Origin of the sequence: Aeromonas sp. DNRA1, assembly GCF_963888745.1 — a bacterium.
Taxonomy (GTDB): Bacteria; Pseudomonadota; Gammaproteobacteria; order Enterobacterales; family Aeromonadaceae; genus Aeromonas; species Aeromonas hydrophila.
This window is the reverse complement of record NZ_CAWPKQ010000007.1, coordinates 1-55,772: the sequence shown is the minus strand read 5'-3', so window position 1 is coordinate 55,772 and position 55,772 is coordinate 1. Positions and strand designations below refer to the sequence as shown.

Genomic DNA, 55,772 nt, shown 5'->3' with positions numbered 1-55,772 from the left:
GGTCGCCAGCGCCAGCACGATGCCGGAGTAACCAAACTCGCCCGCGCTCAACCCCAGACCGGCAAAAAGAAACGGCGCCAGGCTGTAGTAGCCAAACAACATGGTGTTGAACAGCGCTACCAGGGCGGCGCGGCGCCACAAGGCTGCATCACGCACCATCCGTTGTGCCAGCGGCCAGAGTGCCACCCGCATGGTGATGGCCGGCCTGGTTTCCGGCAGTTGCCAGCAAGTGACCAGCAACAATCCGGCAGCCAACACCAGCAGGGCGCTGAATACCCCAAGATAGCCGAACCCGCTCGCCAGCTGGCCGCCGCTCACCAGCCCCAGCACCGGACTGAGTGAGAGCGCGATACCCATCACTGAAAAGACCCGCGCCAGATCGCTGCCCTGATAGCTGTCGCGCAGCATGGTCTGGGTCACCACGGAGCCCACGGCGGCGCCGAAGGCCGCGATGACCCGGGCCAGCAACAGGGTTTCAAACTCAGTGGCCAGCAAAGCCAGCAGAGTGCCAGCGCCATAGGTCATCAGCCCCGCCAGCATCGCGGGACGCCGCCCGACCAGATCGCACAGTCGGCCCCAGCAGACCACGCCCGCAGCAAACGCCAGAAAATAGACCGACAGCGTCTGCGATGCCTGCCCTTCGCTCACCCGAAACTGACTGGCGATATGGGTCAGCACCGGGCTGTAGATGGTCTCCACTATCTGCGGAAACATCATCAATCCAACCACCAGCCAGAGCGGTGGCACCTTGTTGTTCATGACAAACCTCCTTCACAAGAGGCCGTCATTCTAGAGTGATGCCGATTGTCCGATTACAATAATCAGGACTATAAACATCAATAATCGGACACATGGCCTTTATTCTTCCCGATCACCCTTTTGACCCGGATCAGCACGACGGCAGCGCCATCGGGATCGCCTCCGCCCTCGGCTGGCACGACTCCGGCCGTCATCAGCACAGGCGCCATCAGCTGCTGTTCGCCCAGGCCGGCTGCATGACCATAGAGCTGGACGATCAGGTCTGCCTGCTGCCGCCGACGCGAGCGGCCTGGTTGCCAGCAGGCCTGCCCCATCGGGTGCTGATGCGCGGGGTGGTGGCGTATCGCTCCCTCTACTTCCAGCCGGAGCCCGGCTTGCCGACCGAAATGGCGGTGCTGGCGGTCAACCCGCTGCTGCGGGAGATCATCGAGCGGATGGCGATCTGGCCGTGGGACAAGCCGGCAGCGGAGCAGCATTGCACGCTGGCGCTGTTGCAGGAGGAGCTGACGCAAGCGCCGCGGGAATCCTGGCAGTTGCCGCTGCCGTCAGACTCGCGTCTGGCCGGCTGGCTGCAGGAAGTGAAGCGGGGCGACACCCTGCCCGATCGGCTCAACCGGCTGGCCGAACGGGTGGGTGCCAGTGACAAGACCATAGGTCGCATCTTCATGCGAGAGACCGGCATGAGCTACCAGGCCTGGCGCCAGCAGTGGCGACTGTTGCGGGCGCTGGAACTGCTGGCCGAGGCCGAACCCATCAGCCGGGTAGCGGCAACGCTGGAGTTCGCCAGCGACAGCGCCTTCATCAGCTTCTTCAGACAACACACGGGGCAGACCCCGCTGCGCTATCTCAACTCTCGGGGTGAGTCGCATCGGCCGAGCTCGCCTCCACCACCAGGGTCTCCAGCGCCAGCGGCTTGAGGTTGTGGATAGCCTCCTCCACCACCGCATGGGAGGCCTGCTGCTGCTGGGCCGCTATCTCCTGCGCCAGCTTGGCGCTGTCCAGTTCGGGTCTGGGGTACTCGTCGGCCATGACGTTCAGGCTCAGGCTGCTGGCAATCAAGGTTGCGATCAGGATTTTCATCTGGTGTGCTCCGGTGTGGTTGAGATGACCAGATAGCTATTCCAATTGTTGTGCCACATCTATAACGACATGATTTTATTTAAATTAATTGTTTTTAGATGATAAGTGGCGCCAGTTGGAAAGCATCCTGTAGTCAGGATTAAACCAACAAGTGGTCATTTTCACCACGCTTAATTTTTGTCTGCTGTTCCACGTGGAACGTCCCATTTTTTTGATCGACACCCGCTTTTAAACTGAGCTATGGTGCTAGCTCCCCCGTAACTGACTCTGGATCTGTCACCGAATGGAATTTTCCTTGTTCGGCGAGAAGTTCACTCGCCATGCCGGTATTACCCAACTCATGGATGACCTTAATCAGGGGCTGACCAATCCGGACGCCATCATGCTGGGTGGCGGCAACCCGGCCCCCATCCCCGCCATGCTGGAACGCTTCCAGGCCGAGGCCAAGAGCCTGCTCGACAACGGTGAGCTGGTGAAGGCGATGGCCAACTACGATGGCCCCCAGGGCAAGGACAGGTTCACCAAGGCGCTGGCCGCACTGCTCAGCAAGGAGCTGGGGTGGGATATTTCGGCCCGCAATATCGCCCTGACCAACGGTAGCCAGAATGCCTTCTTCTATCTGTTCAACCTGCTGGCGGGCGAATTTGCCGATGGCCGCAAGAAGAAGGTGCTGTTCCCACTCGCCCCCGAGTACATCGGCTATGCCGACTCTGCGCTGGCGGACGACTATTTCGTGGCCTACAAGCCCACCATAGAGAAGCTGGCCGACGGCCAGTTCAAGTACCACGTGGACTTCGAGAGCCTGCAGGTGGGTGACGACATCGGGGTGATCTGCGTCTCCCGTCCCACCAACCCCACCGGCAACGTGCTGACCGACGAAGAGATCGAACACCTCGATCAGATTGCCCGCGACAAGGGCATTCCGCTGCTGATCGACAACGCCTACGGCGTCCCCTTCCCGGGCATCATCTTCAGCGAAGCCAAGCCGTTCTGGAATGCCAATACCATCCTCTGCATGAGCCTCTCCAAGCTCGGCCTGCCGGGTACTCGCTGCGGCATCGTCATCGCCGACGAGAAGATCATTCAGGCCATCACCAACCTGAGCGGCATCATCAATCTGGCGCCGGGCAGTCTGGGTCCCGCCATCACCATCCCGATGATCGAGAGCGGCGAGATCATCGCCCTCAGCGAACAAGTGGTGAAACCCTTCTATCGGCAGAAGGCGGAGCTGGCGGTGCAACTGCTGCGCGAAGCGATCCCCGATCCGCGCTTCCACATCCACAAGCCGGAAGGCGCCCTCTTCCTCTGGCTCTGGTTCGAAGGCCTGCCGATCCACTGTCAGGAGCTGTACGAGCGATTGAAGGCGAAGAACCTGCTGATCGTGCCGGGGCACTATTTCTTCCCCGGCATCGACGATCCAAAGTGGCGTCACAGTCAGGAGTGCATCCGCCTCAACTACTCCCAGAGCGAGGAGCTGGTACGGCGCGGCATCGCCATCCTGGCCGACGAGATCAACGCCCTCTACGCCGACGCCGGCTAAGCCCAGTTCGGCGATCCAAAAACAGAGAGGCCTGCAAATGCAGGCCTCTCTTGTTATCGCGCTCCGGTTGGCTTAACCGGGCAGTGCCAGCTGCTCGGGCTTGCCGATCGGAATGGCACGGGGCTTGAGCGCCTCAGGCAGCTCGCGTGCCAGATCGATGGTCAGCAGCCCATGTTCCAGCTTGGCGCCCTGCACTTCCACATGCTGGCTCAGCTTGAAGGCGAGCTCGAAGTCGCGCTCGGCGATCCCCTGATGGAGGAACTGGCGCTCATCGGCGGCGGCCTTTCGCCCCTTCACCTTGAGGGTGCCGTTTTCGGTTTCCAGCTCCAACTCTTCGCGCTCGAAGCCGGCCACGGCGACCGTGATGCGATAGCCGTCCTGATCGCGCTTTTCGATGTTGTACGGGGGGTAAGCGGCGGTCTTCTGCTCGAACAGACCTTCCAGCTCACGGGCCATCCGCTCGAAGCCAACGGCATTGGAATAGAGATGAGAAAAATCGAGGTTACGCATAATCCTATCCTTCTATAAGCAACAGGTTTTACTTCTCCACAGGCCCGTCATCGGCACCCGGGAAACGTCAACAATTCAATGAGGTCAGGCTATCAGCCGTTGATCTCGATCTTGCGGGGCTTCATCGCCTCGGGCACTTCGCGCACTAGGTCAATGTGCAGCAGACCGTTTTTCAGATCGGCGCCTTTCACCCGCACATAGTCGGCCAGCTGGAAGCGACGCTCGAAACCGCGTTCGGCTATGCCTTGGTAGAGGTAGTTGCGCTCGGTATCGGACTGCTTGTTGCCCTTCACTGTCAGCAGATTTTCCTGGAAGCTCAGCTCCAGCTCTTCCTGGGTAAAGCCCGCTACCGCCATGCTGATACGGTAGTCGCTATCACCCAGCTGCTCGATGTTGTAGGGGGGATAACCGGCATTGCCATTGCTGGCCGCAGATTCGATGAGATTGGCCAGACGATCGAAACCGATGGCAGAACGATAGAGCGGAGAAAAGTCGATAGAACGCATAGTATTACCCTCTTGTGAGCGATAACGGATTGTTTGCCCTCCTTATGGACGGGCACCTGGTCGAAACCTCTGTCGAGCGTTCCGGCCTTGTTACCTATATAGGGGCTCACTTTTTCCTTTCAAGGGGATTTTTTCAAATTTTTTAAATGGCCGCGCAGACCTGTAGAACATCAACCTGTTGGCCCGATAGTGATGATAATCGACCCGTGGGCCACTGATGGCAACTCACTCCGTCTCCCATAATTGGTTGCATATCCACCAGCCAACATGGAGCCATCCCATGAAGATTACCCAGGTTCGCAACGCCACCTTGCTGCTCAACTATGCCGGTACCCGCTTTCTGATCGACCCCATGCTCTCGGCCAAGGGGGCCTTCCCCGGCTTTGAGGGCACAGCCAACAGCCATCTGCGCAATCCGCTGGTCGAGCTGCCGCTACCGATCGATGAGCTGGTCGATGTTGACGCCGTGATCGTCACCCACGACCATCCCGACCACTGGGATGATGCGGCCATAGCCCGAATCCCCAAGCATCTGCCGCTCTTGGTGCAACATCAGAAAGATGCCGATGCCATTCGTGCCAGTGGCTTTGAGGATGTGCGCCTGCTGAGCGACCAGCCCGAGTTTGCCGGTATTCGCCTGCAGCGGACCGGCGGCCAGCACGGCAGCGACCAGTTGATGGCGGTACTGGGCGAGCGCATGGGAGAGGTGTGCGGCGTGGTCTTCTCCCACCCCGATGAACAGTGCCTCTATCTGGCCGGTGATACCATCTGGCATCCCTGGGTCGAGCAAGCCCTGCAACAGCATCAGCCCGAGGTCATCATCCTCAACTGTGGCGATGCACAGGTACCCGGGCTCGGTTCCATCATCATGGGCAAGGAGGATATCGCCGCCGTTTATCAGGCTGCCCCGCAAGCCACGCTGATCGCCAGCCATATGGAGGCGGTCAATCACGCCGTGCTTTCACGCCTAGAGCTGCGCGACTATCTGGCGAAACGGGGCATGATGGATCGGGTACGGGTGCCGCAAGATGGCGAGGCGATATCACTGTGATCCACAAGAGGGCCATGCCAGAGATGGCCCTTCGGCTTTCACTGCCGAACGCTTATGATGAGGGGTCTGCGCGCAGAGAGGAGCCTACACCATGACCACCCCGATCGTTGCCGTGGTGACCTTCGATCACTTCAGCCCTTTTCACTGCGCCGTCCCCTGCCTCATCTTCGGCGATATCCTGCCGGGCCAGCCGCTGTTCGAGCTCAAGATCTGCTGCGGCGATGGCAACCCTCATTCACACTCGGCGCAAGGCTTCACCATTCAGGCTCCTCATGGGCTGGAGGTGCTGGCCGAGGCGGAGATCATCGTCATCCCCTTCTGGCACGACCCGGCAGCACGGCCACCCGCAGCGCTGCTCGATGCCCTGATTGCCGCCAGAACCAGAGGTGCCCGGTTGGTCGGGCTCTGCCTCGGCACCTATGTACTCGCCTACGCCGGGCTGCTCAATGGTCGCAAGGCATCGACCCACTGGGAGTACGAGCAGGATTTCTGCCGCCGCTTTCCCTGCGTGCAACTCGATACCAACGCCCTCTATGTCGATGATGATGGGCTGGTCACCTCCGCAGGTACTGCCGCCGGGCTGGACTGCTGCCTCTATCTGGTGCGCCAGTACCACGGCTCGGCCATCGCCAACAAGGTGGCGCGGCGGCTGGTGATCCCGCCTCACCGGGAAGGGGGGCAGGCCCAGTTTATCGAGCAGCCGGTGCCCGCCTCCACCCGCGATGTCCGGATGAACCAATTGCTCGATCACCTGCGTGCCCATCTGGCCGAGCCTCACACCCTGGACTCTCTGGCAGATCACACCCTGATGAGCAGACGCACCTTTACCCGCCGTTTTCATCAGGCAACCGGCCTCTCGGTGGGTGAATGGCTGCTGGCGGAGCGGCTCAGGCGCAGTCAGGAGCTGCTGGAGGTAAGCGGCCATTCCATCGATCGCATTGCCGAGCTGGTCGGCTTCAAGAGTGCCGCCTCCCTGCGCAATCACTTCCGCTCCCGCTTTGCCATCTCCCCCAGCGAGTGGCGACGATCTTTTCGTGGCCATAACTCTTGATGATGCCCGCTGTACCCGCTCACTCCGCTATGGCAGGCTAACCAGAGATCCCGAGGAGTCATTCCATGTCCCGTTCAGAACGCCTGCTGGCCCTGCTCCAGCTGCTGCGCGGCCACCGCTACGCCATCACCGGCAGCGAGCTGGCCAGCCAGCTTGGCATCAGCCTGCGCACCCTCTACCGGGATATCGCCACTCTGCAGGCACAGGGCGCCCATATCGAGGGGGAAGCGGGCATCGGCTATGTGCTGCGCCCCGGCTTCATGCTGCCGCCGCTGATGTTCAGCGAGGAGGAGCTGGATGCGCTGGTGCTGGGGTCACGTTGGGTCGTCGCCCACGGTGATGGAGCCTTGAGTGCATCGGCCAGCAGTGCGCTGGCCAAGATAGAAGCCGTGCTGCCCACCGACTATCGCCAGCAGCTCCAGAGCAATGCCCTGCTAATCGGCACCTCCCGCAGCGACAGCCTCACCGATGAAGCCCCCCTGCGTAGTGCCATCCGCCAGCAACGCAAGGTGATCCTGGACTATCGGGATCTCAAGGAGAAGAGTTCGGAGCGCACCGTCTGGCCCTGTGCCCTCGGCTACTTCGACCAGGTGCGGGTATTGGTGGCCTGGTGCGAGCTACGCCAGGACTTTCGCCACTTTCGGGTAGATCGCATTACCCGGATGCAACCGCAAGATTGCCGCTATCCAAAAAGCAGAGAGAGCCTGCTGAAGGAGTGGCGCGCCAGCCAGCAGATCCCGCAGCCCAAATTCATTGCTGACAGAAACTGACAGCAGGCAGCGCCATGCTGACGGGGTCGGCGCCGATGCGTCATCTCATCAGCAAGGAGCATCACCATGTTAGTCCCCCAGTTCACCATCCTCTACGTTGCCAACCCGACCCGTAGCGCGCTCTTCTACCGCGAGTTGTTCGGGCGTGAACCGGTGGAGGAGTCACCTACCTTTGCCATGTTCGTGTTCGAATCGGGCGCCAGACTGGCACTCTGGTCCAGCGCCACAGTTGAACCTGCCGTGACCCAAACGGCCGGAGCGATGGAGTTGGCCTTCGCCCTCCCCGATGATGATGCCGTCGATCGCCTGTCTGCCGAGTGGCTGGCGCGCGGGCTCCCCCTGATCCAGGCGCCGACCAAGATGGAGTTTGGCTACACCTGCATGGCCCTCGATCCGGATAGCCATCGTCTGCGTCTCTACTGCCCGGCCCCCGAACTGAGCTGAGCCGGCGCCATCAAGACGGAGCCATGTTTCACGTGGAACGTGCCACCTCCTTCGCCAGAAAAACAAAAAGCCGCTCACAGGGAGCGGCTTTTTTATATCGAGCTGACAGCGTCGAATTAGACGTCGAGGTTGGCCACGCGCAGGGCGTTGGTCTCGATAAAGTCACGACGCGGCTCAACGGCATCACCCATCAGGGTGGAGAAGAGCTGGTCCGCACCGACGGCGTCGTCGATGGTGACGCGCAGCATGCGACGGGCTTCCGGATCCATGGTGGTTTCCCACAGCTGGTCCGGGTTCATCTCGCCCAGCCCTTTATAGCGCTGGATGTAGATGCCGCGCTTGCCTTCACCCATCAGCCACTCGACTGCTTCGACGAAGCTGGCGACCGGCTTCACCTTCTCGCCACGCTTGATGTAACCACCTTCCTCGATCAGGTTGGCGATCTCCTTGCCCAGCGAGACCAGTTGACGGTACTCGGAGGATTGCAGGAAGTCGTAGCTGAGCGGGTATTCGCGGTCGACCCCGTGCTGGCGTACCACGGCGTGCGGCACGAACAGACGGCGTTCTTCATCGTGGCGTACCTGCATCTGGTACTGGATGCCGTGGTTGCTCTCGTTGAGCACGGCTTCCATGCTCTGGCACCAGGCCAGCAGATCGCTCTCGCTGCTCAGCAGCGCTTCGTTCAGCTCCGGCTGATAGATCAGCTGGGTCAGCACGGCTTCCGGCGCGCGGCGGGACATGCGGGTGATCAGGTGAGTCACCGAGCGATGCTGGTTGACCAGACGCTCCAGCGCCTCGCCACCGATGGCCGGGGCAGACTCGTTGACGTGCAGGGTCGCACCGTCCAGCGCCATGGCAGTCTGGTACTGCAGCAGCGCATCTTCGTCTTTCAGATACTGCTCCTGCTTGCCCTTCTTCACCTTGTAGAGCGGCGGCTGGGCGATGTAGACGTAGCCACGCTCGATGATTTCCGGCATCTGACGATAGAAGAAGGTCAGCAGCAGGGTACGGATGTGTGCACCATCGACGTCCGCATCGGTCATGATGATGATGTTGTGATAACGCAGCTTGTCCGGGTTGTACTCGTCACGACCGATGCCGCAGCCCAGTGCGGTGATCAGGGTGCCCACCTCCTGGGAAGAGATCATCTTGTCGAAACGGGCCTTCTCCACGTTCAGGATCTTGCCCTTGAGCGGCAGGATGGCCTGGTTCTTCCGGTTGCGACCCTGCTTGGCGGAACCGCCAGCAGAGTCCCCTTCCACTATGTAGAGTTCGGAGAGCGCCGGGTCTTTTTCCTGACAGTCGGCCAGCTTGCCGGGCAGACCGGCAATATCCAGCGCGCCTTTACGGCGAGTCAGTTCGCGGGCCTTGCGGGCCGCTTCGCGGGCACGGGCCGCATCGATGATCTTGTTGACCACGATCTTGGCATCGCCCGGGTTTTCCAGCAGGAAGTCGGCCAGCTTCTCACCCATCGCCTGTTCGACGGCGGTCTTCACTTCGGAAGAGACCAGCTTGTCCTTGGTCTGGGAGGAGAACTTGGGATCCGGCACCTTGACGGAGATAACGGCAATCAGACCTTCACGCACGTCGTCGCCACTGGCGGCAGACTTGGCCTTCTTGCTGTAGTCCTCTTTGTCCATGTAGGAGTTCAGAGTACGGGTCAGCGCGGTACGGAAGCCCACCAGGTGGGTACCACCATCACGCTGCGGAATGTTGTTGGTGAAGCAGTAGACCCCTTCCTGATAGGCGTCGTTCCACTGCATCGCCACTTCGACGCCGATGCCGTCCTGCTCGGTGGTGAAGTGGAACACCTTCGGGTGGATCGGGGTCTTGTTCTGGTTCAGGTATTCGACGAACGCCTTGATGCCGCCTTCGTAGCAGAAGTGCGCCTCGCGACCGTCACGCTCATCCAGCAGGCGGATGGAGACGCCGGAGTTGAGGAAGGAGAGCTCACGCAGACGCTTGGCCAGGATCTCGTAGTGGAACAGGGTATCGCTGAAGATGGTCGGGCTCGGCCAGAAGCGGACTTCGGTCCCGGTGCCGGTGCTGTCGCCAATCTGCTTGAGCGGTGCCTGCGGCTCACCCAGGTGATAGGTCTGCTCGTAGACATGGCCGTTGCGACGGATGGTCAGCAGCAGCTTGTCAGAGAGGGCGTTTACCACGGAGACGCCGACGCCGTGCAGACCACCGGAGACCTTGTAGGAGTTGTCGTCAAACTTGCCGCCCGCGTGCAGCACGGTCATGATGACTTCAGCAGCGGAGCGACCCTCTTCCGGGTGGATGTCGACTGGAATACCACGACCGTTGTCACGGACGGAGACGGAGCCGTCGGAATGGATCTTGACCTGAATATCGGAGCAGTAGCCGGCCAGAGCCTCGTCAATGGAGTTGTCGACGACCTCGAACACCATGTGGTGCAGACCCGAGCCATCATCCGTATCGCCGATATACATCCCCGGGCGCTTGCGGACCGCATCCAGGCCCTTCAGTACCTTGATATTCGAGGAGTCGTAAGTATTTTCACTCATAGCTTACTCTCTGCCTTCTCTAACGTTTCGGAGATCTTGCCTTGTTCCACGTGGAACAACTTGCAGTCATTCGCATCCATCATGTCTGCGAGCTGACCGGTGTCGATGGCGGTGATAAACACCTGGGACGCACACTGCTTCAGCCTTGCGGCCAGCAACCGGCGCTTGTCGACATCCAGTTCAGAGGCAAAATCATCAATTAAAAAAATACAGCCACGGCTGCTATGTTGATTCAAATAGAGCCCTTGGGCCAGTCGCATGGCACAGACCAGCAACTTCAACTGACCCCGGGACAAAATATCCTGAGCGGGGACGCCGTTCGCCTTGAGTCGCACATCGGCCTTCTGTGGGCCTACTCCTGTGTAACCCAGCGCCCGATCCCGCTCAAACCCCGCCTCCAGCAATTCATTGAGCGGGGTATCTTTTTCCCAGCCTCGATAGAATCCAAGGCTGATATCGAATTCCGGCAAAAAATCCGCCGTCATCTCCTTGATCAGGGGCGTAATGGCCTGACAATAATTGGCGCGAAACTCGGCCAATTCACCGCCCAGCCGTACCAATTCCTGATCCCAGTACGCCAGCTGGCGATACTGGCTGCTCTGACGCAGCAGCGCATTGCGCTGTTTCAGCAGCCGACGCACTCGCCCCCACAGGGAGAAGAAGGTCGGCTCCTGATGAAAAACACCCCAGTCGAGCCAGGCCCGACGAGCCTGCGGCCCACCGGTCAGCAGATTGAAGCCATCCGGATGGATCAACTGCACCGGCAGCAATTCGGCCAGCTCGGCCAGGCGCTGGGCCTGGGCACCGGCGATCTTGAGCTGGGTCTCGCCACTCTTGTCCTTGGCAAGGCCGATGGGCACCTGGCGCCCTTCCAGTTCACACTGGGCAAACAGGGTAAACGCCCTCTCCCCCTGGCGGATGACCCGCCCGGTCAGGTGAGTACGAAAGGAGCGACCGAGACCGAGGTAGTGAATGGCTTCCAGCACGCTGGTCTTGCCGCTGCCATTGCACCCGACCAGGATATTGAGGCCGGGCGACAGCGCGAGACTGGCCTGCTGGATATTGCGAAAGTCGCTGAGCTGGAGTTTGACCAGAGACACGACTAGATCCGCATCGGCATTACCACGTACTGAGCATCCTGACTGTCAAAATCCTCAATAATGGCGCTGCTGATGGAATCGCTCAGGCTGATCCGGATTTGGTCACATTTTAACGTATTCAGCACGTCCAGCACATAAGAGACGTTGAAACCAATCTCCATCTCGCCAGCTTCGTATTGTACGTCAAGCAGCTCTTCGGCTTCTTCCTGTTCCGGGTTGTTGGCGGTGATGCGCAGCAGGTTTTCCTGCAGATTGAGACGCACCCCACGGAATTTCTCGTTGGAGAGAATGGCGGCACGGGCAAAGGCCTGGCGCAGATCCTCACGACCGGCGATCAGGGCCTTGTCGCTGTTGCGCGGAATGACGCGGCGCCAGTCCGGGAAGCGACCATCCACCAGCTTGGAGGTGAAGATGAAGCCATCCAGCGCGGCGCGCAGGTTGCTGCGACCGATCTGCAGCCGCACCGGCTTGTCTTCCGCTTCCAGCAGGCGCACCAGTTCCAGCACGCCCTTGCGTGGCAGGATAACCTGATGATCGGGCAGCGATTCCGTTACCACTTCGCGGCGGCAGGTCGCCAGCCGGTGACCATCGGTCGCCACGGTACGCAGGCCGTGCCCTTCGCTCTCGAACAGCATGCCGTTCAGGTAGTAACGCACGTCCTGGCTGGCCATGGAAAACTGGGTGGCATCGATGAGCTTTTTCAGCTCCAGCTGGCCGATGTCGAACTCGAGCACGGATTCCCAATCCTCGATGTTCGGGTATTCGGTGGCCGGCAGGGTCGACAGGTTGAAACGGGAACGACCGGAGCGGATGATCAGTCGCTCGCCTTCTGTATTGAGGCGAATGTCCGCCCCCTCCGGCAGACCGCGGCAGATGTCCAGCAGCTTGCGCGCCGGCACTGTGGTGCGGCCATCCTGACTGTCGCTGTTGAGATAGACCTGACCGATCATCTCCACTTCGAGGTCGGTCCCGGTCAGTGACAGCAGACCGTTGCTGACATCCAGCAGCACGTTGCCGAGGATTGGCAGGGTCGGCCGGCCACCGAGGGCACCGGACACCAGTTGCAGAGGACGTAACAGGGCCTCACGGCTAATTTCGAGCTGCATCTGTGCTCTCCGTTGTTATTAGGAGGAAAAGGTTCGGATCAGGTTGGAATATTCGAACTGCATCTGTCCACTCCGTTCCGTTGTCAGGAAGAAAGGGTACGGATCAGGTTGGAATAGTCTTCCTTGATGTCGTGACTCTCTTCCTTCAGCTGCTCAATCTTGCGGCAGGCATGAAGCACGGTAGTGTGATCACGACCACCAAAGGCATCACCTATCTCCGGCAAGCTATGGTTGGTCAGCTCCTTGGCCAGCGCCATCGCCAGCTGGCGTGGGCGGGCAACAGAGCGGGAACGCCGCTTGGAGAGCAGATCCGCCAGCTTGATCTTGTAGTACTCCGCCACCGTCTTCTGGATGTTGTCGATGGTGACCAGCTTCTCCTGCAGCGCTAGCAGATCGCGCAGCGCTTCGCGCACGAAGTCGATATTGATCGCCCGACCGGTAAAGTTGGCGTTGGCGATCACCCGGTTGAGGGCACCTTCCAGCTCGCGCACGTTGGAGCGCAGCCGCTTGGCGATGAAGAAGGCCACTTCGTCCGGCAGGTGGATCTGGTTCTCGTCCGCCTTGCGCATCAGGATCGCCACCCGGGTTTCCAGCTCCGGCGGTTCGATCGCTACCGTCAGGCCCCAGCCGAAGCGGGACTTGAGACGATCTTCCACCCCGTTGATCTCCTTCGGATAACGATCCGAGGTCAGGATGATCTGCTGGTTGCCTTCGAGCAGGGCGTTGAAGGTGTGGAAGAACTCCTCTTGGGAGCGCTCCTTGTTGGCAAAGAACTGGATGTCATCGATGAGCAGGGCATCGACGCTACGGTAATAACGCTTGAACTCTTCAATGGCGTTATTCTGCAGCGCCTTCACCATGTCCTGCACAAACCGTTCAGAGTGCATGTAGATGACCTTGGCGTCCTGCTTGCGCTCCTTGATGGCGTTGCCGACGGCATGCAGCAGGTGGGTCTTGCCCAGACCGGTGCCGCCATAGAGGAACAGCGGGTTGTAGGCCCCGCCAGGATTGTCGGCAACCTGACGGGCAGCCGCACGGGCCAACTGGTTGGACTTACCTTCGACGAAATTCTCGAAGGTATAGTTCACGTTGGTGTTGCTCTTGTGGTTCGGCTCGGGTTTGGCCTCGGCCTTGCTTTCCCAGCTCTTCTGCGAGTTATTCACAGGATCCGCACCCCGCGCCGGCGCTCTGGCGACTGCGACGGGATGGGGACGATTACCGATGTCAAAACGCAGAGTGGGGCCGTCGACCCCGCAGAGTTCATTGATGATGCCGTTCACCCGGATGAGATACTTGTCTCGAACCCAGTCCAGAACAAAGCGATTCGGTGCATACAGGGTCAGAGTATTGTCACTCAACTCCGCTTGAAGCGGCCGGATCCACATGCTGAATTCTGCCGAGGGCAACTCATCTTGCAGCCGGTTAAGGCACTGCTGCCATAGCGAAGCAGTCACTCTAAACTCCCGTCGATTGATTAACTAAAGACCGGCTATTCTACGTTTTTAGCGGCTGGATCTCTAGCCGCGACCTCGCGGATCCAGCAAATAAGATCCTTGACTTTCAAGGATCCAGCAACGCCGAATCCGATTTCATCCCCAAAGTTACCCACAGCCAGATCCATCGACGGGGGCACCAAAGATCCAGACCTGAAGCGGTTATTTTATATAACCAAATATCATTTATTCTTTAGCTTTTATTCCAATAACATCAGCGCAAATCCAGTGTTTACAACTAAAAATACAGAACAACAGAGAGAGAGGAATCCCCATGACGTCATCCATCAAGCTGGTCTCCGGCGCCGCCATTCTGCTGGCCGCCCTGTCCGGTCAAGCCATCGCCCAGGAAACCATCAAGGTCGGCATGTCCGGCAAGTACTTCCCGTTCACCTTCGTCAAGCAGGACAAGCTGCAGGGCTTCGAGGTGGATATGTGGAACCAGATCGGTGAGCGCACCGGCTACAAGGTCGAATTTGTGACCGCCAGCTTCTCCGGCTTGTTCGGCATGCTGGAAACCGGCCGCGTCGATACCATCTCCAACCAGATCACCATCACCGACGAGCGCAAGGCCAAATACGCCTTCTCCCAGCCCTACGTCTATGACGGCGCCCAGATCGTGGTCCGCAAGGGCAACAGCACCATTCACGGCATCAAGGATCTGGAAGGCAAGAAAGTGGCTGTGAACCTGGGCTCCAACTTCGAAGAGCTGCTGCGCAAGAACGACCCGAACAAGAAGATCGACATCCGCACCTATGACTCCGCCTTCGAGCAGGATGTTGCCCTGGGCCGGATCGATGCCTTCGTTATGGACCGCGTTTCCACCGCCCAGCTGATCAAAGAGTCCAAGCTGCCGCTGCAACAGGCCGGCGCACCGTTCGAAACCATCGAGAACGCCCTGCCCTTTCTGAAGACCCCTGAAAAGCAGGCGCTGCTGAAGAAGGTCGACGATGCCCTCACCGCCATGCGCAAGGACGGTTCCCTGCGTCAGATCTCTGAAAAATGGTTCGCTTCCGACATCACCGACAAATAAATGATGGAATTTGACCTCGAATACACGCTGGGGCTGTTTCCCATCCTGCTCAAATATCTGGGCACCACGATGGAGATGGCCCTGTGGGGATTCGTCCTGGCACTCGTACTGTCGCTGGCCCTGGCGATAGTACGGGTGTTTCGCGTTCCCGTGATCCACTGGCTGGCGATGCTCTATATCTCGTTCTTCCGGGGTACACCGCTACTCGTCCAGCTGTTCCTGCTCTATTACGGGCTGCCGCAGCTGTTCCCCATCTTCGTGGGAATGGATGCCTTTACCGCCGCCATCGTCGGCCTGACCCTGCACTTTGCCGCCTACATGGCCGAATCGATCCGCGCCTCCATCATTGGCATCCACAAGAGCCAGATGGAAGCCGCCCTCAGTATCGGCATGAGCCGCTACCAGGCGATGCAGCGGATCATATTGCCGCAGGCGGCCCGCATCGCGACCCCGTCGCTGATGAACTACTTCATCGACATGATCAAGAGCACCTCGCTGGCCTTTACCCTGGGGGTGGCCGAGATCATGGGCAAGGCGCAGATGGAAGCCTCCTCCTCCTTCAAGTTCTTCGAGAGCTTCATGGCGGTGGCGCTGGTCTACTGGGTGGTGGTGATCTTCTTTACCCGCTTGCAGCATCTGCTGGAAGTCCGTCTCAACCGTGCCTATTAAAGGAGGGCCATCATGATCAAGTTAACCGGCCTCTCCAAGGCATATGACGGCAATCAGGTGCTGAACAGCATCGATCTGGAGGTGAAAAAGGGGGAGATAGTGGTCATCATCGGCCCCTCCGGCACCGGCAAGTCGACCCTGCTGCGCTGCCTCAACCTGCTGGAAACCCCGGATGCCGGCAACCTCGCCATCGACGATCTGCAGCTCAACCTGGCCAAAGCCAGCGAGCAGCAGGCGATAGAGCTGCGCAAGCGGGCCTCCTTCGTGTTCCAGAACTACGCCCTCTTTGCCAACAAGACGGCGCTGGACAACATCGCCGAAGGGCTGATCACCGTCTGGAAACAGCCGAAGGCAGAGGCCCGTGCCACCGCCCTCGGCATCCTCAAGGACATCGGCCTCGCCGACAAGCAGGACGCCTATCCGGCTTCCCTGTCGGGTGGTCAGCAGCAACGGGTCGGCATCGGCCGAGCCATGGCCGCGCACTCCAAGGTAATCCTGTTTGACGAGCCCACGTCGGCACTCGACCCCGAGTGGGTCGACGAGGTACTGGGCCTGATGAAGGAGCTGGCCCGCCAGCACCAGACCATGGTGGTGGTAACCCATGAGATTGAATTTGCTCGAGATGTTGCCGATCGGGTGATCTTCATGGAGGGGGGCCGGATCGTGGAGCAAGGCCCGCCGGATCAGATATTGGTCGATCCGCAGGATCCCCGTACCCGGGAGTTCCTGCGCAAAGTGCTTAAATAGCTCTCTCTTTGGCGGCATTGCCGCCTTTTTTATTGGAGGATCCTTGTTAAACCCCGGGTTGCCAGTATAATCCGGAGCCCTCGATCCTCTGGATCCTCACTGCCGGTTCGGGCCTTTGCAAGGTCAGGGCAGGAAGAGAGGGAACGGCGGATTGACTAAAAGCCGAACTCTGTTTAGAATTCGGCCTCTTTTGCTAGTCGTCACACGCTATAGCTGGCGCGTCGGCTAAGTGTGACAATCAAAACTGTACAGAAATACGGAATCGAATCATGAAACGTACTTTTCAACCGTCCAACCTGAAGCGCAAGCGCTCTCACGGTTTCCGCGCCCGCATGGCAACTGCCAACGGTCGTAAAGTTCTGGCCGCTCGTCGTGCCAAGGGTCGTGCCCGCCTGGTAGTCTAATGCCTACCCAGCACGCCTTTTCTCGGGAGTTACGTCTGTTAACTCCCGAACACTTCAAACGCGTTTTCGCCGAGCCTGTCCGGGCCGCTTCTCCGCAAATTACGCTTCTCGCCTGTCCCAATACCCTCGAACACCCTCGCCTTGGTCTCGCTGTGCCCAAAAAAGCACTCAAGCGTGCCGTCTGGCGCAACCGTGTAAAACGGGTGGTTCGGGAAAGTTTCCGCCTCAATCAGGCCAATCTGCCCGCTATCGACATCGTCGTGATCGCCAAGGCCGGTGTGAAAGAGATGGATAACGAGGAACTGTTCAAGTTACTGGAAAAGCTATGGCGCACTCTGTCACGCCGTTGCAATGGGTAGCTGTCAAACTGATACGCCTGTATCAGCTAATCATTAGCCCGCTGCTCGGGCCGCGCTGCCGTTTCACTCCGACTTGTTCCCAATTTGCGATAGAAGCAATCCGACTTCACGGTTTCATAAAAGGCGTTTGGTTAGCCAGCAAACGTCTATTAAAATGCCATCCCTTATCCGAGGGTGGTTATGACCCGGTTCCGCAACCAAAGCGAAGAAACTGAAGACTATGGAATCACAACGCAATCTCATCCTGATCGGTTTGCTGTTCGTGAGCTTTTTGCTCTGGCAACAGTGGGAGTCCGACAAGGCTCCGAAGCCGGCCCCGACTACCGTGGCCCAAACCGAACATTTCGTACCTGAAGCCGGTCAGACCGGTGATATTCCTCAGGTTTCCGAGCAAGCCAATGCGAACACCGCACGCAAGCTGATCACCGTCTCCTCCGACGTGCTCAAGCTGACCCTGGATACCCAGGGTGGCGACATCGTCTCTGCCGATCTACTGGCCCACAAGCTGGAAGAAGGCAAGGATCAACCGTTCGTACTGCTGACCAGCCAACCTGAGCACCTCTATGTTGCCCAGAGCGGTCTGGTTGGTCGCAATGGTCCTGACAGCCAGGCCCAGGGTCGTCCCACCTACGAAGCCGCCCAGACCAGCTACCAGCTGGCCGATGGTCAGGATCAAGTCGTCGTACCGATGACCTGGACCGACAGCAAGGGCGTGGTCTTCACCAAGGAGTTCGTCCTCAAGCGTGGTGACTACGCCGTTGGCGTCGATTACAAGATCGACAACAAGTCCGCCGAGCCGGTTCAGGTGCAGTTCTACGGCCAGCTGAAGCAGACCGTGACTACCCCGAAAGACCAGCAGGGTCATGCCATGGTGGCCAGTGCCTACCGTGGTGGTGCCTTCTCCAGCGAAGATACCCGCTACAAGAAGTACACCTTCGACGAGATGAAGGATGCCGACCTGAACAAGACCACCAAGGGTGGTTGGGTCGCCATGCTGCAACACTACTTCGTCTCTGCCTGGGCACCGAATGCCGACGATACCAACAGCTTCTACAGCCGCGTGATCCCTGGCAAAGACCAGGCCATCATCGGCTACAAGGCGCCGCTGGTTGACGTGGCTGCCGGCCAGCAAGCCGAAGTGACCAGCAAGCTGTGGGTCGGTCCCAAGCTGCAAGACCAGATGGCCAAGGTGGCAAACCACCTCGACCTGACCGTCGACTACGGCTGGCTCTGGTTCATCGCCCAGCCGCTGCACTGGCTGCTGACCGTGTTCCACGGTTTCGTTCAGAACTGGGGTGTGGCCATCATCATGCTGACCCTGCTGGTACGCGGCATCATGTTCCCGCTGACCAAGGCCCAGTACACCTCCATGGCCAAGATGCGCATGCTGCAGCCCAAGCTGGCCGCACTGCGTGAGCGCTTCGGCGACGATCGCCAGAAGATGTCTCAGGGCATGATGGAGCTGTACAAGAAGGAGAAGGTCAACCCGCTGGGTGGCTGTCTGCCGATCCTGGTACAGATGCCGATCTTCATCGCCCTCTACTGGGCACTGATGGAATCCGTTGAGCTGCGCCACGCGCCGTTCGCCCTGTGGATCACCGACCTGTCGGTGAAGGACCCCTTCTTCGTGCTGCCGATCCTCATGGGTGCATCCATGTGGTACCTGCAGAAGATGAGCCCGACCACCATCACCGACCCGATGCAGCAGAAAGTGATGCAGTTCATGCCGATCATCTTCACTTTCATGTTCCTCTGGTTCCCGGCAGGTCTGACCCTGTACTGGCTGGTGAGCAACGTCATCTCCATTACCCAGCAGACCATCATCTACCGTCAGCTCGAGAAGAAAGGCCTGCATACCCGCAGCTAATCGCTCCCGATGGCAAGATGGATGACAAAAGAGGCGGCCTTCGGGCCGCCTTTTTTATTACAATGACCCCACTGCTGTGAACCATCAGCGAACAAATGAGCCAAGCAAGATGACTACAGATACCATCGTGGCCCAGGCCACCGCCCCCGGCCGGGGTGGCGTCGGCATAGTCCGCGTCTCCGGTCCCGCCGCCGAACAGGTCGCCGAGATAGTGCTCGGCAAGCTCCCCCGGGTGCGTTATGCCGAATATCTGCCGTTCAGGGATGAGCAAGGCCAGCCGCTGGATCAGGGCATCGCCCTGCTGTTCAAGGCCCCCAACAGCTTCACCGGCGAAGATGTGCTGGAACTGCAGGGCCATGGCGGCCCGGTGATCATGGACATGCTGGTGCGCCGCATCCTGCAGATAAAAGGGCTGCGCCCTGCCCGCCCCGGCGAGTTCAGCGAACGCGCCTTCATGAACGACAAGCTGGATCTGGCCCAGGCCGAGGCCATCGCCGACCTTATCGAAGCGTCCAGCGAGCAGGCGGCCCGCAGTGCCATGCATTCCCTGCAGGGGCAGTTCTCCGGCAAGATCCAGCAGCTGGTGGAGAGTCTCACCCGGTTGCGTATCTATGTGGAAGCCGCCATCGACTTCCCGGACGAGGAGATCGATTTTCTCTCCGACGGCAAGGTGGCGGGCGATCTCTACGCCATCATGGACGAGCTGGATGCGGTGCGCGGGGAAGCCAAGCAGGGGGCCCTGCTGCGGGAAGGGATGAAGGTGGTGATCGCCGGTCGCCCCAACGCCGGCAAATCCAGCCTGCTCAACGCCCTGGCCGGCCGTGAGTCCGCCATCGTCACCGAGATCGCCGGCACCACCCGCGATGTGCTGCGCGAGCACATCCATCTGGATGGCATGCCGCTGCACATCATCGACACCGCCGGCCTGCGCGACACCCAGGACAAGGTGGAGCAGATCGGCATCGAGCGTGCCTGGGCCGAAATTGAACAGGCCGATCGGGTGCTGTTCATGGTGGATGGCACCACCACGGCTGCGGTCGACCCGCGGGAGATCTGGCCAGAATTTGTTAATCGGTTGCCAAAAAAGATTGGCCTCACCGTGGTGCGCAACAAGGCCGACCTAACCGGCGAAGATCTGGCGCCGAGTCAGGAACAGGGCCACGCCGTCTACCGCATCTCCGCCAAGACCGAGCTGGGTCTGCCCGCCCTGCGCGAGCACCTGAAAGCCTGCATGGGCTTCCAGGGCAACACCGAGGGGGGCTTCATGGCCCGCCGCCGCCACCTGGATGCGCTGGAGCGCGCCGCCGAACGGCTGCTGGTGGCCAAGGAGCAGCTGGAGGTGTTCGTGGCCGGCGAGCTGGTGGCCGAAGAGCTGCGCCTGGCGCAGGAGTCCCTCTCCGAGATCACCGGTGAGTTCAGCTCCGACGATCTGCTGGGCCGCATCTTCTCCAGCTTCTGCATCGGCAAATAACGCCGCACGGCAGGCAATAAAAAGCCCGGGTTCATCCCGGGCTTTTTTTGTGCATTTTTCATCCACCAACCTACAGGCGGCGCAGGCACCACATGAAGTAAGCGCCCCCTAACAAGGTGGAGACCAGCCCCACCGGCAGCTCCTGCGGGAACAGGATCTGCTGGCCGATCCAGTCCGCCGACACCATCAGCAGGGCGCCGGAGACGGCGGCACCGAGCAGGTGCCAGCGTGCCCGCACCAACCCCATCAGCTTGGCCATGTGCGGTGCCAGCAGACCGACGAAGGAGAGCGGCCCCACCACCAGGGTCGCGCTGGCGGTGAGCACGGCCACCAGCAGCAGGATGGCGAGCTGGGCCCGGTTGAGCCGAATGCCGAGCGCGGCGGCCACTGCCGGCCCCATCGGCAACAGATCGAGCCAGCGGCTGAGCAGCAGGCAGGCTGCCAGCAGCGTCAGCGCCAGCACGACCAACCCGCCAGCTATCGGCAGGGTGACGTAATAGGTGGAGCCGGACATCCAGGAGAGCAGTTGCTGCACCCGCAGGTCACCGTTGGCCAGCGCGATGGCCTGCAGCGGCTCGAACAGCGCCGTGATGGCGATGCCGGAGAGCAACAGCCGCTCTGGCTGGAAGCCGTGGCTGCGATTGACCAGCAGCAACAGCAGCAGACAACCGAAGGCACCGATCAGGCCGCCGGCCAGCATCATGGGCAACGGCAGGGCGGGTAGCAGCAGCGCCGTGGCAATCACCCCCATGAAGGTGCCACCACTCACCCCCAGCAGCTCGGGGCTCGCCATGGGGTTGCTGCTGACCCGTTGCAGCAGGGTGCCCGCCAATGCCAGCAGCACGCCCGCCGCACCGGCCGCCAGGGTGCGCGGCAGTCGCCATTCCAGCTGGGTCTGCCAACGCAGCCAGCTCGGCCAGTGCCAGCCGTCTATCCCCTGTCCAAACAACAAAGAAGCGATCACCGCCAATACCAGCCCCATCAACATCAGGCCGACAAGGCGGGCCGGCGCCGGGTGGCGGGCCACCAGCAGGGCGGCATTCGCCTTCGGCGTGCCCGACTTGATACCCAGGCGCGGGATCAGCCACAGCAGCAGTGGCGCCCCCAGCAGGGCCGTCATGGCACCGGTTGGGATGAGCACCGATCCGCTGCGGCTCAGGGATTGCAGCAGCAGATCGGTGGCCGCCAGCAGCAGAGCGCCCAGTACCGGGGCCCACAGCAGCCGCAGGGCCAGTTTTCTTACCCCCAGCAAGCGCACCAGGGCGGGCGCCGCCAACCCGATAAAGCCGATCAGCCCCACCACGCTCACCACGCAGGCGGTGACGAACACCGCCAGCCCCAGCCCAGCGAAACGCAGGTGCGAAAGGGAGACCCCCAGACTGCGGGCGCTGGCATCGTCCAGCTCCAGCACCGCCAGCGGGCGCACCAGCACCGCCGCCAACATCGCGGCCAGCAGCAACCGTGGTAGCAGATAGGCGACGCCGCTCCAGCTGTTCTGCACCAGCGAGCCACTACCCCATACCAGCAAGCCTTTCAGCTCCTCCTGAAAGAACAGCAGGAGCCCCATGCTGATGGCCGCCAGATAGAGGTTGATCACCAGCCCGGCAAAGACGATGACCACCGGATTGAGCTGGCGACGCCAGGCCAGGGCAAACACCAGCCCCATGGCGAGGCTGCCGCCGGCCATGGCGATCCACTCCCTCCCCAGCAGCAGCCAGGAGGGAGCAAACAGGGTCACCATCATCAGCGCCAGCTGGGCGCCGGAGGCCACCCCCAGGGTGCTGGGCGAGGCCAGCGGATTGCGCAATACCTGCTGCATCAGGGTACCGGCCAGCCCGAGGGCGGCGCCGGCCAGCAGGCAGACGGCAAGACGCGGCAGCCAGCTGAAGTGGACCACCGCCTGGCTGGCATCGGTCAGATCCGGCGACAACAGGGTTGCCAGCCAACGCGCCACCGGCAACTGACCGGCCAGCTCCCAACAGGCGAGCGCCAGCGTCAGCCCCAACAGCAGGCTGACGGGAAGCCGCAGCGGCAATGGAAAAATCCGGTTCATTGCAGCCCATCCTGCTGCAGCGCCGTACTGAGCTGCACGGCGAAGCGACGCGCCGCCAGCACGCCGCCAAAACTCCACACCGCAGGCAGATGCAGCACGGCCGCCGCCCTCACCTGTGGCAGTTGCTGCCACAGACCGGGCTCCTGCAGCCGCTCGCTCACCCCGACCGGGATCGGATCGACCACCACCAGCCGCGCCTGCGGCAGCGCCATCAACTGCTCCAGGCTGGCCACGGCAAAGCCCCAGGCATTGGTTTCCCCCTGCCAGCCATTGCGCAGGCCAAGCCGCTGCATCACCGCCTCGAACAGGCTGTGGCGGCCAAATACCCGCACATGGCGCTCATCGATGAACTGCACCACCAGCAGGGGCGGCAGATCTTCGGGTAATGTGGCCCGCATCTGCGCCAGATCCTGGTCCAGTCTGGCCAGCAGTTGCTCGGCCTCGGCGGTTTTGTCCACCAGCGCGGCGATGGTCAGGGTCGCCTCGTGCAGCCGCTGCCACAGATCGGCATCCGGCTCGTAGAGCGCGATGGATTGTACCGGCGCGATGCGGGAGAGGGTCGGCGCCAGCGGGGCCGCCAGCGGTGAAATGAGGATGCGGTCGGGTTTGAGCTCGGCCAGCAGCTCGCGGTTGGGCTGGGCGCGCTGGCCGATATCCACTACGGCGGCCGGCAGCAGCGGTTCGCCGACCCAGGCGCGGTAGGAGCCGACATCCCCCACCGCCAGCGGCGTCACCCCGAGCGCCAGCAGGGTTTCGGCTATGGTCCAGTCGACGGTGGCGATACGGGGTACCGGCACGGAGGTGGTCTGGGATGTGTCAGCCTGCGCTGCAAGCTGCAGCAGCAGGCCGACAAGGCAGAACGCCATCTTCTTCAATAAACGGTTCACGAGAGGCCCCCGGTCAGACGATGGCGATGGCATGGTCATGGGCCGGGTGGCGAATGACCTCCATCGGGATGCCATAAATGGCGTGCAGGGTCTCGCCGGTCATGATCTGTTCGGGTTCGCCGTGGGTCAGCAGGCGGCCGGAGTGCAGCGCCACCAGCCGATCACAGAAGCGGGAGGCCATGTTGATGTCGTGAATGACGATGATGACCCCGAGCTTGAGCTGGCGGCTCAACTGCTTGACGAGCGTGAGCACCTCCACCTGATGGGCCACGTCCAGCGCGGCCAGCGGCTCGTCCAGCAGGATGAAACGGCTCTCCTGGGCCAGCAGCATGGCCAGCCACACCCGCCCCCGCTCGCCGCCGGAAAGGGTATCCACCAGCCGATCGGCGAAGCGTTCGGTATGGGTCAGCGCGATGGCACGTTCAACCTGGCGGTGATCCTCCGCCCCCATCCGACCCAGCAGGCCGCGCCAGGGGTAGCGCCCCATCTCCACCAGCTCCCGCCCGAGCAGGTTTTCGGCGCTCGGCAGATGCTGGGGCAGATAGGCCACCTGACGAGCGAAGTCGCGCGCCCCCCACGCTGGCAGCGGCTTGTCATCGAACCGGATCTCGCCGTCACTGAGCGGCTGCTGGCGTGCCAGCAGCTTGAGCAGGGTGGATTTGCCCGAACCGTTGTGGCCGATGAGGCCATAGACCTTGCCCTGCTCGAAACAGAGATCGGTGGGGTGCAGCAGCGTGCGGTCATTGACCGCGAAGCTGGCTGATTTCATCTCAAACATAAGCGGTTCCTGTTGGCCGGGTTCAAACCGGCACCTCTGCATTCAAGTCACAATCCAGATGGGCGACCGCATCGCGGCTCACCTGCTCGCGCCGCTCGCCGGTCAGCTCGCTGAGCCGGCCCTGGCGCATCTCCAGCAGCCGGTCGGCCTGGGAGAAGTAGAGATCGTCGTGGCTGATGGCGATCACCGTCTTGCCCATCTGCTTCAGGCGCGGCAACAGCAGCTGATAGAAGATGCGGCGGAACTGGGGATCCTGATCCGCGGCCCACTCGTCAAACAGCATCACCTCGCGCTGCTCGGCCAGCGCCAGCAGCAGGGCGACTCGCTTGCGCTGCCCCTGGGAGAGGTCGATATCGGCGATGAAGCCATCTTCGATGGTGAGCTTGCTGCCCATCTGCAGCCGCTCCAGCCACTCGGCCACCAGCTCATCCTTGGGTTCCGGCCCCAGCAGGTGCTGGAACAGGTGATAGTCGGTGAAAATGGCGGAGAAGAGCGCCAGATAGGCGTTGCGATCGGTGACCGGCTCCCCATCCAGCAGGATCCGGCCCGATACCGGCTGATAGAGGCCGGTCAGCAGCATGGCCAGGGTCGACTTGCCGGAGCCGTTGCCACCGATGATGAAGATCTGCTCCCCCTTTTCGATGACCAGATCGATAGGGCCGACGGCAAAGCCGCCCTCCCCCTGATAGTGAAAGATCACCTGCTCCAACTCGATGCGCTGCCAGGCGCGGGGCGCGGACGGCAGCGGGAAGTCGGCGTCCGGCGCGGCCAGATTGAGCGCCGCAATCTTGTCGAACGCCACCTGGGCGGAGAGCAGGGTCGGCAGAGCGCCAATGCCCTGCAGCAAGGGGGTACGCAAGAACAGCAGGGTCAGCGCGAAGGTGGCGGCTACTTTGGTGTCGGCCCAGCCCAGTCCGTTGGCCAGGAAGAAGACCAGGCCGATGGCCCCCAGCATCATGATATTCGACCAGTTCACCGCGCTCAGGTGATAGGTGTCGGCACGGATGATCTGCTGGCGGTACTCCTGCGCATTCTGCTGATAAAGCTGGTGGTAGACGAAGTGAGCCCGCTCGCGGTTGAGCGCCAGCTCCTTGCTGCCGGCGATGATGGCCTGATAGTTCTGATAGAGCCGATCCTCGGCCTGACGCATGTGGGAGAGATGACGATAGACCCGGTTCACCAGCAGCCAGCCCACCACCATGGTGAAGGTGACCCAGAGCGTCGTGACGCCAAGCAGGGCCGGCGACAGCCAGCCGAGGTAGAGGGCCGACCCCAGGGTGAGCACCAGCCCCTGCACCAGCTCCGGCAGGCGTACGAAGGCGATGGTGATCTGGCCGATGTCGCTGGAGAGGGAGGCCAGCAGCGGCCCCTGGCCAATCTGGCGCAGACGGGCGACATCGGTATCCAGCAACTGCTTGAGCAGACGGCCCCGCAACCGGTAGACAAAATGATGGCCGAGGGTGGTCAGCGCCAGCTGAGAGCCGAGCGTGATCACCAGCAGCAATAAGATGAGGCCGATCAGCTGACCGAGCACCGGCAGCGGATCGCCGACGGATTCGACGAGAGACTGATTGATAAAGGCAATGACACCAATCCCGCTGACGGCACTGAGCAGGCTGAGCAGGGTAATGGCGATGAAGGGCCAACGATATTGGCGATAAACCAGAGACAAGAGTTCCATAGCGGACCGGTATTCCAGAGAGATCAGAGCAACTGCAGGTGAGAAGAAGGGCGGGAACCCAATTCCCGCCCCACTTCGATTACCAGCGGTAGTTGATGCTGCCCACTACGCTGCGCGGCTCGCCGTAGTAGCAGTAGTAGTCGCAGCTGGCCACGTAGGTATCACCCAGCAGGTTGTTGACGTTGAGCTGAGCCCGCCAGTTCTTGGCAAAGTCATACCCGATCATCGCATCCCACACGGTATGGGCCGGCACCTCGGCCGAGCCGTAGATGGGGGTGTAGTCCGCATTCACGGCACCGATGCCGACGCTGGAGCCGACGTAGCGCACGCCGCTACCCAGTTCCAGACCGGAGACCGGACCCTGCTGCACCTTGTAGTTGCCCCAGAAGGAGGCCTGGTGGCGCGGGATCAGACTGGCACGGCGATCGCCCTTGCCGGTGTCGTTGGTCTTGGCATCGGTATAGGTGTAGGCGGCGGTCAGGCGCAGCGCCTCGGTGGCCTGCACGCTCCCTTCCAGCTCGACGCCCTGGGAGGTCACTTCACCGGCCTGGGTCTGCTGGCCGGAACCAGTGGAGACCAGCGAGTTGGTCTGCTCCAGATCGAACAGGGCCAGGTTGATGTAGCCATCGAGGAAGCTCGGCGCGTACTTGACGCCGGTCTCGTACAGGGTGCCCTTGAGCGGCTTGTAGGATTGGCTGGTGTTGGGGTCGATCCCCGGCAGCACCTCGAACGACTCGGCATAGGCAATATAAGGAGAGAGACCGTTGTCGGCCAGGTACATCAGGCTGCCGGAGAGGGAGAGCTCGTGATCATACTGCTTCTCGTTCTTGCTCTTGGCTTCGCTGATGTTGTGGGTCTCCACGTAGTCGAAGCGACCGCCACCAGTCAGCAACCAGCGATCGTCCCAGCGGATCTGGTGCTGGGCATAGAGGCCGCTCTGGCCCTTGGTGCTCTTCTGGTGGGTGGCGGTGGATTCATCAAAACCGGGGAAGCCGCTGTGATCTGGGTGCTGGGTATCTATGGTACCCATCCACTGATCAGCTTCCATCCCCTCGTTGACATGACGTTGCAGATCCACCCCCAGCAGCAGAGTCTGTTCGGTGCTGTCAGTATTCCAGTAGCCCACCATCTGGTTGTCCATGGTGGCGCTCTTGGTGTTGCCATCCCGATAGATCATGCCACGACCACGAACCGGCATATTCTCATCGGGTGTCGCTGGCCAGGCTGCCCAAGGATATATATAGGTCTGGCGCAGCAGCAGATCGTTGTAGTTGAAGCGAACGTTCTGCTTGAACTCCCAGGTCTGGTTGAGCTGGTGGGCCAGCTCGTAACCGGTGGAGATCTGGGTGTTGCGGTTGCGATCGTAATCCGGCTGGCTCAGGTTGGTGCTGGGATCGATCTGGCCACCGCTGGTATTGAGGGTGCCGTACACCGGGAAGAAGCCGTTGGTCGGCACCCCTTCGTCGTGCAGGAAGCTGGCCAGCAGGGTCAGGCGGGTGCGATCCGAGAGATCGAAGGTCACGCTCGGCGCCAGATAGACGCGATCGTTGTAGGTGCCGTCCAGCACACCATCACGCTCTTTATATAGAGCAACCATGCGGTAGCGGCTGTTGTCGGTCAGTGCATCGGAGACATCCACCCCGATCTGGCGATGATCCCGGCTGCCCAGCTGCAGATCCAGCAGCCCCTGCGGGGTGGCGGTCGGCCGCTTGCTGATGGCATTGATCACGCCGCCGGGAGGCGCCTCGCCGTAGAGGATCGAGGCAGGCCCTTTCAGCACTTCCACGCTCTCCAGGCCGAACGGCTCCGGCGTCCAGAGATAATAACCGATGCCGAACAGACGGTTGCCATCCAGATAGGAGGCGGCATCGAAGCCACGCACCTTGAACCAGTCGGTATTGTTGTCGGATCCATAGAAGCCGCTGAGCACGCCGGAGCGGTAGCGCAGGGACTCGTCAAGCTGCTGCACCGCGTGCTGATCCAGATCCTCGCGGTTGACCACGGAGACGGCGCGAGGCGTCTCGGCCATCGGCACTTCCACCTTCATGGCGGTGCCGGTGACCACCATGGTCTCGCTGGCCTTGGGCAGTTCTTTTGGTTGTTCGACCGCCAGCACGGGCAAGCTGGCCAACAGGCAGGAGAGCGGCAACAGTTGCTGTGCGCTTCTCTTTCGCATTGCTGCGATGGGGGTGTCTTTTTGCGCAATCATTGTAAGTGTCTCAAATATCAATGAGTTGTTTCTGATTTCTTATTATTGGTGCCCGGTCATGCCGGCAGCCCGGTTCCTCAGGCGAATAAAGCAGCGACATGCTACTACAGGAGCCATGATCGAATCGATTCAATAATTGCTAATCATTTGCATCTGCATTGTTACTTGACGTATCAAGGCGTCGATTGGAAAACATATGAAGAGGGGGAGCAGATCTTTTTCTGCCAGTCGGCAAGAAGGCGTCAACGGAGCGTCGGGGATCCCCATTGAGGGGCAAAAAGCACAGAGGATCCATTATCCCCAAGCTTTATCCATATTTATCCACACCCTTTGGCGGTAGAATCCGTCTTTCCCTCGCTTCGTCTGAAATCAGGATCCATTCCATGGCCAAACTCAACCTTGTCGTCGGTTCCATGCTGGGAGCCGCCGAATATGTCGCAGACCACGTCGCCAACCTGCTGGAACAGGCAGGTCATCAGGCCGAGATCCACAATCCGGCCAGCCTGGCCGAGGTGCTCGCCGAGCCAGAAGCCATATTGCTGGTGGTCACCTCGACCCACGGTGCCGGCGATGTGCCGGACAACCTGCAGCCCTTCGCCAAGGATCTTGCCGAGCAGCATCCGGATCTTAAAACATTGAAATATGGCGTGATCGCGCTGGGTGACAGCAGTTATGACACCTTTTGCCAGGGCGGCAAGACACTGGATCGACTGCTGGCGGAGTGCGGCGCCAGTCGGATTGGAGATCGTCTGGACATCGATGTGACCCAGCACGAGATCCCGGAAGATGCCGCTGAAGGCTGGATCCGGGACTGGCTGGCATTGATCGCCTGAACGGGAGCGGGAGATCCGGTAAAAAGGCCTTGATCTCCCCGCTTATCCCCAGATCGCTATCCACCAGGTTATTAACAGATGGATCCGGATAAGTTGTTCTACGCTGTTACCCACAACGTTGCCGGTAAATGTGTATAACTATGGTGTAAAACTCTGTAAAACCTATAGTTATCCATGTATGAGATCCAGAGCGGCAAGCCTCTGTGTATAAAAACCCTTGTTATCCCCCAGTTCACGGGGCCAGGATCCAAGCTTTTCCACAACCTGGGATCGTCTTTAACACGATGATCTTTATGATCAAAAAGTGCTTATCAACAGAAGTGGCGGATCCTAATAAAAGATCCAATAAAAGATCGATCTAAAGATCCTTAAGATCTATTTAGTGGATCCTCCCTCCATACTGAACGCTAAGTAGACGTTCCCCTCAGGGCGTGAAACAGATAGAATGTTCCGCCCTTCAGCCCAGGCAAATAAAGATCTTCAGGCGTGCAGATCAAGGTGATCCCCAATGCAATACCATGAACAATTTGATGTGATCGTCGTTGGCGGCGGTCATGCAGGAACCGAAGCAGCAACAGCGGCAGCCCGGATGGGGCTGAATACCCTGTTGCTGACCCACAATATCGATACGCTGGGACATATGTCCTGTAATCCGGCGATCGGCGGGATCGGCAAGGGACACCTGGTCAAGGAAGTAGATGCCCTCGGCGGGATCATGGCACGCGCCATCGATCTTGGCGGGATCCAGTTCCGCACCCTCAACTCCTCCAAAGGACCGGCAGTGCGCGCCACCCGTGCCCAGGCGGATCGCCTGCTGTACAAGGCCGTCGTACGCCAGATGCTGGAGAACTACCCCAACCTGAAGATCTTCCAGCAGGCCTGTGACGATCTGATCATGGACGGGGATCGGGTTGCCGGGGTAGTGACCCAGAGCGGGATCCGCATCAGTGGCAAGACGGTAGTACTGACCGTCGGCACCTTCCTGAATGGCCTGATCCACATCGGGATGGAGAACTACAAGGGCGGCCGCGCCGGGGATCCTCCCTCGATCGCCCTCGCCCAGCGCCTGCGTGAACTGCCGCTGCGCATCGATCGTCTCAAGACCGGCACTCCGCCGCGCATCGATGCCCGCAGCGTCGATTTATCGGTGATGCAGGCCCAGTACGGCGACGATCCGCGCCCGGTCTTCTCCTTCATCGGCGACGCCAGCCAGCACCCGCGTCAGGTGCCCTGCTACGTTACCCATACCAACGAGCGCACCCACGAGGTGATCCGCAACAACCTGGATCGCAGCCCCATGTACGCCGGGGTGATCGAGGGGATTGGGCCGCGTTACTGCCCGTCGATCGAGGACAAGATCACCCGTTTTGCCGACAAGACGGCGCACCAGATCTTCGTCGAGCCGGAAGGCCTGACCACCCACGAACTCTACCCGAACGGGATCTCCACCAGCCTGCCGTTCGACGTGCAGGTGCAGATCGTCCGTTCCGTGCGCGGCTTCGAGAATGCCCACATCACCCGTCCCGGCTACGCCATCGAATATGACTTCTTCGATCCGCGGGATCTCAAGGCCAACATGGAGAGCAAGTGCATTCCAAACCTGTTCTTCGCCGGCCAGATCAACGGCACCACCGGCTATGAAGAGGCGGCCGCCCAGGGTCTGCTGGCCGGTCTGAACGCCGGTCTGCGGGCGCAGGAGAAAGATGCCTGGCATCCGCGCCGGGATCAGGCCTACATCGGTGTGATGATGGACGATCTCTCCACCCTGGGGACTCGCGAGCCCTACCGCATGTTCACCAGCCGCGCCGAATATCGCCTGCTGCTGCGGGAAGACAACGCCGACCTGCGTCTGACCGGCATCGGTCGCGAACTGGGTCTGGTGGACGACGAGCGCTGGGGCAAGTTCAACGCCAAGATGGAGCAGGTGGAGCAGGAGCGTCAGCGCATGCGCTCGACCTGGATCCACCCGCAGCATCCGTCGCTGGAAGCCGTCAATGCCCTGGTCAACACCCCGTTGACCCGCGAGCAGAGCCTGGAAGAGCTGCTGCGTCGCCCCGAGGTGACCTATGAGGCTCTGATGGCCATCGAGGGAGTCGGTCCGGCCCTGACCGATACGGCCGCCGCCGATCAGGTGGAGATCCAGATCAAGTACGCCGGCTACATCGAACGCCAGCACGACGAAGTGGAGAAGCAGCTGCGCAACGAGAACACCTTGTTGCCGCTGGACATGAACTACCGCGACGTCAACGGCCTCTCCAACGAGGTGATCGCCAAGCTCAATGATGCCAAGCCACAGACCATAGGTCAGGCGTCACGCATCTCCGGCATCACCCCGGCGGCCATCTCCATCCTGCTGGTTCATCTGAAAAAACACGGCCTGCTGCGTAAAACCGCCTGAGGATCCTACCGTTGCAAAAAATGCTGGAAAGATTGAACGGCCTGCTCATGCAGGCCGGAATTGTTATCACCGATACCCAAAAGACCCAGTTGGTTCAGCTTGTCGAGTTGCTGCACAAGTGGAACAAGGCTTACAATCTCACCTCGGTACGAGATCCGGACGCCATGCTGGTCAAGCATATCCTCGACAGCCTGGTGGTGAGCCAGCACCTGCACGGTGAGCGCTTCATCGATGTGGGCACCGGCCCGGGCCTACCCGGCCTGCCGCTGGCGATCATCAACCCGGACAAGCAATTCGTGCTGCTGGACAGCCTGGGCAAGCGGATCAACTTCATCCGCCAGGTGATTCTGGAGCTGGGCTTGACCAACGTGACGCCGGTCAAATCCAGGGTCGAAGAGTATCAGCCCGAGGTCGGATTTGACGGCGTGCTGAGCCGGGCATTCGCCTCGCTGGAAGACATGCTGAACTGGTGTCACCATCTGCCGTCGGCCCAGGGCAGCTTCTTGGCGCTCAAGGGACAATTCCCCGAGCAGGAGCTGGCCCAGTTGCCCGCCAACATCCATCTGGTCGCCTCCCATCAACTGGTGGTGCCGGAACTGGAAGGCGAACGTCATCTGCTGGAATTCAAATATATCCAGCCCGAATAGGGTCGCAGTTTCATTTAGGGGACAGTGTGGGAAAAGTCATCGCCATAGCCAACCAGAAGGGTGGAGTGGGTAAAACCACCACCTGTGTGAACTTGGCCGCCTCCATGGCCGCTACCCGCCGCAAGGTGCTGGTGATCGATCTGGATCCGCAGGGCAATGCCACCATGGGCAGCGGCGTCGACAAGTACGATGTCGAGCGCACCGCCTATGAGCTGCTGATCGAGGACGCCCCCATCGGCGAGGTGATCATCCCCGAAACCTCCGGGGGCTATCACCTGATCGCCGCCAACGCCGACGTGACCGCAGCCGAAATCCGGCTGATGGAATTCTTCGCCCGCGAGATCCGCCTGCGCAATGCGCTGGCCTCGGTACGGGACAAATACGACTACGTCTTCATCGACTGCCCGCCTTCTCTCAACATGCTGACCGTCAACGCCATGGCCGCCGCCGACTCCGTGCTGGTGCCCATGCAGTGCGAATACTATGCGCTGGAAGGGCTTACCGCCCTGGTCGACACCATCAGCAAGCTGGCAGCCGTGGTCAACCCGGAGCTGAAGATCGAGGGGGTGCTGCGCACCATGTTCGATCACCGCAACCGGCTGGCCAATGATGTGTCCGATCAGCTTAAACAGCACTTCGGGGACAAGGTCTATCGCACCATCATTCCCCGCAACGTAAGACTGGCTGAGGCGCCGAGCTTCGGTGCGCCGGCCATGCACTATGACAAATCATCGGTGGGCGCCAAGGCCTATCTGGCTCTGGCTGGCGAGATCCTCCGCCGTCAGGAGCAGGAACGTCAGGTGACCATCGCAGACCGAGAGAGCATATGACGCCGAAAAAACGTGGGTTGGGCAAGGGGCTGGACGCTCTGCTCAGCACCAGCACGGCCGCGCGCCAGAAACAGGTGATGAGCGACCAGCGCACCGAGCAGGCCATGGCCCCGACCAACCAGGGCGAGCTGCGCAAGCTGCCGGTGGAGTGGCTGCAATCCGGCAAGTACCAGCCGCGCAAGGATATGTCGCAGGATGCGCTGGAAGATCTGGCCAACTCCATCCGTGCCCAGGGGGTGATCCAGCCCATCGTGGTGCGTCCGCTTGGCGAGCACTCCTTCGAAATCATCGCCGGTGAGCGGCGCTGGCGCGCCTCCCAGCTGGCCCGCCTCGAGGTGGTGCCCTGCCTGGTCAAGGACGTGCCTGACGAGGCGGCCGTCGCCATCGCGCTGATTGAGAACATCCAGCGCGAGGATCTCAACGCCATCGAAGAGGCGGTCGCCCTGCAGCGGCTGCTGACCGAATTTGAACTGACCCACCAACAGGTGGCCGAGGCAGTGGGCAAGTCCCGCACCACGGTCACCAACCTGCTGCGCCTCAATCAGCTCAACGACGACGTGAAGCGTTTCGTCGAGCACGGCGACCTCGACATGGGCCATGCCCGCGCCCTGCTGGCGCTGAGCGGCCAGGCCCAGTCCGAACTGGCGAAACTGGTGGCCCAGAAGGGGCTGACAGTGCGAGATACCGAGAAGCTGGTGCAAAAAGCGCTGGAACCGGCAAAAGCCAAGGCCGAGCCTGTCCGTGATCCCCAGTTTGGTTATCTCGAGCGCCAGATTTCAGAAAAAATTGGCAATCAGGTACAACTTCAGCCGGGAAAACAGGATAGCGGTAAGTTAGTAATAAGTTACGAGAACTTGGCGGATTTGGACCGGGTATTGGGCTATTTTGGCCTGTCAGAAACGTGATTTTTACGCTTTTTGTAGTAATAAAACATCCATTCCTTTTGATATGAACATAACCTTAATTCTGTGCGGAAAGCCGCAAAAATTAAGGATTTTTGCCATGTTGCAATAGCTGTCTTCAAGGGTATAATTTGACCGGCTTTTTGGGCTGTAAACGCGGGGTCTTCGGATCCCGATTTTTTACAGTTCTGTAATGTTCAGGGGTAGGTTGGTGAAGCAGAAAATAGCCTTGGAAGGTTTAACGCTGGCCTTGGCTATGCTCGTTTGTCAGCTCGTCCTGATCCTGGCGATCAGTACCGTCTGGTTTTACCAGACCGGTGCGTTTGCCGGACGCTCCTCCCTCTTCGGGGGGGGCATGTACTGGGTTCCTCAAGCCCTGTTCACGCTCTGGGTTCTGCGCCGCAAGGTGACGAAGGAGAGCGTGGGCCTGGTTCTGCGGGACTTTTATGGTGGGGCAGGGATTAAGCTCATTACTACAACAGGACTTTTCGCCCTGATGTTTGGCGCCGGGATCGAGGTCGATACCGTCTCGTTCTTCGCCACTTATATCCTCGCCCTCGTTGTACAGTGGATAGTCTCATTCACGCTTAACAACCACTATTAGGAAAACTCATGTCTGCAACCGGAGAAGTCCTGACTCCTCAGGGATATATCTCCCACCATCTGACCCATCTGCAAGTCGGGTCTGGGTTCTGGACGGTGAATATCGATTCCATGATATTTTCCGTCTTGCTAGGCGCTCTGTTTATCTGGTCGTTCCGCCGTGTCGCCGTCAAGGCTACCAGCGGTGTGCCCGGCAAACTGCAGTGCTTTGTGGAGATGCTGGTCGAGTTTGTGAGTGGTAACGTCAAGGACATCTTTCACGGTCGTAACAAGGTCATCGCACCTTTGGGCCTGACAGTGTTCGTGTGGATCTTCCTGATGAACCTGATGGATCTGATCCCCGTTGACTTTATCCCCCACGCTGCACAGTTGATGGGTGTTCCCTATCTGCGTGTGGTTCCCTCTGCTGACGTTAACATCACCATGTCCATGGCTTTGGGCGTGTTCTTCTTGATCCTGTACTACAGCATCAAGGTCAAGGGTATCGGCGGGTTCGTGAAGGAGCTGACGCTTCAGCCTTTCAACCACCCGGCGGCCATCCCGGTTAACCTCATCCTGGAAACTGTTACGCTGATTTCCAAACCTGTTTCTCTGGGTCTTCGACTGTTCGGCAACATGTATGCTGGCGAACTGATCTTTATCCTGATTGCGGGTTTGCTACCCTGGTGGTCACAGTGGATCCTGTCCGTGCCTTGGGCAATTTTCCACATCCTGATCATCACTTTGCAGGCGTTTATCTTCATGGTGCTGACCATCGTCTATCTGTCGATGGCACAAGAAGACCATGGTTGATGCAACTCAAATAATCCTTTTTATACAATCAATTACATCTAAATAAATGGAGATCCTCATGGAAAACTTGAACATGGACCTGCTGTACATCGCTGCTGCAATGATGATGGGTCTGGCGGCTATCGGCGCGTCCATCGGTATCGGTATCCTGGGTGGCAAGTTCCTGGAAGGCGCTGCTCGTCAACCTGACCTGATCCCTGTTCTGCGTACCCAGTTCTTCATCGTGATGGGTCTGGTGGATGCGATCCCGATGATCGCCGTTGGTCTGGGTCTGTACGTGATGTTTGCGGTTGCTGGCTAAGTCTCAACGACTCCCGGACATAACCCATTAACTAACTAAGAGGACATAGGCTGTGAATATCAACGCCACCCTCCTCGGCCAAGCAATTGCTTTTTTCATCTTCGTAGTGTTTTGCATGAAGTACGTATGGCCGCCGCTGATGGCAGCCATCGAAGCCCGTCAGAAAGCCATTGCTGACGGTCTCTCTTCCGCGGAGCGTGCCAAGAAAGATCTGGATTTGGCCAAGGCCAACGCCACCGATCAGCTGAAAGAAGCCAAGCTCCAGGCTGCAGAAATCATTGAACAGGCTAACAAACGTAAAGCCCAGATCATTGATGAGGCTGCTGCCGGTGCCCACTCTGAGCGGGAAAAAATCCTGGCTCAGGGCCGTGCCGAGATCGAAGCTGAACGTCATCGTGCCAAAGAAGAACTGCGTAAGCAGGTTGCTGCTCTTGCCATTGCTGGTGCAGAGAAGATCCTGGCGCGTCAAATCGACCAGGCTGCCAACAGCGACATCGTCGACAAACTGGTAGCAGAACTGTAACGGGAACGGGGCTATGTCTGAACTGACTACAATCGCTCGCCCCTACGCCAAGGCTGCTTTCGAGTTTGCCGTTGAGCACAAGGCGGTTGACCAGTGGCTGGGGATGCTCGGCTTCGCTGCACAAGTAGCGGAGAACGAGACCATCCACAACCTGGTAAACGGCTCTGTGGCTGCTGAAGAACTGGCAAGTATCTTTGTCGGTATCTGCGGTGAGCAACTCGACGAGCATGGTCAGAACCTGATCCGGGTGATGGCTGAGAATGGTCGCTTGGGTGTGCTGCCGGCGGTCGTTGCTGAATTCGTCGCGTTCAAGGCTGAACTGGATAAAGAAGTTCAGGCTGACGTGATTTCGGCGATCGAACTGACCGACCAGCAGAAAGCCAATATTCAGGCTTCTCTGGAACAACGTCTCGCGCGCAAAGTGAAGCTGAATTGCAGCATGGATGCGTCCTTGATGGCCGGGGTGCTCATCAAGGCCGGTGATCTGGTTATCGACGGTACAGTCCGCGGTAAGCTGGATCGCATGGCTGACGCGCTGCAATCTTGATTGGGGTATTAGAGCATGCAACTGAATTCCACTGAAATCGCCGAGCTGATCAAGCAGCGCATTGCGCAGTTTGATATCAAGAGCGAAGCGCGTAACGAAGGTACCATCGTCTCTGTGAGCGACGGTATCATTCGTATTCACGGCCTGGCCGATGCCATGCAAGGTGAGATGATCGAGCTGCCGGGCAACCGCTACGCTCTGGCATTGAACCTGGAGCGTGACTCCGTCGGTGCGGTGATCATGGGTTCCTATGACGGTCTGTCAGAAGGAATGAAAGTAAAAGGGACTGGCCGCATTCTGGAAGTGCCGGTCGGTCGTGGTCTGTTGGGCCGGGTGTTGAACACCCTGGGTCAGCCGATCGACGGTAAAGGTCCAATCGACAACGACGGTTTCTCGCCGATCGAAGTGATTGCACCGGGCGTTATCGAGCGTAAGTCTGTTGACCAGCCGGTCCAGACCGGTCTGAAAGCCATCGATGCCATGATCCCTATCGGTCGTGGCCAGCGTGAGCTGATCATCGGTGACCGTCAGGTTGGTAAGACCGCCATCGCGATCGACACCATCATCAACCAGAAAGACTCCGGCATTAAGTGTGTCTACGTTGCGATCGGCCAGAAGGCCTCCACCATCGCCAACGTGGTACGCAAGCTGGAAGAGCACGGCGCCCTGGCCAACACCATAGTAGTGGTTGCCTCTGCTTCCGAAGCTGCTGCTCTGCAGTACCTGGCTCCGTATGCCGGCTGCTCCATGGGTGAGTACTTCCGTGACCGCGGTGAAGACGCGCTGATCATCTATGATGACCTGTCCAAGCAGGCCGTAGCTTATCGCCAGATCTCCCTGCTGCTGCGCCGTCCGCCAGGACGTGAAGCTTACCCGGGTGACGTTTTCTATCTGCACTCCCGTCTGCTGGAGCGTGCTGCTCGCGTCAACGCCGAGTACGTAGAGAAGTTCACCAAGGGTGCCGTGAAAGGCCAGACCGGTTCTCTGACCGCGCTGCCGATCATCGAAACCCAGGCGGGTGACGTATCTGCATTCGTACCGACCAACGTGATCTCCATCACCGATGGTCAGATCTTCCTGACCTCACAGCTGTTCAACTCCGGTATTCGTCCGGCGGTTGACCCGGGTATCTCCGTATCCCGTGTGGGCGGTGCTGCTCAGACCAAGATCGTCAAGAAGCTGTCCGGTGGTATCCGTACCGCGCTGGCCCAGTATCGCGAACTGGCGGCATTCGCTCAGTTCTCCTCCGATCTGGACGACGCAACCCGCAAGCAGCTGGACCACGGTCAGAAAGTGACCGAGCTGATGAAGCAGAAACAGTACTCTCCGCTGAGCGTGGCTCACCAGTCTCTGGTGCTGTTCGCCGCGGAAAAAGGCTATCTCTCCGATGTCGAGCTGAACAAAATCGTCGACTTCGAAGCCGCTCTGCTCTCTTACGCCAATACCCAGCATGCTGAGCTGATGGCTGAAATCAATGCCAAGGCCGACTACAACGACGCGATCGTTGGCAAGCTGACTGCGTTGCTGGATGACTTCAAGGCAACCCAGACCTGGTAAGCGTGTGTGGCAGCGCGAGCTGCCACCTGATGGAGAGTAAGAGATGGCCGGCGCAAAAGAGATACGTAACAAGATCGGGAGTGTGAAAAACACTCAGAAGATCACCGGCGCTATGGAAATGGTGGCAGCAAGCAAGATGCGCCGTGCGCAAGATCGCATGTCTGCCAGCCGTCCGTACGCTGAAACCATGCGCAAGGTGATCGGCCATATCGCTCAGGGGAACTTGGAATACAAGCACCCCTACCTCATCGAACGTGAGGTCAAGCGAGTGGGTTACATCGTCGTCTCCACCGACCGTGGCCTGTGTGGCGGTTTGAACATCAACCTGTTCAAGGCTGCCCTCAATGATATGAAGCAATGGAGCGCGAAAGGAGCCAAGGTTGACCTGGCTCTGATCGGCAACAAGGCCTCCAACTTCTTTGAACGGCACGGCGCCAAGGTGAAAGCTCATGTCGCAGGACTGGGCGATAACCCAAGCGTCAATGACCTGATTGGTTCAGTCAAGGTCATGCTGAAGGCTTACGACAACGGTGAGATTGACAGGCTGTACCTGGTGTACAACAAGTTCGTCAACACCATGGTTCAGCAACCACGAGTCGATCAACTGCTGCCTTTGCCCGTAACTGAAGACAGCAAGCTCGCCAAGAAACACCACTGGGATTACCTCTATGAGCCGGATCCCAAGCAACTGCTGGATACCCTGCTGATTCGCTACGTCGAATCCCAGGTCTACCAGGGGGTAGTGGAAAACTTGGCAAGTGAACAGGCAGCCCGAATGGTTGCCATGCAAGCCGCGACTGACAACGCCGGTAACCTGATTAACGATCTGCAACTGGTATACAACAAGGCCCGTCAGGCCAGTATTACCCAGGAACTGACAGAGATCGTATCCGGTGCTGCTGCGGTGTAAGGCAAGGGTTATCAAAGGTTTAGAGGATTTGACATGAGTAACGGTTTCATCGTCCAAATCATCGGCGCTGTGGTGGACATCGAGTTCCCGCAAGATGCCGTGCCCCAGGTGTACGATGCACTGAAGGTTGTCAGCGAAGGTCAAGGCCAGGGTCTGGTGCTGGAAGTTCAGCAACAGATCGGTGGCGGCGTCGTTCGTTGCATCACCATGGGCTCCTCCGACGGTCTGCGTCGTGGGTTGGAAGTAGTGAATAGCGGTAAATCCATCCAGGTGCCGGTCGGTGTATCGACTCTGGGTCGGATCATGAACGTACTGGGCGATCCGATCGACGAAAAAGGTCCGATCGGTGAAGAAGAGCGTTGGTCCATCCACCGCGCGGCTCCCAGCTACGAAGATCAGTCCAACAGCAACGACCTGCTGGAGACCGGCATCAAGGTTATCGACCTGGTATGCCCGTTCGCCAAGGGTGGTAAGGTTGGTCTGTTCGGTGGTGCCGGTGTAGGCAAGACCGTCAACATGATGGAGCTGATCCGTAACATCGCGATCGAACACAGCGGTTACTCCGTGTTCGCCGGTGTAGGTGAGCGTACCCGTGAGGGTAACGACTTCTACCACGAGATGATGGAGTCCAACGTACTGGACAAAGTATCTCTGGTTTACGGTCAGATGAACGAGCCGCCCGGAAACCGTCTGCGCGTGGCGCTGACCGGTCTGACCATGGCCGAGAAGTTCCGTGACGAAGGTCGTGACGTGCTGTTCTTCGTGGACAACATCTACCGTTACACCCTGGCCGGTACTGAAGTATCCGCACTGCTGGGCCGTATGCCCTCCGCAGTAGGTTACCAGCCGACCCTGGCCGAGGAGATGGGCGTTCTGCAGGAACGTATCACCTCCACCAAGACCGGTTCCATCACCTCCGTACAGGCCGTTTACGTGCCTGCGGATGACTTGACCGACCCGTCTCCGGCGACCACCTTCGCCCACCTGGATGCGACCGTCGTACTGTCCCGTCAGATCGCGGCACTGGGTATCTACCCGGCCGTTGACCCGCTGGACTCCACCTCCCGTCAGCTGGATCCGCTGGTGGTTGGCAAGGAGCACTACGAGACTGCTCGTGGCGTTCAGACCGTACTGCAGCGCTACAAAGAGCTGAAGGACATCATCGCCATCCTGGGTATGGATGAACTGTCAGAAGAAGACAAACTGACCGTAGCCCGTGCCCGTAAGATCGAGCGTTTCCTGTCCCAGCCGTTCTTCGTGGCAGAAGTGTTTACCGGTTCCCCGGGCAAATACGTGCCGCTGAAAGAGACCATCCGTGGTTTCCAGGGCATCCTGAAAGGCGAGTACGACGATCTGCCGGAGCAGGCGTTTTACATGGTTGGCAGCATCGACGAAGTTGTCGAGAAAGCCAAGAAACTGTAAGCCTCGATAGGAGGGCCCATGGCAGAGATGATCTCCTTTCACCTGGACGTGGTGAGCGCTGAAGGAAAACTGTTTTCCGGTCGCGTGCAGTCCGCTCAGGTATCAGGCTCCGAAGGTGAGCTGGGTCTCCGCCACGGTCATGCTCCGTTGCTGACTGCCATCAAGCCGGGCCTGGTCCGCTTGGTGAAGCAGAATGGAACTGAAGAGGTGCTGTACATCTCCGGCGGCATGCTGGAAGTACAACCCGAAGCCGTGACCGTGCTGGCGGACACCGCGATTCGTGCCGACGATTTGGATGAGGCGAAAGCCCAGGAAGCCAAACGCGCGGCGGAAGAGCGGATCCACAGCTCCCATGGTGATATCGACTACGCCCAGGCCGCTACCGAGCTGGCCAAGGCGATGGCTCAACTGCGGGTCATCGATATCGTCAAAAAGAATTACCGTTAATAACGGTGAGGTAAAAAGCGACCTGCGGGTCGCTTTTTTTTTACTCGTTGGATAGACTCCGCCGAGTATTTCTTCATGTTCCAAAGGTCGAATTATGTCTCTCAACGTCGTGATCCTGGCTGCGGGTAAAGGTACCCGTATGCGCTCCTCCCTGCCCAAGGTGCTGCACCCGGTCGCCAACAAGCCGATGGTTTCCCATGTGATCGAGACTGCCCGCAAGGTCGGTGCCGAGCAGCTGCATCTGGTGTACGGCCACGGTGCCGAACTGCTGAAGGAGCGGATCCAGGCATCCGACCTGAACTGGGTGCTGCAGGCGCAGCAACTGGGTACCGGCCACGCCGTCGCCCAGGCTATCCCGTTCTGGCAGGACGAAGACGACGTGCTGGTGCTGTACGGCGATACCCCGCTGATCCAGCCGGAAACCCTGCAGCGGCTGCTGGCCGCCAAGGCCGCCGACGGCATGGCGCTGCTGACCGTGGTGCTGGACAACCCGACCGGTTATGGCCGCATCGTGCGCAGCAACGGTCAGGTGGTCGGCATCGTCGAGCAGAAGGATGCCAATGCCGAGCAGCTGGCCATCCGCGAAGTGAACACCGGCGTGCTGGTGGCCAACGGTGGCCAGCTGCGCAGCTGGCTGTCGCGTCTGGACAACAAGAATGCCCAGGGCGAGTTCTATCTGACTGACGTGATCGCCATGGCCCATGCCGACAACTGCCCCATCGCCGCAGTCCACCCGGACGACGCCATGGAAGTGGAAGGGGCCAACAACCGGGTGCAGCTGGCCCAGCTCGAGCGCAGTTACCAGAAGATGCAGGCCGAGCGGCTGATGATCGCCGGCGCCACCCTGATCGACCCGGCCCGCTTCGATCTGCGCGGCACCCTGGAAATCGGGGAAGAGGTGGTGATCGACGTCAACGTCATCATCGAAGGCAAGGTGGTGCTGGGCAACCATGTCCGCATCGGGGCCGGCAGCGTGCTGAAGGATTGTGTGATCGGCGACCACACCGAGGTGAAACCCTACTCCGTCATCGAAGGGGCGCAGATCGCCGATCAGTGCTCGGTCGGTCCCTTTACCCGACTGCGCCCGGGCGCCGTGCTGGAGCAGGACGCCCACGTCGGCAACTTCGTCGAGATGAAGAAGGCCCGGCTGGGGGTTGGCTCCAAGTGCGGTCATCTGACCTATCTGGGGGATGCCGAAGTAGGTGCCAAGGTGAACATCGGGGCCGGCACCATCACCTGCAACTACGACGGGGTGAACAAGTTCCAGACCATCATCGAGGACGACGTCTTCGTCGGCTCCGATACCCAGCTGGTGGCGCCGGTGCGCATCGGCAAGGGGGCGACCCTGGGGGCCGGCTCCACCATCACCAAGGACGTGGCCGAGAATGAGCTGGTGATCACCAGGGTACCCCAGCGTCACATCAAAAACTGGGCTCGCCCGGTCAAGAAGAAGTGATGCCCGATCAATGAAATGCAAACCGGCGCCTGATGGCGCCGGTTTTGTTTTCAGTTCTCCTGCCCGCTGGCGGGGGGCGTCGGGGCGCTTCCCATCACCCGATACCAGTCCAGCTTGCGGGTCAGCACCATGACCAGCGCCAGGATGGCGAACAGCAGCAGGGCGCCGAGCAGCAGGGCTATCTCCTCGGCCTGCAGCAAGCCGAACAGGATGGCGTAGACCAGCCCGAGCAGGGCCGCGAAGCCGAGCCCCTGTTTGGGGCCGCCCAGCACATGGCTGAGGTAGAAGCCGTTGAGGGCCACGCTGGCCAGGGCGGCAATCAGATAGGCCCAGGCAAAGCCGAGGTGTTCGGTCAGGGCCAGCAGCACTAGATAGAAGATGGCCAGCCCCATGCCCACCAGCGCGTACTGGATCGGGTGCACCCGTAGCCCCTTGAGCAGTTCGAACATGAAGAAGCTGAGGAAGGTGAGGCCGATGAACAGCAGCGCATACTTGGCGGCCCGCTCGTTCTGCTGGTAGTGATCCACCGGCTGCACCAGGCTGACGCTGAAGGCGGGCAGATCACCGCTGGCACCCTTCATCATCCGGTTGAAGCGGCTCTCCATGTCGGTGGCAAACCAGCTGCTCTGCCAGCTGGCCTCGAAACCGCTGGCGTTAAGGGTGCGGCTGCCCGGCAGAAAGTCACCGATGAAGTTGGGGTGGGGCCAGTTGCTGGCGAGGTTGAGCCTGCTGTCCTGGCCGAGGGGCACCACTTCCAGCTGGTTCATCCCTTGCAGATCCAGCTCGATATGAAAGGCACCGTCTTCCCCCGGCAGGGTGGCAAGCGGTGCATGGATGCCGGCCAGCCCGTCACCCAGCAGGGCGCCGGGAGCAAACGGAATGCGCTGCTCCCCCAGTTGCAGCTCAGGCACCCGGTTGATGCCGCGGGCATCGGATAGCACCAGGCTCAGATAGGGTTTGCCTGCCACCAGGGCGGGATCGGCACCATCGACAGTCAGATCCGGTTCGCCGCTAATCAGGGTTTTACCATTCAGTTCGGCAGGCAGTCGCCCGGAGAGGGAGAGCCGGGTGTGATAGACCTGGGCCTGGTAGATGCCGAGCTTGCGCGGGGTCACTTCCATGCTGGCCTGCACGTCCAGCTGCTCCGGCAGCAGGTAGCGGTAGAGCCGCAGCTTGCGCTCGAAGCGCTTGCCATCCTGCTCCACCGTGACGGTGCGGGTATAAGGCTGCACCACGACCGGCCCCAGCAGTCGCTGCGGGCCGCTGCTGCTGGCCATGATGCTGTGGATGGCCTGGCTGCGATAGGCCTGGCGCTCCCGGTTCAGCTCCATGATGGATTGCACCGGCACCATCAGCAGCAGGCTGAGCAACAGCAGCAGAAAGATCTTGTGGCTGAATATCTGTTTGACCATGACACGTCTCCTTGTTGATGGCACCGAGTGTGACGGTCGTGGGTGAAGGGGAGATGGGGTTGTGTGAAGCGGGGGTGAAGGGGGATAAAAAACCGGCGCCTGGCGCCGGTCTGGGTATCACAGGGTTTGCAGTTTGGCTGGCAGGGCGGCCAGCACCTCTTCCTTGGCCTTGAGCGAGGCGAACTGCTTGCCGGGTTTCTGCACCACGGTATGGACGAAGATGAGTTGCTTGCCCGGCTTGCTGGCCCAGCCGACGAACCAGCCTATCTGCTGCTCCCGGTTGAGGCTGCCATCCAGCTTCTTCGGGTAGCCCATGCCGGTCTTGCCGTGGATCTGCCAGCCGTCGATCTCGCTCACCTTGAGGATATTGGCGGTGTACTGCAGGGTCTGCGCCGATACCGGCAGCTTGCCGCTCACCATCTTGCCGAGGAAGCGGGCCTGCTCCTGTGGACTGATGGCGAGGCTGGAACTGAGCCAGGCCTGGGTCAGACCGTCGTTTTTGCCGGGATTGCCGGAGAGATCCCGGTTGCCGTAGTCAAAACGGTCGACGTACCGCTGAAAGCGCTCCATCCCCAGCCATTCGGTGATCTGCTGGGAGAACCAGACCACCGAATAGGTTTCCCAGCGGCGCGGAGTAGTGGTTTCGCGCCAGGCAGGCAGCCAGTCGTCGTAACCGGGTTTGAAGGGCAGTGCCGGGTGCTCCTCGTCCACCAGAAAGCCGCTGTCGTAGCCCATCAGTGCCAGCGGGATCTTGAAGGTGGACGCGGGCGGCAGTTGGCTGGAACAATCCCCTTCGCTGGAGAGGGTCTGGCCGTTGCCGTCGGTATAGAGAAAGCAGCCGGTGGCGGCGCTGGCCGGCAGCGAGAACAGCAGGCCTGCACCGAGCAGGCCGGATAACAGAAGGCGGGACATGGGGGTCTCCTTGAGCACATTGAGTTCGCTGGGAAAACATCAGCATAGCGCCGCTTTATGTGGCCAGTGTGAAGTGTCAGCCCGCCGGCAACCAGAGCTCGGCCAGTACCCCGCCGTCAGGCTGGTTGGCGAGGGTCAGCCGGCCACCGTGCTGGCGGGCCACCTCGGTGGCGAAGCTGAGCCCGAGGCCGCTGCTCTTGCCCTTGTCGGGTCTGGGCAGCGAATAGAAGCGCTCGAAGATGCGCGGCAGGGCGTAGTCCGGAATGCCGGGCCCCTGATCCCGTACCCGGAAGCAGTAGCCTCCCTCCTCCATGGCCCCGCTCAGTGCCAGGGTGCCGCCGACGGGAGAGAAGTCGAGGGCGTTGTCCAGCAGGTTGCCGAGAGCCTGTTCCACCAGCAGCGAGTCCCACTTCTGCTTCTGGGCCTCGCCGAGTTCGGCCACCAGCGTGACCTGGCGCCGCTGGGCCAGGATCTGGCGGGCATCGAGCACCCGTCTGCCCAGCCTGGCCGGCTCGACGGCCTGCCTGTCCAGCCCCTGCCCCGACTCCAGTTTGGCCAGCTGCAGCATCCGCTCGATCAGCTGCTGCATGCGGGCCGTCTCCAGATTGATGTTGCCGATAAAACGGGTAGCCACCTCGGGTGGCGGTGCCTCGGCCAGGATCTCTCCTGCCCCGCGAATGGCTGCCAGCGGGCTCTTGAGCTCGTGGGTCAGGCTGTGCACATAGGCTTCGATGTAGGCCTTGCCGTCCAGCTGGCGACGCATGGTTTCCAGGGAGCGGCCGAGCCGATCCAGTTCCGGGCTGTAGAGGCGCGGCAGGCTGGCGGGCTGACCCTGGCTGACCGCATCGGCGTAGTGCACCAGCTTGCCGATGGCGCGGTTGAGCCACCATACCAGCAGGGCGCCGATCAGTAGCGAGATGAACAGCAGCAGCGCCGCCCCTTGCAACAGCTGGTGTTCGCTGCGCTCTATCATGGGCAGCAAAGTGCGGTTGGGCTTGGCGACGGTGAGGGAGCCGAGGATGTCGTCCCCCTCCCGCAGCGGCGCGGCCACGTGCATCACCGAACTGGCGGGATCGTCGGGGTCGCTGCGGGTGCTGCGGGCGCCATATTCCCCGCGCAGGGTGCGATAGACGTCGTTCCAGCGTGAATAGTCCTTGCCCAGATCCACCCCGTCCGAGTCGTAGACCACCTTGCCCCAGCGGTCGACCACATAGATGCGGTACTCCGCCTGCTGCTTGAGGTGGCCGTCGATCAGGGCGTTGATGGGACTCTGGTTGAGGCGGGCGAAGGCGCTGGCCAGCCGGCCATCCGCCATCTTGCCTTCCTGCAGGTCATCCAGCGCCAGCGGTGCCAGCATCTGGGCCATGTCCACCAGGGTATCTTCGGTGGCGCTACGCACCCCGGGTTTGATCTCCTCGACGAAGATCTCCAGCACGAACCAGGCGGCCAGCGCGAAGATCAGCACCAGCCCGCACAGCAGTTGCAGCCCAATCCTCATGGCGTCCTCCGGCCGGTGTCAGGCCACTGTCTGTTCATGCCAGCTCCAGGCTGTAGCCCAGCCCACGATGGGTCAGGATCAGGTTGGCGTGGGGATCCCGCTCCCGCAGCTTGGCACGGATGGTCTTGATATGGGTATCCACGGTACGATCCAGGCTCTCCTCCGCCCCGCTCCACACCAGATCCATCAGCTGCTGGCGGGAGTAGACCCGGCCCGGCGCCTGCATCAGGGTCTTGAGCAGCAGGTATTCGTAACGGGTGAGCGCCAGCGGCTGGCCGTGAAAGCTGATGCGGGCCCGCTCCTCGTCCAGAGCCAGCAACTGGCTCGGTCGGGGCGTGGCCGGCTGGCTGCGGCGCAGGATGACCCGCACCCGGGCGCACACCTCCCGCGGCGAGAAGGGCTTGGCTACATAGTCGTCGGCGCCGATCTCCAGTCCGATCAGCCGGTCTATCTCCTCGCTGCGGGCGGTGAGAAACATCAGCGGGGTATCGCACCGTGCCCGAACCTGCTTGCACAACTCGAAACCGCTGATGTCCGGCAGCCCCACATCCAGGATCAGAAAGTCGGGGCGCGTCTGTTCCAGTCGTGCCAGCAGCGGCTGGCCGAGGGAAAACCACTCCACCTCGAAACCGTCGGTCTGCAGCGCATAAATCAAGGTGTCGGCGATGCTGGCTTCATCTTCCACCAGCCAGATGGTTCGTTTTTGCATGGCATCCTCGTCGCAAATCAGCTGCCCCATTCTGGCATCGAACCAAATCGGATCCTATTTGCCGTTTGATTTTTTCAAAAAAGGTATTAATATTTCGCCATCCTTTCGAATCGAAACTTAAAGATGACCAAACGTAATACTCAGCAGCGCCGTCACACCATAGTGAGCCTGGTGCAGGAGCAAGGTGAAGTCAGCGTCGATGCCCTGGCCAAACACTTCGCCACCTCCGAAGTGACCATCCGCAAAGATCTGGCGGTGCTGGAGACCGGTGGCCTGCTGCTGCGCCGTTACGGCGGTGCCGTTCCCCTGCCCTCAGAGATGGTGGTGGAGAGCAATCCCGAGCAAGTTTCGAAACGAAAGCTGGCGATCGCCCGGGCCGCCGCCGAACGGATCCGTGATCACAATCGCGTCATCATCGACAGCGGCAGTACGACCAGCGCCATGATCCCCATGCTGGGCAACAAGCGCGGTCTCATCGTGATGACCAACTCCCTCAACGTGGCCGGCGCCCTGCGCGAGCTGGAGAACGAACCCACCCTGCTGATGACCGGCGGTACCTGGGATCCCCACTCCGAATCCTTCCAGGGACAGGTGGCGGAGCAGGTGCTGCGCTCCTATGACTTCGACCAGCTGTTCATCGGTGCCGACGGCATCGATCCGGAGCGCGGTACCACCACCTTCAACGAGCTGGTGGGCCTCTCCCGGGTCATGGCCGAGGTGTCGCGGGAGGTCATCGTCATGGTGGAGTCGGAGAAGATCGGCCGCAAGATCCCCAATCTCGAACTGCCCTGGTCCGGCATCCATACCCTGGTGACCGACGAGGGGCTGGCCAGTGCGGCCAGAGAACAGATCCAGGCCAGGGGGATCCAGCTGATTTGCGCCCCCGTGGCCGTTTGACCTGAACAAACCATTATCCAACCGAATTAACGTCTTACGTCTCAAGGAGAAGTGTATGTGTGGCATCGTCGGGGCCGTCGCCCAACGTGATGTGGCTGAAATCTTGGTAGAGGGCCTGCGCCGTCTGGAATACCGTGGCTACGATTCGGCCGGTGTCGCCGTGTTCAGCGCCAACCAGCCGCTGCAGCGGGTGCGTCGGTTGGGCAAGGTGGCCGAGCTGGCCAAGGCGCTGGAAGAGCAGTCCGTCCACGGTGGTACCGGCATTGCCCACACCCGCTGGGCTACCCATGGCGAGCCGTCCGAGCGCAACGCTCACCCTCACGTCTCCGAGCATATCGTGGTGGTGCACAACGGCATCATCGAGAACCATGAAGAGCTGCGTGAAGAGCTCAAGGCGCTGGGCTATGTGTTCAGCTCCGACACCGACACCGAGGTGATTGCCCACCTGGTGCACCACGAGCTGAAATCCGCTCCCAGCCTGCTGGCGGCCATGCAGGTAGCGGTGAAGCAGCTGCGCGGCGCCTACGGTACCGTGGTGATGGACAGTCGTGACGACAGCCGCGTAGTGGTGGCCCGCTCCGGCTCCCCGCTGGTGATCGGCCGCGGCATCGGCGAGAACTTCATCGCCTCCGACCAGATGGCACTGCTGCCGGTGACCCGTCGCTTCATCTTCCTGGAAGAGGGTGACGTGGCAGAAGTGACCCGCCGCGACGTACACATCTTCGATACCCACGGCGAGGCCGTGGTGCGCGAGGAGCTGGAGTCCGAGCTCTCCCACGATGCCGGTGACAAGGGTGAGTACCGTCACTACATGCTCAAGGAGATCTACGAGCAGCCCAAGGCCATCACCAATACCCTGGAAGGTCGTCTGGGTTCGGATCACGTGGTGGTCGAGTCGTTCGGCAACGGCGCCCGCGCCATCTTCGACAAGGTCGAGCACGTGCAGATCGTCGCCTGCGGCACCTCCTACAACTCCGGCATGGTGGCGCGCTACTGGTTTGAAGAGATCGCCGGTGTCTCCTGCGACGTGGAGATCGCCTCCGAGTTCCGCTATCGCAAGTCGGTGGTGCGCCCCAACAGCCTGCTGGTGACCCTGTCCCAGAGCGGCGAGACTGCCGACACCCTGGCTGCTCTGCGCCTGGCCAAGGAGTCTGGCTACATGAGCTCGCTGGCCATCTGCAACGTGCCGGGGTCCTCCCTGGTGCGCGAATCGGATCTGGCCTTTATGACCCGTGCCGGTGCCGAGATCGGGGTGGCGTCCACCAAGGCGTTCACCACCCAGCTGGCTGGTCTGCTGATGCTGGTGGCATCGGTCGGTCACTGCCGTGGCAACCTGAGTGCCGCCGCCGAGGCCGAACTGGTCAAGGCGCTGCAAGCCCTGCCGCTGCGTATTAAAGAGAGCCTGGCGCTGGCCAAGGATATCGAAGCCCTGGCCGAAGAGTTTGCCGACAAGCACCACAGCCTGTTCCTCGGTCGTGGCAGCCAGTATCCCATCGCCATGGAAGGGGCGCTCAAGCTCAAAGAGATCTCCTACATCCACGCCGAGGCCTATGCCGCCGGTGAGCTCAAGCACGGCCCGCTGGCGCTGATCGATGCCGAGATGCCGATCATCGTTGTGGCGCCGAACAACGATCTGCTGGAGAAGCTCAAGTCCAACGTGGAAGAGGTGCGCGCTCGTGGCGGTATCCTCTACGTGTTCGCCGATGCCGACGCCGGCTTCAAGAGCGACGAGACCATGCGGGTGATGAGCCTGAACCACGTGGAAGAGATGATCGCGCCGATCGTCTATACCGTGCCGCTGCAGCTGCTCTCCTACCACGTTGCCCTCATCAAGGGCACCGACGTGGATCAGCCGCGCAACCTGGCGAAATCCGTGACCGTGGAATAAGTCGTCGCTGGAAATGAAAAAGAGCCGCATTGCGGCTCTTTTTGTTTGTCTGGCTCGGTGGCCGTTATGACAGCCGCAGGTTGGTGATGGTCACGTCGTCCAGCGAGGGCACTATGATGCCGCTGGAGATGCTCTTGGCGATCGCCTGGTTGCGGTTCTTCGAGTCGGTCTTGTTGGTGACCTGATTGAGGTGGAAGTTCACGGTCCGCTCGCTGATGCCGAGGATGGTGGCGATCTCCCAGGAGGTCTTGCCCTCGCTGGCCCAGAACAGGCACTCCTTCTCCCGATCCGACAGCTCGGTCAGGTACTTCATCAGATCCGGCCTGCTCTTTATCAGCTGCAGCGCCGAGTTGAAGATGTAGCTGGCGCAAAACGACAGCAAGGGAACGTTTTCAAACATCAGATCGGAATTGGACTTCTCCTTGCTGATGAAGGAGAGGATGCCGTGTTCCCCCTGCGGGGTGTGCAGTGGGAAGGAGACACCGTTTCTCACCCCGAAGTCGGCGGCCAAGTTCATCACCTCACGGCTGGCGCTGGGCAGCCAGGGAGAGTCGCAGTCGAGCTTGTTCCAGAAGATGGGCTGGGTCTGCTTCAGTCCCAGGAAGACGACCGGGTCCTGAGTCAGGTAGTGCCGCTCTGAATAGGCATCGAACCAGCTGGTGGGGCAGTTGTTGAACAACGCCACATGGGATTTCTGCATGCTGATGGGGAAAATAATCAGCAGACGGAAGTAATCAAAGCCCATCTGATGACTGAAGCGCTCCAGCTGCTGCTGGATGTCGCTGGTCTTCTTGGCCTTGGTGAACCGATCGATGTGTTCCCAGATCGCATCGTTGAACATGAACTTCTCCTTTTTCGATCTCTATCACATTGATCGAAAAGATATTTTTTAATTATTAATTTGGTGTGGTGAGAACCAACGCCAGTGACTCCCGTGCTTGCTTAAAAATTATCCTGTTTTTTTGGCCGAAGGCCAACAAAATCATCTGATTGCCACTGCCCCCACTCTTTGAGACAATGAGAATAGTTATCATTGTTAAGATTTATATCATGAACAAGTTTTGGGGTTTGGCCTTGTTGCCACTGTCAGTCCACTTTGCTGCTGGCGCCGACGAGCTGGTCGCACCGGCACTGAAAAACAGCATCGCCGCCGGGAAAGCCTCCCAGCAGCGTGTCGAAAAAGCCGCCGATGCGGCCGTTGCTGCCCGGCTGGAGCTGCAAAATGCCCAGCTGCAACTGCGCGATCTGGAAGCCTACAACCGCTACATGCAGTCTCTGGTGGCCGATCAGCAAAATGAGCTTGGCAAGCTGAGCCAGCAGCTGGAGGCTGTACAGGAGACCCGGCAGGGCCTGATCCCACTGATGCTGCAGATGCAGGCCGATCTGGAGCAGCTGGTACAAAATGACATGCCGCTGCGCAAGGAAGATCGCCTGGCGCGGGTCGAACAGCTCAAAGCGACCCTGGCCCGAGCCGACGTGAGCGAGGCGGAGAAGTTCCGCCAGCTGCTGCAGGCCTACCAGATTGAAGCCGAATACGGCAGCCGGTTGGATAGCTACTCTACCGAGCTGGCGCTGGACGGCACACCACGCCGAGTCGACGTGCTGGCGGTGGGCCGGGTCTCCCTGCTGGCGATGACCGCCGATCGTTCCCAGGCGTGGCGCTGGTCTGCGCAGAGCAAGCAATGGCAAGCCCTCGACAGCCAGTGGCTCTCTCCCATCGCCGAGGCGCTGGAGATGGCTGCCGACAAGAAGGTTCCCCAGTTGTTGAATGTCCCCCTTTCCGTCAGCCGTGGTCAGGAGGCCCAGTCATGAGCATCACCCTGAAGTGGTTCCCCCTCGCCATTGCCCTCTCTCTGGGCACCACCACTGCCGTTGCCGATGAAGCCTGGCAGCAGCAGGAGCAAGCCCGTGAACAGCAGGCCCAGCAGGATCTGGCGTCTGTCTCCAAGGAGCTGAACAGTGCCCGTGCCAGGCTGGCTGCGGCCCAGAGCCTGAGCAAGCAGCTGGCAAGTCAGTTCGCGGCCAATGAAAAACAGCTGGTGGAGCTCAACGCTCAGTGGGAGCAGGCCTCCGGCGACATGAACGAGATCTTCGCGGTGACCCGTCAGGGGGCCAGCGATGCGGTCAAGCTGCTGAGTGAATCCGCCGTCGAGGGCCAGTACCCCGAGCGCCTCGCCCCGCTCAAGGCCATGGCGCAGGAGAAGCAGGTGCCGGATCGCGCCGCCCTCGCCCTGCTGCCCGCCACCCTGCTGCAAGAGATCCGCGAATCGGGCCGGGTTGCCCAGTTCACCGGCAAGGTGCTCGATGCCCAGGGGGCTGCCAGCGAGCAGTCGCTGACCCGGGTCGGCAGCTTCGCCCTGCTGGGTAGTGAAGGGTTCTTGCAACCCACTGCCGAAGGCCTGAGCCCGGTGCTGGGTCTGCCCGGCAGCGTGCTCTCCGCCGCGGCCGCCTATCAGGGTCAGGAGGGGGAAGCGCTGCCGCTGGATCCCTCCCACGGCACCCTGCTGGAGATGCTGGCGCAGGCCCCCACCTTCTGGCAGCAAGTCCAGCAGGGTGGCCAGGTTGGCGCCATTATCGTGCTGTTGGCCGCCATCGGCCTGGGGATCGCCGGGGTAAGGCTGTGGAGCCTCTCCCGTGAACTGGGTCGGGTTCGTCGCCAGCTCAAGAGCGGTGAATATCATGCCGACAATGCCCTCGGCCGGGTGTTGACGGTGGCGGACAAGCATCCAGAGCTGAGCATGGAGACCCTCGAACTGCGTCTCGATGAGGCGATCCTGCAGGAGACCCCTCGCATGGAGCGCGGCATCGGCATGGTCAAGGTGATCGCGGCCATCGCCCCCATGCTGGGCCTGCTCGGCACCGTGACCGGGATGATCGGCACCTTCCAGGCCATCACCCAGTTCGGCACTGGCGATCCCAAGATCATGGCCGGCGGCATCTCCATGGCGCTGGTCACCACGGTACAGGGTCTGGTGGCGGCCATTCCGCTGATCCTGGCTCACAGCCTGCTGCAATCTCGATTCACCGAACTCTCCAACGTACTGGAGCAGCAGGTGGCCGGCATTCTGGCCGAGCGGGCGGAGAGCAACCGTGACGGGATGGAGCGGGCGGCATGATGCTCGACATCTGGCAACAGCTGCAGAGTTTCATGGGCCGTGGCGGCCCGGTGCTCTGGGTCATTCTGGCCCTGCTGGTGCTGATGTGGATTCTGATGATCGAGCGGCTGCTCTACCTCAACCTGGGGTTTGCTCCGCTGCAGCGCCAGCTGCTTGGTCGCTGGCAGGCTCGCAACGAGCGCCACAGCTGGCACGCTCGGGCGATCCGCGGGCGCTGGCTGGCCGAGGCCGAGCTTGAGCTCAACCGTCATCTGATCTTCATCCGTACCCTGGTGGTGCTCTGCCCCATGCTGGGGCTGCTGGGTACCGTGACCGGCATGATAGGCGTATTCGATGCGTTGGCCGCGGCCAACCGCTTTAACCCGGAGAGCATGGCGGGCGGGATCTCCCGCGCCACCATCCCCACCATGGCTGGCATGGTGGTCGCGCTTTCCGGCGTGTTGTTACTCAGCCGGCTCGAGAGCCAGGCCAAGCGTGCGCTGGCCAAGACCCGGGACGGCCTGCGAGAAGAGAAGGTAATGCAATGAGACGGCAATCCAAACGCCAGCGTGACGAAGTGCAGATCGACATGACCCCCATGCTGGATATCGTGTTCATCATGCTGATCTTCTTTATTGTCACCACTTCCTTCGTGCGCGAAGCCGGGCTCGAGGTGCACAGGCCCCAGGCCAGTCAGGCCAAAGCGCAGAAATCTTCCAGCATCATGCTGGCGATCGGCCCTCAGGGTCAGATCTTCCTCGACCGCAAGCAGATCGACGTGGAGCGGGTGCAGGCCAGCGTCGCCCGGCTGTTGGCGGAACAGCCTGATGCCAGCCTGGTGATCCAGGCCGACGAGCGGGTACCCCACGGCAAGGTGGTGCGGGTGATGGATGAGGCCAAGGCGGCAGGCATCGCCAACATCGCCGTGGCGGTGGCACCGAAATGAAATACAAGCTGATGAGCCTGGGACTGGGGATTGCCCTCAGTCTGGGGATCCTGTTGTTCATGGCCACCCTGGTGGAGCCGCCCAGAGGGGAGAAGGCGAGCGCCGAGCAGAAATCCATCGTCATCAACATGCAGAACGAGGTGACCGAGGTGCAGGTGCGCGAGCGCCCGGTACCCCAGGAGCCGGAACCCCTGCCGGAGCCGCCTGCCGCGCTGGCCTCGACGCCGCTGCCTATGCCGGCGGCGGCCCCACTGCCCTCGGTGCAGCCGAGCCTGGATCTGGTCTCCAGCCTCAGTGCGGTGCAGGTATATGCCCCTGGCGTTGCGACCAGCCCTAGCCCGGTCGCGAGCGGCAACTTCCATGGCCAGCAGCAAGGTGCCGGGATCGGCGCCGGTGACATGCTGATGCCATTACAGCGGATCGAGCCAGTCTATCCCTATCGGGCCCAGCAGGCTGGTATTGAAGGGTCGGTGACCTTGCGTTTCAGCGTCGATGCCGACGGCCGGGTGCAGGATGTGGAAGTGGTAGAGGCCAAGCCGAAGCGTCAGTTCGAGCGGGCGGCCATTCAGGCGATCAACAAGTGGCGCTATCAGCCGAGACCGGGCGCCACCGACAAGCTGGTGCAAGTCATCACGCTCAAATTCAAACTGGAGTCATAACTATGTTGCGGATCTGGATCTGTCTGCTGGCCCTGGTCAGCCAAGCCTGTCTGGCGATGGAGGTGAGCCCTCATTTCTCCCGCCAGCTGGAGCCCGTGATGAAGCTCTATCAGTCCGGTCAGTGGCAACAGGCCCAGAGCAAGGCATCCGGCCTCAAGCCAAATAGCGATGCCGAGCGTGCCTGGCTGGCGCAGCTGCAAGCCTCGCTGGCAGCCAATCTGCAACAGACCGCGCAGGCGAGCCGCTACGTCGAACAGGCCCTTGCCTATAAAGAGTGGCCCGAGCAACAACAGCTGCAACTGCTGCGACTGCGTGGGGATATCCAGGCCCAGCAATCCAACTGGGCCGGTGCCATCGCCAGTTACAAAGGCGCATTGGCCATCAAGGCTGACGATGCCTTGCGCCTGCGTCTGGCTGGCCTCTATTACCACAACAAGCAGTACGGTGAGGCTGCCAGCCAGAGCGAACAGCTATTGAAGAAGAGCTGGCAGAAGCAGGCAGCGATCATCCGCCTCTCGGCCCTCACCGCGCTGCAGCGCTACGGTGTGGCGGCCGATCAGGCCGCAGAGCTGATCCGCCACGAGCCGACAGAGAGCAAGTGGTGGCAGCAGGCGGTGTCGCTCAACCTCTCCGCCAAGCGCGGCGATCAGGCGCTGGCACTGCTGCAAACCGCTATCGACAGGAAGTTGATAGATGATGCCGCCACCCGCAACCAGCTGATCCGTCTTTATGCCTGGCAGGGACTGCCCTATCGCGGTGCCCGTCTGCTGGAAACAGCCATGGCAAAGGGACAGATGAAACAGAGCGCCGACAATCGCCAACTGCTGGCTCAATTGTGGGAAGGTGCGCGTGAGTGGCCGAAGGCCGTCGACAGCTGGCAGCTGCTCGCCCGTGAACATGCCCATCCCATGGCGGCCATGCGTGCCGCCGAGCTGCTGTTGCAACAAGGCAGAACGGATGCGGCCATGACCCAGCTCGCGGCCATCAAGTCGGTGAAAGGCGAGCAAGGCAATCGCGCCAAGGCACTGCTGGTGCAGGCACACCTCAATAAAGAGCAGTATGTCCAGGCGCTGGAGCTGGCCCGTGAACTGCAGCTGCAGGATAACTGGCAGCAGCGTGCAACCAGCTGGGTCAACTATATCCAGGCGCAAAGCGAAGAATTGAGCAAAAAAGCGGCGTGAAAGCAGGCTGAAGCCCTTGTTTTAGAGGCTTTAGCCTGCTTTTTCAGCAAACGAACGAGTTTTTGCAAAAAGTCCTTGTCATCGCGGCGTGGCTCCCTATAATGCGCCCCTACCAGCACGGCAGAACACGCCAACCTGATGAGCCAGCTTCCTTGCGAAGTGGGCGTCGAAAGAAAAGCGAAAACAAGCGCTTGACTTTCGAAGTGAGAGGTGTAATATGCGCCTCCTCAACGCGACAAGCGTGACGCTCTTTAACAATTTGAATCAAGCAATCTGTGTGGGCACTCACAGCATCGAGCATCAAAAACAAT

At 60.5% G+C, this 55,772-nt stretch carries 55 protein-coding genes (1 of these 55 running past the window's edge); 37 read left to right on the top strand and 18 right to left on the bottom strand.

Annotated features, from left to right (window positions below; all coding sequences use genetic code 11):
* Positions 1-759: the 5' portion of a multidrug effflux MFS transporter gene (locus AACQ43_RS19530; RefSeq protein WP_168968393.1), read on the bottom strand. 369 nt of this gene lie to the left of the window's left edge; only the first 759 of its 1,128 coding nucleotides appear in the window; it begins with the start codon at positions 757-759; its stop codon lies off the left edge, out of view.
* A gap of 92 nt (positions 760-851) precedes the next feature.
* On the opposite strand from AACQ43_RS19530, the gene AACQ43_RS19525 reads away from it, so the two are divergent.
* Positions 852-1,676 (top strand): AraC family transcriptional regulator, encoded by an 825-nt coding sequence (locus AACQ43_RS19525; protein ID WP_168968391.1) that lies wholly within the window; start codon positions 852-854, stop codon positions 1,674-1,676.
* Here the strand turns inward: AACQ43_RS19525 and AACQ43_RS19520 are convergent.
* Positions 1,606-1,839 (bottom strand): hypothetical protein, encoded by a 234-nt coding sequence (locus AACQ43_RS19520; RefSeq protein WP_016348875.1) that lies wholly within the window; start codon positions 1,837-1,839, stop codon positions 1,606-1,608. The two genes, AACQ43_RS19525 and AACQ43_RS19520, sit on opposite strands and share 71 nt — an antisense overlap.
* A gap of 283 nt (positions 1,840-2,122) precedes the next feature.
* On the opposite strand from AACQ43_RS19520, the gene AACQ43_RS19515 reads away from it, so the two are divergent.
* A complete protein-coding gene (locus tag AACQ43_RS19515) occupies positions 2,123-3,379 on the top strand; it encodes a valine--pyruvate transaminase (protein WP_168968389.1) in 1,257 nt (418 codons plus the stop codon).
* A gap of 72 nt (positions 3,380-3,451) precedes the next feature.
* On the opposite strand, the gene AACQ43_RS19510 is transcribed toward AACQ43_RS19515, so the two are convergent.
* Positions 3,452-3,889, bottom strand: a complete 438-nt coding sequence (locus tag AACQ43_RS19510; protein ID WP_029305108.1) for an Hsp20 family protein — start codon at positions 3,887-3,889, stop codon at positions 3,452-3,454.
* 92 nt (positions 3,890-3,981) lie between these two features.
* Positions 3,982-4,395 (bottom strand): Hsp20 family protein, encoded by a 414-nt coding sequence (locus AACQ43_RS19505; protein WP_041214186.1) that lies wholly within the window; start codon positions 4,393-4,395, stop codon positions 3,982-3,984.
* Between the two features lie 280 nt (positions 4,396-4,675).
* On the opposite strand from AACQ43_RS19505, the gene AACQ43_RS19500 reads away from it, so the two are divergent.
* The 4 genes from AACQ43_RS19500 (at position 4,676) to AACQ43_RS19485 (ending at position 7,711) form a co-directional block, all read left to right on the top strand.
* Positions 4,676-5,446, top strand: a complete 771-nt coding sequence (locus tag AACQ43_RS19500; protein ID WP_168968387.1) for an MBL fold metallo-hydrolase — start codon at positions 4,676-4,678, stop codon at positions 5,444-5,446.
* A gap of 91 nt (positions 5,447-5,537) precedes the next feature.
* Positions 5,538-6,497: a helix-turn-helix domain-containing protein gene (locus AACQ43_RS19495; protein WP_168968385.1), complete on the top strand. Its 960-nt coding sequence runs from the start codon at positions 5,538-5,540 to the stop codon at positions 6,495-6,497.
* Positions 6,498-6,562: 65 nt separating this feature from the next.
* Positions 6,563-7,267 carry a helix-turn-helix transcriptional regulator gene (locus AACQ43_RS19490; RefSeq protein ID WP_168968383.1) on the top strand — a complete coding sequence of 235 codons (705 nt, stop codon included), beginning with the start codon at positions 6,563-6,565 and terminating at the stop codon, positions 7,265-7,267.
* A 66-nt stretch (positions 7,268-7,333) separates the two neighbouring features.
* Positions 7,334-7,711 (top strand): VOC family protein, encoded by a 378-nt coding sequence (locus tag AACQ43_RS19485; RefSeq protein WP_168968381.1) that lies wholly within the window; start codon positions 7,334-7,336, stop codon positions 7,709-7,711.
* 116 nt (positions 7,712-7,827) lie between these two features.
* Here AACQ43_RS19485 and gyrB read toward each other — a convergent pair whose 3' ends face one another.
* The 4 genes from gyrB to dnaA form a co-directional block, all read right to left on the bottom strand.
* Positions 7,828-10,239, bottom strand: a complete 2,412-nt coding sequence (gene gyrB, locus AACQ43_RS19480; protein ID WP_016348869.1) for a DNA topoisomerase (ATP-hydrolyzing) subunit B — start codon at positions 10,237-10,239, stop codon at positions 7,828-7,830.
* A complete protein-coding gene (recF, locus tag AACQ43_RS19475; protein ID WP_029305111.1) occupies positions 10,236-11,339 on the bottom strand; it encodes a DNA replication/repair protein RecF in 1,104 nt (367 codons plus the stop codon). The genes gyrB and recF overlap by 4 nt, the downstream gene beginning before the upstream one ends.
* A gap of 2 nt (positions 11,340-11,341) precedes the next feature.
* Complete coding sequence (gene dnaN / locus AACQ43_RS19470; protein WP_011704048.1) at positions 11,342-12,445, bottom strand: DNA polymerase III subunit beta; 1,104 nt, start codon at positions 12,443-12,445, stop codon at positions 11,342-11,344.
* Positions 12,446-12,528: 83 nt separating this feature from the next.
* On the bottom strand, positions 12,529-13,899 hold the full coding sequence (dnaA, locus tag AACQ43_RS19465) for a chromosomal replication initiator protein DnaA (protein WP_005307141.1): 1,371 nt from the start codon (positions 13,897-13,899) through the stop codon (positions 12,529-12,531).
* Between the two features lie 313 nt (positions 13,900-14,212).
* Here dnaA and AACQ43_RS19460 point away from each other — a divergent pair, with 313 nt between their 5' ends.
* The 8 genes from AACQ43_RS19460 (at position 14,213) to mnmE (ending at position 20,488) form a co-directional block, all read left to right on the top strand.
* Positions 14,213-14,971 (top strand): amino acid ABC transporter substrate-binding protein, encoded by a 759-nt coding sequence (locus AACQ43_RS19460; protein ID WP_005307144.1) that lies wholly within the window; start codon positions 14,213-14,215, stop codon positions 14,969-14,971.
* Positions 14,972-15,640 (top strand): amino acid ABC transporter permease, encoded by a 669-nt coding sequence (locus tag AACQ43_RS19455; RefSeq protein WP_011707929.1) that lies wholly within the window; start codon positions 14,972-14,974, stop codon positions 15,638-15,640.
* A 12-nt stretch (positions 15,641-15,652) separates the two neighbouring features.
* Positions 15,653-16,387 (top strand): amino acid ABC transporter ATP-binding protein, encoded by a 735-nt coding sequence (locus tag AACQ43_RS19450; RefSeq protein WP_011707928.1) that lies wholly within the window; start codon positions 15,653-15,655, stop codon positions 16,385-16,387.
* A 269-nt stretch (positions 16,388-16,656) separates the two neighbouring features.
* Positions 16,657-16,791, top strand: coding sequence for a 50S ribosomal protein L34 (gene rpmH / locus AACQ43_RS19445; RefSeq protein ID WP_005307156.1), 135 nt, complete (start codon positions 16,657-16,659; stop codon positions 16,789-16,791).
* Positions 16,791-17,150 carry a ribonuclease P protein component gene (rnpA, locus tag AACQ43_RS19440; RefSeq protein ID WP_016352406.1) on the top strand — a complete coding sequence of 120 codons (360 nt, stop codon included), beginning with the start codon at positions 16,791-16,793 and terminating at the stop codon, positions 17,148-17,150. Before rpmH ends, rnpA begins: the two co-directional genes overlap by 1 nt.
* Positions 17,117-17,365, top strand: coding sequence for a membrane protein insertion efficiency factor YidD (gene yidD, locus AACQ43_RS19435; protein ID WP_010635605.1), 249 nt, complete (start codon positions 17,117-17,119; stop codon positions 17,363-17,365). Before rnpA ends, yidD begins: the two co-directional genes overlap by 34 nt.
* Before the next feature lie 5 nt (positions 17,366-17,370).
* Positions 17,371-19,017 (top strand): membrane protein insertase YidC, encoded by a 1,647-nt coding sequence (gene yidC, locus AACQ43_RS19430; protein ID WP_011707925.1) that lies wholly within the window; start codon positions 17,371-17,373, stop codon positions 19,015-19,017.
* Positions 19,018-19,126: 109 nt separating this feature from the next.
* Positions 19,127-20,488 (top strand): tRNA uridine-5-carboxymethylaminomethyl(34) synthesis GTPase MnmE, encoded by a 1,362-nt coding sequence (gene mnmE, locus AACQ43_RS19425; protein WP_168968379.1) that lies wholly within the window; start codon positions 19,127-19,129, stop codon positions 20,486-20,488.
* Between the two features lie 70 nt (positions 20,489-20,558).
* On the opposite strand, the gene fhuB is transcribed toward mnmE, so the two are convergent.
* The 5 genes from fhuB to AACQ43_RS19400 all read right to left on the bottom strand — a co-directional run bounded on the left by fhuB (position 20,559) and on the right by AACQ43_RS19400 (position 28,096).
* Positions 20,559-22,541, bottom strand: a complete 1,983-nt coding sequence (gene fhuB / locus AACQ43_RS19420; RefSeq protein ID WP_168968377.1) for a Fe(3+)-hydroxamate ABC transporter permease FhuB — start codon at positions 22,539-22,541, stop codon at positions 20,559-20,561.
* Positions 22,538-23,407 (bottom strand): ABC transporter substrate-binding protein, encoded by an 870-nt coding sequence (locus AACQ43_RS19415; RefSeq protein ID WP_168968455.1) that lies wholly within the window; start codon positions 23,405-23,407, stop codon positions 22,538-22,540. The genes fhuB and AACQ43_RS19415 overlap by 4 nt, the downstream gene beginning before the upstream one ends.
* A gap of 34 nt (positions 23,408-23,441) precedes the next feature.
* Positions 23,442-24,206, bottom strand: coding sequence for an ATP-binding cassette domain-containing protein (locus AACQ43_RS19410; protein WP_005307174.1), 765 nt, complete (start codon positions 24,204-24,206; stop codon positions 23,442-23,444).
* Between the two features lie 22 nt (positions 24,207-24,228).
* A complete protein-coding gene (locus AACQ43_RS19405; protein ID WP_168968374.1) occupies positions 24,229-25,887 on the bottom strand; it encodes a multidrug ABC transporter permease/ATP-binding protein in 1,659 nt (552 codons plus the stop codon).
* Positions 25,888-25,966: 79 nt separating this feature from the next.
* Complete coding sequence (locus AACQ43_RS19400; protein WP_168968372.1) at positions 25,967-28,096, bottom strand: TonB-dependent siderophore receptor; 2,130 nt, start codon at positions 28,094-28,096, stop codon at positions 25,967-25,969.
* Between the two features lie 383 nt (positions 28,097-28,479).
* Here AACQ43_RS19400 and mioC point away from each other — a divergent pair, with 383 nt between their 5' ends.
* From mioC to glmU, 15 genes are all read left to right on the top strand, one after another.
* Positions 28,480-28,929, top strand: a complete 450-nt coding sequence (gene mioC / locus AACQ43_RS19395) for an FMN-binding protein MioC (protein ID WP_168968370.1) — start codon at positions 28,480-28,482, stop codon at positions 28,927-28,929.
* Positions 28,930-29,437: 508 nt separating this feature from the next.
* The gene (mnmG, locus tag AACQ43_RS19390; protein ID WP_106553672.1) at positions 29,438-31,327 is read left to right on the top strand and encodes a tRNA uridine-5-carboxymethylaminomethyl(34) synthesis enzyme MnmG; all 1,890 of its coding nucleotides are present in this window, start codon (positions 29,438-29,440) and stop codon (positions 31,325-31,327) included.
* A gap of 20 nt (positions 31,328-31,347) precedes the next feature.
* On the top strand, positions 31,348-31,974 hold the full coding sequence (gene rsmG / locus AACQ43_RS19385) for a 16S rRNA (guanine(527)-N(7))-methyltransferase RsmG (protein WP_168968368.1): 627 nt from the start codon (positions 31,348-31,350) through the stop codon (positions 31,972-31,974).
* A gap of 26 nt (positions 31,975-32,000) precedes the next feature.
* Positions 32,001-32,804, top strand: a complete 804-nt coding sequence (locus AACQ43_RS19380) for a ParA family protein (protein ID WP_011707916.1) — start codon at positions 32,001-32,003, stop codon at positions 32,802-32,804.
* The gene (locus AACQ43_RS19375; RefSeq protein ID WP_168968366.1) at positions 32,801-33,709 is read left to right on the top strand and encodes a ParB/RepB/Spo0J family partition protein; all 909 of its coding nucleotides are present in this window, start codon (positions 32,801-32,803) and stop codon (positions 33,707-33,709) included. The genes AACQ43_RS19380 and AACQ43_RS19375 overlap by 4 nt, the downstream gene beginning before the upstream one ends.
* A gap of 190 nt (positions 33,710-33,899) precedes the next feature.
* Positions 33,900-34,310 carry an ATP synthase subunit I gene (locus tag AACQ43_RS19370; RefSeq protein ID WP_017410469.1) on the top strand — a complete coding sequence of 137 codons (411 nt, stop codon included), beginning with the start codon at positions 33,900-33,902 and terminating at the stop codon, positions 34,308-34,310.
* 8 nt (positions 34,311-34,318) lie between these two features.
* Positions 34,319-35,101, top strand: coding sequence for a F0F1 ATP synthase subunit A (atpB, locus tag AACQ43_RS19365; RefSeq protein WP_011707913.1), 783 nt, complete (start codon positions 34,319-34,321; stop codon positions 35,099-35,101).
* A gap of 58 nt (positions 35,102-35,159) precedes the next feature.
* Positions 35,160-35,402 carry a F0F1 ATP synthase subunit C gene (gene atpE, locus AACQ43_RS19360; protein WP_005307205.1) on the top strand — a complete coding sequence of 81 codons (243 nt, stop codon included), beginning with the start codon at positions 35,160-35,162 and terminating at the stop codon, positions 35,400-35,402.
* 52 nt (positions 35,403-35,454) lie between these two features.
* Complete coding sequence (gene atpF, locus AACQ43_RS19355) at positions 35,455-35,925, top strand: F0F1 ATP synthase subunit B (protein ID WP_011707912.1); 471 nt, start codon at positions 35,455-35,457, stop codon at positions 35,923-35,925.
* A 13-nt stretch (positions 35,926-35,938) separates the two neighbouring features.
* Positions 35,939-36,472, top strand: coding sequence for a F0F1 ATP synthase subunit delta (atpH, locus tag AACQ43_RS19350; RefSeq protein ID WP_011707911.1), 534 nt, complete (start codon positions 35,939-35,941; stop codon positions 36,470-36,472).
* A 15-nt stretch (positions 36,473-36,487) separates the two neighbouring features.
* Positions 36,488-38,029 carry a F0F1 ATP synthase subunit alpha gene (atpA, locus tag AACQ43_RS19345; protein WP_113995907.1) on the top strand — a complete coding sequence of 514 codons (1,542 nt, stop codon included), beginning with the start codon at positions 36,488-36,490 and terminating at the stop codon, positions 38,027-38,029.
* 43 nt (positions 38,030-38,072) lie between these two features.
* A complete protein-coding gene (gene atpG / locus AACQ43_RS19340) occupies positions 38,073-38,939 on the top strand; it encodes a F0F1 ATP synthase subunit gamma (RefSeq protein WP_011707909.1) in 867 nt (288 codons plus the stop codon).
* A 33-nt stretch (positions 38,940-38,972) separates the two neighbouring features.
* The gene (atpD, locus tag AACQ43_RS19335; RefSeq protein ID WP_005307215.1) at positions 38,973-40,361 is read left to right on the top strand and encodes a F0F1 ATP synthase subunit beta; all 1,389 of its coding nucleotides are present in this window, start codon (positions 38,973-38,975) and stop codon (positions 40,359-40,361) included.
* An 18-nt stretch (positions 40,362-40,379) separates the two neighbouring features.
* Positions 40,380-40,808 carry a F0F1 ATP synthase subunit epsilon gene (locus AACQ43_RS19330; RefSeq protein WP_005307217.1) on the top strand — a complete coding sequence of 143 codons (429 nt, stop codon included), beginning with the start codon at positions 40,380-40,382 and terminating at the stop codon, positions 40,806-40,808.
* A gap of 94 nt (positions 40,809-40,902) precedes the next feature.
* Positions 40,903-42,264: a bifunctional UDP-N-acetylglucosamine diphosphorylase/glucosamine-1-phosphate N-acetyltransferase GlmU gene (glmU, locus tag AACQ43_RS19325; RefSeq protein ID WP_045525936.1), complete on the top strand. Its 1,362-nt coding sequence runs from the start codon at positions 40,903-40,905 to the stop codon at positions 42,262-42,264.
* A 50-nt stretch (positions 42,265-42,314) separates the two neighbouring features.
* On the opposite strand, the gene creD is transcribed toward glmU, so the two are convergent.
* From creD to blrA, 4 genes are all read right to left on the bottom strand, one after another.
* Positions 42,315-43,676 carry a cell envelope integrity protein CreD gene (gene creD / locus AACQ43_RS19320; protein WP_168968364.1) on the bottom strand — a complete coding sequence of 454 codons (1,362 nt, stop codon included), beginning with the start codon at positions 43,674-43,676 and terminating at the stop codon, positions 42,315-42,317.
* A gap of 117 nt (positions 43,677-43,793) precedes the next feature.
* A complete protein-coding gene (gene blaOXA / locus AACQ43_RS19315; protein ID WP_168968362.1) occupies positions 43,794-44,588 on the bottom strand; it encodes an OXA-12 family class D beta-lactamase in 795 nt (264 codons plus the stop codon).
* Positions 44,589-44,664: 76 nt separating this feature from the next.
* Positions 44,665-46,086: a beta-lactam sensor histidine kinase BlrB gene (gene blrB, locus AACQ43_RS19310; protein WP_076362558.1), complete on the bottom strand. Its 1,422-nt coding sequence runs from the start codon at positions 46,084-46,086 to the stop codon at positions 44,665-44,667.
* Between the two features lie 34 nt (positions 46,087-46,120).
* On the bottom strand, positions 46,121-46,795 hold the full coding sequence (blrA, locus tag AACQ43_RS19305; RefSeq protein WP_076362570.1) for a beta-lactam response regulator transcription factor BlrA: 675 nt from the start codon (positions 46,793-46,795) through the stop codon (positions 46,121-46,123).
* A 123-nt stretch (positions 46,796-46,918) separates the two neighbouring features.
* Between blrA and AACQ43_RS19300 the strand changes: the two genes are divergently transcribed.
* Together AACQ43_RS19300 and glmS are read left to right on the top strand one after the other, a co-directional pair.
* The gene (locus AACQ43_RS19300; RefSeq protein ID WP_017410463.1) at positions 46,919-47,692 is read left to right on the top strand and encodes a DeoR/GlpR family DNA-binding transcription regulator; all 774 of its coding nucleotides are present in this window, start codon (positions 46,919-46,921) and stop codon (positions 47,690-47,692) included.
* A 55-nt stretch (positions 47,693-47,747) separates the two neighbouring features.
* On the top strand, positions 47,748-49,580 hold the full coding sequence (gene glmS / locus AACQ43_RS19295) for a glutamine--fructose-6-phosphate transaminase (isomerizing) (protein WP_017410462.1): 1,833 nt from the start codon (positions 47,748-47,750) through the stop codon (positions 49,578-49,580).
* A gap of 64 nt (positions 49,581-49,644) precedes the next feature.
* Here glmS and AACQ43_RS19290 read toward each other — a convergent pair whose 3' ends face one another.
* On the bottom strand, positions 49,645-50,421 hold the full coding sequence (locus tag AACQ43_RS19290; RefSeq protein ID WP_016352388.1) for a helix-turn-helix transcriptional regulator: 777 nt from the start codon (positions 50,419-50,421) through the stop codon (positions 49,645-49,647).
* Between the two features lie 209 nt (positions 50,422-50,630).
* On the opposite strand from AACQ43_RS19290, the gene AACQ43_RS19285 reads away from it, so the two are divergent.
* From AACQ43_RS19285 to AACQ43_RS19260, 6 genes are read left to right on the top strand one after another with little or no spacing between them, the layout of a single operon-like run.
* Positions 50,631-51,392, top strand: a complete 762-nt coding sequence (locus AACQ43_RS19285; RefSeq protein WP_045788707.1) for a DUF3450 domain-containing protein — start codon at positions 50,631-50,633, stop codon at positions 51,390-51,392.
* On the top strand, positions 51,389-52,696 hold the full coding sequence (locus tag AACQ43_RS19280) for a MotA/TolQ/ExbB proton channel family protein (RefSeq protein ID WP_168968360.1): 1,308 nt from the start codon (positions 51,389-51,391) through the stop codon (positions 52,694-52,696). Before AACQ43_RS19285 ends, AACQ43_RS19280 begins: the two co-directional genes overlap by 4 nt.
* The gene (locus AACQ43_RS19275; RefSeq protein ID WP_168968358.1) at positions 52,693-53,223 is read left to right on the top strand and encodes a MotA/TolQ/ExbB proton channel family protein; all 531 of its coding nucleotides are present in this window, start codon (positions 52,693-52,695) and stop codon (positions 53,221-53,223) included. The genes AACQ43_RS19280 and AACQ43_RS19275 overlap by 4 nt, the downstream gene beginning before the upstream one ends.
* A complete protein-coding gene (locus AACQ43_RS19270) occupies positions 53,220-53,621 on the top strand; it encodes an ExbD/TolR family protein (RefSeq protein ID WP_010635580.1) in 402 nt (133 codons plus the stop codon). Before AACQ43_RS19275 ends, AACQ43_RS19270 begins: the two co-directional genes overlap by 4 nt.
* Positions 53,618-54,280: an energy transducer TonB gene (locus AACQ43_RS19265; protein ID WP_101150412.1), complete on the top strand. Its 663-nt coding sequence runs from the start codon at positions 53,618-53,620 to the stop codon at positions 54,278-54,280. Before AACQ43_RS19270 ends, AACQ43_RS19265 begins: the two co-directional genes overlap by 4 nt.
* 2 nt (positions 54,281-54,282) lie before the next feature.
* A complete protein-coding gene (locus AACQ43_RS19260; protein ID WP_168968356.1) occupies positions 54,283-55,461 on the top strand; it encodes a tetratricopeptide repeat protein in 1,179 nt (392 codons plus the stop codon).
* Positions 55,462-55,772: the final 311 nt, after the last annotated feature.

What these genes read in the sequence shown, in the direction of transcription:
- fhuB (WP_168968377.1), bottom strand. Translation starts at nt 22,541, where the DNA reads ATGAACCGGATTTTTCCATTGCCGCTGCGGCTTCCCGTCAGCCTGCTG.
- rnpA (WP_016352406.1), top strand. Translation starts at nt 16,791, where the DNA reads ATGCCTACCCAGCACGCCTTTTCTCGGGAGTTACGTCTGTTAACTCCC.
- AACQ43_RS19520 (WP_016348875.1), bottom strand. Translation starts at nt 1,839, where the DNA reads ATGAAAATCCTGATCGCAACCTTGATTGCCAGCAGCCTGAGCCTGAAC.
- glmS (WP_017410462.1), top strand. Translation starts at nt 47,748, where the DNA reads ATGTGTGGCATCGTCGGGGCCGTCGCCCAACGTGATGTGGCTGAAATC.
- blaOXA (WP_168968362.1), bottom strand. Translation starts at nt 44,588, where the DNA reads ATGTCCCGCCTTCTGTTATCCGGCCTGCTCGGTGCAGGCCTGCTGTTC.
- AACQ43_RS19275 (WP_168968358.1), top strand. Translation starts at nt 52,693, where the DNA reads ATGATGCTCGACATCTGGCAACAGCTGCAGAGTTTCATGGGCCGTGGC.
- AACQ43_RS19450 (WP_011707928.1), top strand. Translation starts at nt 15,653, where the DNA reads ATGATCAAGTTAACCGGCCTCTCCAAGGCATATGACGGCAATCAGGTG.
- rpmH (WP_005307156.1), top strand. Translation starts at nt 16,657, where the DNA reads ATGAAACGTACTTTTCAACCGTCCAACCTGAAGCGCAAGCGCTCTCAC.
- atpE (WP_005307205.1), top strand. Translation starts at nt 35,160, where the DNA reads ATGGAAAACTTGAACATGGACCTGCTGTACATCGCTGCTGCAATGATG.
- AACQ43_RS19260 (WP_168968356.1), top strand. Translation starts at nt 54,283, where the DNA reads ATGTTGCGGATCTGGATCTGTCTGCTGGCCCTGGTCAGCCAAGCCTGT.
- AACQ43_RS19375 (WP_168968366.1), top strand. Translation starts at nt 32,801, where the DNA reads ATGACGCCGAAAAAACGTGGGTTGGGCAAGGGGCTGGACGCTCTGCTC.
- atpD (WP_005307215.1), top strand. Translation starts at nt 38,973, where the DNA reads ATGAGTAACGGTTTCATCGTCCAAATCATCGGCGCTGTGGTGGACATC.
- AACQ43_RS19290 (WP_016352388.1), bottom strand. Translation starts at nt 50,421, where the DNA reads ATGTTCAACGATGCGATCTGGGAACACATCGATCGGTTCACCAAGGCC.
- dnaN (WP_011704048.1), bottom strand. Translation starts at nt 12,445, where the DNA reads ATGCAGCTCGAAATTAGCCGTGAGGCCCTGTTACGTCCTCTGCAACTG.
- AACQ43_RS19415 (WP_168968455.1), bottom strand. Translation starts at nt 23,407, where the DNA reads ATGGCGTTCTGCCTTGTCGGCCTGCTGCTGCAGCTTGCAGCGCAGGCT.
- AACQ43_RS19270 (WP_010635580.1), top strand. Translation starts at nt 53,220, where the DNA reads ATGAGACGGCAATCCAAACGCCAGCGTGACGAAGTGCAGATCGACATG.
- AACQ43_RS19370 (WP_017410469.1), top strand. Translation starts at nt 33,900, where the DNA reads ATGTTCAGGGGTAGGTTGGTGAAGCAGAAAATAGCCTTGGAAGGTTTA.
- atpG (WP_011707909.1), top strand. Translation starts at nt 38,073, where the DNA reads ATGGCCGGCGCAAAAGAGATACGTAACAAGATCGGGAGTGTGAAAAAC.
- AACQ43_RS19460 (WP_005307144.1), top strand. Translation starts at nt 14,213, where the DNA reads ATGACGTCATCCATCAAGCTGGTCTCCGGCGCCGCCATTCTGCTGGCC.
- yidC (WP_011707925.1), top strand. Translation starts at nt 17,371, where the DNA reads ATGGAATCACAACGCAATCTCATCCTGATCGGTTTGCTGTTCGTGAGC.
- atpH (WP_011707911.1), top strand. Translation starts at nt 35,939, where the DNA reads ATGTCTGAACTGACTACAATCGCTCGCCCCTACGCCAAGGCTGCTTTC.
- AACQ43_RS19490 (WP_168968383.1), top strand. Translation starts at nt 6,563, where the DNA reads ATGTCCCGTTCAGAACGCCTGCTGGCCCTGCTCCAGCTGCTGCGCGGC.
- atpB (WP_011707913.1), top strand. Translation starts at nt 34,319, where the DNA reads ATGTCTGCAACCGGAGAAGTCCTGACTCCTCAGGGATATATCTCCCAC.
- AACQ43_RS19515 (WP_168968389.1), top strand. Translation starts at nt 2,123, where the DNA reads ATGGAATTTTCCTTGTTCGGCGAGAAGTTCACTCGCCATGCCGGTATT.
- AACQ43_RS19510 (WP_029305108.1), bottom strand. Translation starts at nt 3,889, where the DNA reads ATGCGTAACCTCGATTTTTCTCATCTCTATTCCAATGCCGTTGGCTTC.
- glmU (WP_045525936.1), top strand. Translation starts at nt 40,903, where the DNA reads ATGTCTCTCAACGTCGTGATCCTGGCTGCGGGTAAAGGTACCCGTATG.
- AACQ43_RS19405 (WP_168968374.1), bottom strand. Translation starts at nt 25,887, where the DNA reads ATGGAACTCTTGTCTCTGGTTTATCGCCAATATCGTTGGCCCTTCATC.
- AACQ43_RS19280 (WP_168968360.1), top strand. Translation starts at nt 51,389, where the DNA reads ATGAGCATCACCCTGAAGTGGTTCCCCCTCGCCATTGCCCTCTCTCTG.
- AACQ43_RS19525 (WP_168968391.1), top strand. Translation starts at nt 852, where the DNA reads ATGGCCTTTATTCTTCCCGATCACCCTTTTGACCCGGATCAGCACGAC.
- AACQ43_RS19505 (WP_041214186.1), bottom strand. Translation starts at nt 4,395, where the DNA reads ATGCGTTCTATCGACTTTTCTCCGCTCTATCGTTCTGCCATCGGTTTC.
- mioC (WP_168968370.1), top strand. Translation starts at nt 28,480, where the DNA reads ATGGCCAAACTCAACCTTGTCGTCGGTTCCATGCTGGGAGCCGCCGAA.
- AACQ43_RS19485 (WP_168968381.1), top strand. Translation starts at nt 7,334, where the DNA reads ATGTTAGTCCCCCAGTTCACCATCCTCTACGTTGCCAACCCGACCCGT.
- gyrB (WP_016348869.1), bottom strand. Translation starts at nt 10,239, where the DNA reads ATGAGTGAAAATACTTACGACTCCTCGAATATCAAGGTACTGAAGGGC.
- AACQ43_RS19330 (WP_005307217.1), top strand. Translation starts at nt 40,380, where the DNA reads ATGGCAGAGATGATCTCCTTTCACCTGGACGTGGTGAGCGCTGAAGGA.
- AACQ43_RS19410 (WP_005307174.1), bottom strand. Translation starts at nt 24,206, where the DNA reads ATGTTTGAGATGAAATCAGCCAGCTTCGCGGTCAATGACCGCACGCTG.
- AACQ43_RS19265 (WP_101150412.1), top strand. Translation starts at nt 53,618, where the DNA reads ATGAAATACAAGCTGATGAGCCTGGGACTGGGGATTGCCCTCAGTCTG.
- AACQ43_RS19300 (WP_017410463.1), top strand. Translation starts at nt 46,919, where the DNA reads ATGACCAAACGTAATACTCAGCAGCGCCGTCACACCATAGTGAGCCTG.
- AACQ43_RS19500 (WP_168968387.1), top strand. Translation starts at nt 4,676, where the DNA reads ATGAAGATTACCCAGGTTCGCAACGCCACCTTGCTGCTCAACTATGCC.
- atpA (WP_113995907.1), top strand. Translation starts at nt 36,488, where the DNA reads ATGCAACTGAATTCCACTGAAATCGCCGAGCTGATCAAGCAGCGCATT.
- blrB (WP_076362558.1), bottom strand. Translation starts at nt 46,086, where the DNA reads ATGAGGATTGGGCTGCAACTGCTGTGCGGGCTGGTGCTGATCTTCGCG.
- blrA (WP_076362570.1), bottom strand. Translation starts at nt 46,795, where the DNA reads ATGCAAAAACGAACCATCTGGCTGGTGGAAGATGAAGCCAGCATCGCC.
- AACQ43_RS19455 (WP_011707929.1), top strand. Translation starts at nt 14,972, where the DNA reads ATGATGGAATTTGACCTCGAATACACGCTGGGGCTGTTTCCCATCCTG.
- AACQ43_RS19495 (WP_168968385.1), top strand. Translation starts at nt 5,538, where the DNA reads ATGACCACCCCGATCGTTGCCGTGGTGACCTTCGATCACTTCAGCCCT.
- mnmG (WP_106553672.1), top strand. Translation starts at nt 29,438, where the DNA reads ATGCAATACCATGAACAATTTGATGTGATCGTCGTTGGCGGCGGTCAT.
- AACQ43_RS19400 (WP_168968372.1), bottom strand. Translation starts at nt 28,096, where the DNA reads ATGATTGCGCAAAAAGACACCCCCATCGCAGCAATGCGAAAGAGAAGC.
- rsmG (WP_168968368.1), top strand. Translation starts at nt 31,348, where the DNA reads ATGCTGGAAAGATTGAACGGCCTGCTCATGCAGGCCGGAATTGTTATC.
- AACQ43_RS19285 (WP_045788707.1), top strand. Translation starts at nt 50,631, where the DNA reads ATGAACAAGTTTTGGGGTTTGGCCTTGTTGCCACTGTCAGTCCACTTT.
- yidD (WP_010635605.1), top strand. Translation starts at nt 17,117, where the DNA reads ATGGCGCACTCTGTCACGCCGTTGCAATGGGTAGCTGTCAAACTGATA.
- mnmE (WP_168968379.1), top strand. Translation starts at nt 19,127, where the DNA reads ATGACTACAGATACCATCGTGGCCCAGGCCACCGCCCCCGGCCGGGGT.
- creD (WP_168968364.1), bottom strand. Translation starts at nt 43,676, where the DNA reads ATGGTCAAACAGATATTCAGCCACAAGATCTTTCTGCTGCTGTTGCTC.